The 57,671-nt window shown below is 75.7% G+C and carries 53 protein-coding genes (2 of these 53 running past the window's edge); 13 read left to right on the forward strand and 40 right to left on the reverse strand.

The features are described from left to right. The 5 genes from E4A51_RS04315 to rpsB form a co-directional block, all read right to left on the reverse strand. Positions 1 to 261, reverse strand: partial view of a phosphatidate cytidylyltransferase gene (locus E4A51_RS04315; protein WP_070320607.1) — the start only. 582 nt of this gene lie to the left of the window's left edge; the window shows 261 of its 843 coding nt (coding positions 1–261); it begins with the start codon at positions 259 to 261; the stop codon falls past the left edge of the window. Beyond that, entirely contained in the window at positions 261 to 818 is a 558-nt protein-coding gene (frr, locus tag E4A51_RS04320) for a ribosome recycling factor (RefSeq protein WP_046528107.1), read from the reverse strand. Before frr ends, E4A51_RS04315 begins: the two co-directional genes overlap by 1 nt. A gap of 60 nt (positions 819 to 878) precedes the next feature. Continuing rightward, positions 879 to 1,637: a UMP kinase gene (gene pyrH, locus E4A51_RS04325; protein ID WP_046528106.1), complete on the reverse strand. Its 759-nt coding sequence runs from the start codon at positions 1,635 to 1,637 to the stop codon at positions 879 to 881. Between the two features lie 138 nt (positions 1,638 to 1,775). Beyond that, on the reverse strand, positions 1,776 to 2,621 hold the full coding sequence (gene tsf / locus E4A51_RS04330; protein ID WP_070320608.1) for a translation elongation factor Ts: 846 nt from the start codon (positions 2,619 to 2,621) through the stop codon (positions 1,776 to 1,778). A 120-nt stretch (positions 2,622 to 2,741) separates the two neighbouring features. Continuing rightward, positions 2,742 to 3,701, reverse strand: a complete 960-nt coding sequence (rpsB, locus tag E4A51_RS04335) for a 30S ribosomal protein S2 (protein ID WP_046528104.1) — start codon at positions 3,699 to 3,701, stop codon at positions 2,742 to 2,744. Between the two features lie 456 nt (positions 3,702 to 4,157). Between rpsB and E4A51_RS04340 the strand changes: the two genes are divergently transcribed. Next, positions 4,158 to 4,721: a M23 family metallopeptidase gene (locus tag E4A51_RS04340; protein ID WP_046528103.1), complete on the forward strand. Its 564-nt coding sequence runs from the start codon at positions 4,158 to 4,160 to the stop codon at positions 4,719 to 4,721. An 8-nt stretch (positions 4,722 to 4,729) separates the two neighbouring features. Here the strand turns inward: E4A51_RS04340 and E4A51_RS04345 are convergent, their stop codons facing one another. From E4A51_RS04345 to dhaK, 27 genes are all read right to left on the reverse strand, one after another. Beyond that, positions 4,730 to 5,644 (reverse strand): FliA/WhiG family RNA polymerase sigma factor, encoded by a 915-nt coding sequence (locus E4A51_RS04345; protein WP_087509433.1) that lies wholly within the window; start codon positions 5,642 to 5,644, stop codon positions 4,730 to 4,732. 74 nt (positions 5,645 to 5,718) lie between these two features. After that, entirely contained in the window at positions 5,719 to 6,645 is a 927-nt protein-coding gene (locus E4A51_RS04350; protein ID WP_046528102.1) for a tyrosine recombinase XerC, read from the reverse strand. A 131-nt stretch (positions 6,646 to 6,776) separates the two neighbouring features. Continuing rightward, positions 6,777 to 8,039, reverse strand: a complete 1,263-nt coding sequence (gene dprA, locus E4A51_RS04355; protein ID WP_240696377.1) for a DNA-processing protein DprA — start codon at positions 8,037 to 8,039, stop codon at positions 6,777 to 6,779. Continuing rightward, positions 8,036 to 9,553 (reverse strand): YifB family Mg chelatase-like AAA ATPase, encoded by a 1,518-nt coding sequence (locus E4A51_RS04360; protein WP_134850974.1) that lies wholly within the window; start codon positions 9,551 to 9,553, stop codon positions 8,036 to 8,038. The genes dprA and E4A51_RS04360 overlap by 4 nt, the downstream gene beginning before the upstream one ends. Further along, positions 9,554 to 9,910 (reverse strand): YraN family protein, encoded by a 357-nt coding sequence (locus E4A51_RS04365; protein WP_134850975.1) that lies wholly within the window; start codon positions 9,908 to 9,910, stop codon positions 9,554 to 9,556. It lies immediately after the preceding gene. 123 nt (positions 9,911 to 10,033) lie between these two features. Continuing rightward, positions 10,034 to 10,357 (reverse strand): DUF2469 domain-containing protein, encoded by a 324-nt coding sequence (locus tag E4A51_RS04370; protein WP_046528099.1) that lies wholly within the window; start codon positions 10,355 to 10,357, stop codon positions 10,034 to 10,036. Between the two features lie 25 nt (positions 10,358 to 10,382). Continuing rightward, positions 10,383 to 11,198: a ribonuclease HII gene (locus E4A51_RS04375; RefSeq protein ID WP_046528098.1), complete on the reverse strand. Its 816-nt coding sequence runs from the start codon at positions 11,196 to 11,198 to the stop codon at positions 10,383 to 10,385. Next, on the reverse strand, positions 11,195 to 12,064 hold the full coding sequence (lepB, locus tag E4A51_RS04380) for a signal peptidase I (protein ID WP_052748511.1): 870 nt from the start codon (positions 12,062 to 12,064) through the stop codon (positions 11,195 to 11,197). Before lepB ends, E4A51_RS04375 begins: the two co-directional genes overlap by 4 nt. Before the next feature lie 167 nt (positions 12,065 to 12,231). After that, positions 12,232 to 12,597 (reverse strand): 50S ribosomal protein L19, encoded by a 366-nt coding sequence (gene rplS, locus E4A51_RS04385; RefSeq protein ID WP_070320701.1) that lies wholly within the window; start codon positions 12,595 to 12,597, stop codon positions 12,232 to 12,234. 252 nt (positions 12,598 to 12,849) lie between these two features. Next, the gene (gene trmD, locus E4A51_RS04390) at positions 12,850 to 13,629 is read right to left on the reverse strand and encodes a tRNA (guanosine(37)-N1)-methyltransferase TrmD (protein WP_046528094.1); all 780 of its coding nucleotides are present in this window, start codon (positions 13,627 to 13,629) and stop codon (positions 12,850 to 12,852) included. 3 nt (positions 13,630 to 13,632) lie between these two features. Beyond that, positions 13,633 to 14,193 carry a ribosome maturation factor RimM gene (gene rimM, locus E4A51_RS04395; protein ID WP_046530450.1) on the reverse strand — a complete coding sequence of 187 codons (561 nt, stop codon included), beginning with the start codon at positions 14,191 to 14,193 and terminating at the stop codon, positions 13,633 to 13,635. Positions 14,194 to 14,275: 82 nt separating this feature from the next. Further along, complete coding sequence (locus E4A51_RS04400) at positions 14,276 to 14,515, reverse strand: RNA-binding protein (RefSeq protein WP_046528093.1); 240 nt, start codon at positions 14,513 to 14,515, stop codon at positions 14,276 to 14,278. Next, on the reverse strand, positions 14,515 to 14,946 hold the full coding sequence (rpsP, locus tag E4A51_RS04405; protein ID WP_046528092.1) for a 30S ribosomal protein S16: 432 nt from the start codon (positions 14,944 to 14,946) through the stop codon (positions 14,515 to 14,517). Before rpsP ends, E4A51_RS04400 begins: the two co-directional genes overlap by 1 nt. A gap of 189 nt (positions 14,947 to 15,135) precedes the next feature. Next, complete coding sequence (locus tag E4A51_RS04410; protein ID WP_134850976.1) at positions 15,136 to 15,756, reverse strand: hypothetical protein; 621 nt, start codon at positions 15,754 to 15,756, stop codon at positions 15,136 to 15,138. Positions 15,757 to 15,761: 5 nt separating this feature from the next. After that, a complete protein-coding gene (locus tag E4A51_RS04415) occupies positions 15,762 to 16,850 on the reverse strand; it encodes an amidohydrolase family protein (RefSeq protein WP_134850977.1) in 1,089 nt (362 codons plus the stop codon). Positions 16,851 to 16,857: 7 nt separating this feature from the next. After that, entirely contained in the window at positions 16,858 to 18,474 is a 1,617-nt protein-coding gene (gene ffh, locus E4A51_RS04420; protein WP_070320810.1) for a signal recognition particle protein, read from the reverse strand. A gap of 28 nt (positions 18,475 to 18,502) precedes the next feature. Beyond that, entirely contained in the window at positions 18,503 to 20,299 is a 1,797-nt protein-coding gene (locus tag E4A51_RS04425; protein WP_134850978.1) for a [protein-PII] uridylyltransferase, read from the reverse strand. Between the two features lie 34 nt (positions 20,300 to 20,333). Next, complete coding sequence (locus E4A51_RS04430; protein WP_046528087.1) at positions 20,334 to 20,675, reverse strand: P-II family nitrogen regulator; 342 nt, start codon at positions 20,673 to 20,675, stop codon at positions 20,334 to 20,336. Continuing rightward, a complete protein-coding gene (locus E4A51_RS04435) occupies positions 20,675 to 21,982 on the reverse strand; it encodes an ammonium transporter (RefSeq protein WP_134850979.1) in 1,308 nt (435 codons plus the stop codon). Before E4A51_RS04435 ends, E4A51_RS04430 begins: the two co-directional genes overlap by 1 nt. Before the next feature lie 182 nt (positions 21,983 to 22,164). Further along, positions 22,165 to 23,382 (reverse strand): signal recognition particle-docking protein FtsY, encoded by a 1,218-nt coding sequence (gene ftsY / locus E4A51_RS04440; protein ID WP_070320808.1) that lies wholly within the window; start codon positions 23,380 to 23,382, stop codon positions 22,165 to 22,167. Positions 23,383 to 23,448: 66 nt separating this feature from the next. Beyond that, positions 23,449 to 23,799 (reverse strand): hypothetical protein, encoded by a 351-nt coding sequence (locus E4A51_RS04445; protein ID WP_226235952.1) that lies wholly within the window; start codon positions 23,797 to 23,799, stop codon positions 23,449 to 23,451. 150 nt (positions 23,800 to 23,949) lie between these two features. Beyond that, the gene (gene smc, locus E4A51_RS04450; protein ID WP_206119944.1) at positions 23,950 to 27,510 is read right to left on the reverse strand and encodes a chromosome segregation protein SMC; all 3,561 of its coding nucleotides are present in this window, start codon (positions 27,508 to 27,510) and stop codon (positions 23,950 to 23,952) included. An 82-nt stretch (positions 27,511 to 27,592) separates the two neighbouring features. Further along, entirely contained in the window at positions 27,593 to 28,027 is a 435-nt protein-coding gene (gene ndk, locus E4A51_RS04455; RefSeq protein WP_087509840.1) for a nucleoside-diphosphate kinase, read from the reverse strand. Positions 28,028 to 28,074: 47 nt separating this feature from the next. After that, the gene (locus E4A51_RS04460; protein ID WP_046528082.1) at positions 28,075 to 28,473 is read right to left on the reverse strand and encodes a DUF4233 domain-containing protein; all 399 of its coding nucleotides are present in this window, start codon (positions 28,471 to 28,473) and stop codon (positions 28,075 to 28,077) included. A 40-nt stretch (positions 28,474 to 28,513) separates the two neighbouring features. Next, positions 28,514 to 29,233: a dihydroxyacetone kinase phosphoryl donor subunit DhaM gene (gene dhaM / locus E4A51_RS04465; RefSeq protein ID WP_134850980.1), complete on the reverse strand. Its 720-nt coding sequence runs from the start codon at positions 29,231 to 29,233 to the stop codon at positions 28,514 to 28,516. 76 nt (positions 29,234 to 29,309) lie between these two features. Continuing rightward, on the reverse strand, positions 29,310 to 29,951 hold the full coding sequence (gene dhaL / locus E4A51_RS04470) for a dihydroxyacetone kinase subunit DhaL (protein ID WP_046528080.1): 642 nt from the start codon (positions 29,949 to 29,951) through the stop codon (positions 29,310 to 29,312). Positions 29,952 to 29,982: 31 nt separating this feature from the next. Beyond that, the gene (dhaK, locus tag E4A51_RS04475; RefSeq protein ID WP_070319730.1) at positions 29,983 to 30,978 is read right to left on the reverse strand and encodes a dihydroxyacetone kinase subunit DhaK; all 996 of its coding nucleotides are present in this window, start codon (positions 30,976 to 30,978) and stop codon (positions 29,983 to 29,985) included. Between the two features lie 381 nt (positions 30,979 to 31,359). On the opposite strand from dhaK, the gene E4A51_RS04480 reads away from it, so the two are divergent. Genes E4A51_RS04480 through E4A51_RS04495 form a run of 4 tightly spaced genes read left to right on the forward strand, consistent with a single transcriptional unit; the run spans position 31,360 to position 37,658 of the window. Beyond that, positions 31,360 to 32,721 (forward strand): polyketide synthase, encoded by a 1,362-nt coding sequence (locus E4A51_RS04480; protein WP_070319731.1) that lies wholly within the window; start codon positions 31,360 to 31,362, stop codon positions 32,719 to 32,721. After that, on the forward strand, positions 32,714 to 36,052 hold the full coding sequence (locus E4A51_RS04485; protein WP_134850981.1) for an aminotransferase class I/II-fold pyridoxal phosphate-dependent enzyme: 3,339 nt from the start codon (positions 32,714 to 32,716) through the stop codon (positions 36,050 to 36,052). Before E4A51_RS04480 ends, E4A51_RS04485 begins: the two co-directional genes overlap by 8 nt. Then, on the forward strand, positions 36,049 to 36,693 hold the full coding sequence (locus tag E4A51_RS04490; RefSeq protein ID WP_134850982.1) for a hypothetical protein: 645 nt from the start codon (positions 36,049 to 36,051) through the stop codon (positions 36,691 to 36,693). The genes E4A51_RS04485 and E4A51_RS04490 overlap by 4 nt, the downstream gene beginning before the upstream one ends. Then, positions 36,690 to 37,658, forward strand: a complete 969-nt coding sequence (locus tag E4A51_RS04495; RefSeq protein ID WP_134850983.1) for an NAD-dependent epimerase/dehydratase family protein — start codon at positions 36,690 to 36,692, stop codon at positions 37,656 to 37,658. The genes E4A51_RS04490 and E4A51_RS04495 overlap by 4 nt, the downstream gene beginning before the upstream one ends. A 42-nt stretch (positions 37,659 to 37,700) precedes the next feature. Here the strand turns inward: E4A51_RS04495 and E4A51_RS04500 are convergent, their stop codons facing one another. From E4A51_RS04500 to ileS, 3 genes are read right to left on the reverse strand one after another with little or no spacing between them, the layout of a single operon-like run. Further along, positions 37,701 to 38,360, reverse strand: coding sequence for a TetR/AcrR family transcriptional regulator (locus tag E4A51_RS04500; RefSeq protein WP_206119945.1), 660 nt, complete (start codon positions 38,358 to 38,360; stop codon positions 37,701 to 37,703). Then, complete coding sequence (locus tag E4A51_RS04505) at positions 38,353 to 39,729, reverse strand: folylpolyglutamate synthase/dihydrofolate synthase family protein (RefSeq protein ID WP_134850984.1); 1,377 nt, start codon at positions 39,727 to 39,729, stop codon at positions 38,353 to 38,355. Before E4A51_RS04505 ends, E4A51_RS04500 begins: the two co-directional genes overlap by 8 nt. Next, positions 39,726 to 42,977 carry an isoleucine--tRNA ligase gene (gene ileS / locus E4A51_RS04510; protein WP_134850985.1) on the reverse strand — a complete coding sequence of 1,084 codons (3,252 nt, stop codon included), beginning with the start codon at positions 42,975 to 42,977 and terminating at the stop codon, positions 39,726 to 39,728. The genes E4A51_RS04505 and ileS overlap by 4 nt, the downstream gene beginning before the upstream one ends. Positions 42,978 to 43,288: 311 nt before the next feature. On the opposite strand from ileS, the gene E4A51_RS04515 reads away from it, so the two are divergent. Continuing rightward, positions 43,289 to 43,969, forward strand: coding sequence for an HAD family hydrolase (locus E4A51_RS04515; protein ID WP_134850986.1), 681 nt, complete (start codon positions 43,289 to 43,291; stop codon positions 43,967 to 43,969). Then, positions 43,966 to 44,700 carry an HAD hydrolase-like protein gene (locus E4A51_RS04520; RefSeq protein WP_134850987.1) on the forward strand — a complete coding sequence of 245 codons (735 nt, stop codon included), beginning with the start codon at positions 43,966 to 43,968 and terminating at the stop codon, positions 44,698 to 44,700. The genes E4A51_RS04515 and E4A51_RS04520 overlap by 4 nt, the downstream gene beginning before the upstream one ends. Here the strand turns inward: E4A51_RS04520 and E4A51_RS04525 are convergent. Continuing rightward, positions 44,654 to 45,166: a phosphoribosyltransferase gene (locus E4A51_RS04525; RefSeq protein ID WP_134850988.1), complete on the reverse strand. Its 513-nt coding sequence runs from the start codon at positions 45,164 to 45,166 to the stop codon at positions 44,654 to 44,656. The genes E4A51_RS04520 and E4A51_RS04525 overlap by 47 nt on opposite strands. 198 nt (positions 45,167 to 45,364) lie before the next feature. Between E4A51_RS04525 and E4A51_RS04530 the strand changes: the two genes are divergently transcribed. The 4 genes from E4A51_RS04530 (at position 45,365) to E4A51_RS04545 (ending at position 50,162) form a co-directional block, all read left to right on the forward strand. Beyond that, entirely contained in the window at positions 45,365 to 46,009 is a 645-nt protein-coding gene (locus tag E4A51_RS04530) for a hypothetical protein (RefSeq protein WP_134850989.1), read from the forward strand. 75 nt (positions 46,010 to 46,084) lie between these two features. After that, on the forward strand, positions 46,085 to 48,439 hold the full coding sequence (locus E4A51_RS04535; RefSeq protein WP_134850990.1) for an HAD-IC family P-type ATPase: 2,355 nt from the start codon (positions 46,085 to 46,087) through the stop codon (positions 48,437 to 48,439). Between the two features lie 18 nt (positions 48,440 to 48,457). Further along, positions 48,458 to 49,324 (forward strand): formate/nitrite transporter family protein, encoded by an 867-nt coding sequence (locus E4A51_RS04540; protein WP_134850991.1) that lies wholly within the window; start codon positions 48,458 to 48,460, stop codon positions 49,322 to 49,324. A 79-nt stretch (positions 49,325 to 49,403) separates the two neighbouring features. After that, positions 49,404 to 50,162: a MerR family transcriptional regulator gene (locus E4A51_RS04545; protein ID WP_070319748.1), complete on the forward strand. Its 759-nt coding sequence runs from the start codon at positions 49,404 to 49,406 to the stop codon at positions 50,160 to 50,162. Positions 50,163 to 50,207: 45 nt separating this feature from the next. Here the strand turns inward: E4A51_RS04545 and E4A51_RS04550 are convergent, their stop codons facing one another. The 4 genes from E4A51_RS04550 to E4A51_RS04565 all read right to left on the reverse strand — a co-directional run bounded on the left by E4A51_RS04550 (position 50,208) and on the right by E4A51_RS04565 (position 55,766). After that, a complete protein-coding gene (locus E4A51_RS04550) occupies positions 50,208 to 52,022 on the reverse strand; it encodes an ABC transporter ATP-binding protein (RefSeq protein WP_070319749.1) in 1,815 nt (604 codons plus the stop codon). Then, complete coding sequence (locus E4A51_RS04555) at positions 52,019 to 53,902, reverse strand: ABC transporter ATP-binding protein (RefSeq protein ID WP_167748821.1); 1,884 nt, start codon at positions 53,900 to 53,902, stop codon at positions 52,019 to 52,021. The genes E4A51_RS04550 and E4A51_RS04555 overlap by 4 nt, the downstream gene beginning before the upstream one ends. A gap of 87 nt (positions 53,903 to 53,989) precedes the next feature. Next, positions 53,990 to 54,754: an SDR family oxidoreductase gene (locus E4A51_RS04560; RefSeq protein WP_134850992.1), complete on the reverse strand. Its 765-nt coding sequence runs from the start codon at positions 54,752 to 54,754 to the stop codon at positions 53,990 to 53,992. A 55-nt stretch (positions 54,755 to 54,809) separates the two neighbouring features. Further along, a complete protein-coding gene (locus E4A51_RS04565) occupies positions 54,810 to 55,766 on the reverse strand; it encodes a cyclase family protein (protein WP_134850993.1) in 957 nt (318 codons plus the stop codon). Between the two features lie 139 nt (positions 55,767 to 55,905). Between E4A51_RS04565 and E4A51_RS18670 the strand changes: the two genes are divergently transcribed. Further along, positions 55,906 to 57,312, forward strand: coding sequence for a cellulose binding domain-containing protein (locus E4A51_RS18670; protein WP_134850994.1), 1,407 nt, complete (start codon positions 55,906 to 55,908; stop codon positions 57,310 to 57,312). A 135-nt stretch (positions 57,313 to 57,447) separates the two neighbouring features. Continuing rightward, on the forward strand, positions 57,448 to 57,671 hold the beginning of the coding sequence (locus E4A51_RS04575; RefSeq protein WP_134850995.1) for an aminotransferase class I/II-fold pyridoxal phosphate-dependent enzyme. 1,117 nt of this gene lie beyond the right edge of the window; only the first 224 of its 1,341 coding nucleotides appear in the window; it begins with the start codon at positions 57,448 to 57,450; its stop codon lies beyond the right edge, outside the window.

Consider the following 57,671-nt stretch of genomic DNA (forward strand, 5'->3'; position numbering starts at 1 on the left):
GCCGGCGACGTACGCCGAGACCAGGATCCCCGCCGACCCGACGACGAGCGGCACCAGCGGCAGGTGGATCGAGCGACGCGTGAGCGCCTGCGCGAGCTCCCACATGGCCGCACCCACGGCGACCACCGCGAAGACGGCGAACGCCTCCTTGCGGATGAACAGCGAGGCCGCGACGGCGACGAGCAGCAGGACGCCGACCGTGACGGCGGCCGGGAGGTTCCGGCCCGCCGCGGCCTTGCGCGGGGCAGCGAGCTGAGTCATCAGACCTCGAGCAGCTCGCTCTCCTTGGAGGCGAGCAGCTGGTCCACGAGCTCGACGTGCTTCTTCGTCAGCGCCTCGAGCTCCTTCTCGGCGCGGGCGACCTCGTCCTCGCCGGCCTCGCCGTCCTTCGCGATGCGGTCGAGCTCCTCCTTGGCGCGCCGGCGCACCGACCGCACCGAGATGCGGGCGTCCTCGGCCTTGGACTTGGCGAGCTTGACGAAGTCCTTGCGCCGCTCCGCGGTGAGCGCGGGCAGGACGACGCGCACGACGCTGCCGTCGTTCGTGGGGTTCACGCCGAGGTCGGAGTCGCGCAGGGCCTTCTCGATGGCCGACATCGACGACTTGTCGAACGGCGACACCAGGATCGTGCGCGCCTCGACGACGTTGAACGACGCGAGCTGCTGCAGCGGCGTCGGCGAGCCGTAGTAGTCGACGAAGACCTTGGCGAACATCGCGGCGTTCGCGCGGCCCGTGCGGATGGCGGCGAAGTCCTCCTTCGCGACCTCCACGGCCTTGTCCATCTTCTCCTCGGCCTCGAGGAGTGTGTCGTCGATCACCGGTGCTCCTTCATGTGGTTCGGACGGCGCCGGGCCGTCGTTCGCGTGGGGCGCTGTCGGTCAGCTCGCGGTGACGAGCGTCCCGATCCTCTCACCCGTGAGGGCGCGCGTGACGTTGCCGACCTCCTCGAGCCCGAAGACCCGCATCGGCACGTCGTTGTCGCGGCACAGGCTCAGCGCCGAGGTGTCCATGACGCCGAGCTCGTTGACGATCGCCTCGGTGTACGTCAGGTGGTCGAGCTTGCGGGCGTCGGGGTCGCGCCGCGGGTCGGCGGTGTACACGCCGTCGACGCCGTTCTTGCCCATGAGGACCTCCTGGCAGTGGGTCTCCAGGGCGCGCTGCACGGCGACGGTGTCGGTCGAGAAGTACGGCAGGCCCGCACCGGCGCCGAAGATGACGACGCGGCCCTTCTCGAGGTGGCGGATCGCCCGCAGCGGGATGTAGGGCTCGGCGACCTGGCCCATCGTGATGGCCGTCTGCACGCGCGTGCTGACGCCGGCCTGCTCGAGGAAGTCCTGGAGCGCGAGGCAGTTCATGACCGTGCCGAGCATGCCCATGTAGTCGGCCCGGGCGCGGTCCATGCCGCTGACCTGGAGCTCGACGCCGCGGAAGAAGTTCCCGCCGCCGACGACGATCGCGACCTGGACGCCGTCGCGGACGGCCGCGCCGATCTCCTCGGCGATCCGCCGGACCACGGGCACGGCGAGCCCGACGGCACCCCCGCCGAAGCTCTCGCCCGAGAGCTTGAGCAGCACGCGCCGAGCGGTGGGGGGCTCCCCCGCCGCGGTGTCCTGCGTCGTCGACGGCTGCTGGCTCACGTGTCCTCCACCTGGTTCGAGCGCCGGTCGCGACGCGCTGGCCGCTGGGTCGACGCGGGTCGCCCGGCGGTCCACGGGCGCCCGGTGCGGCGGTGGCCCCGACCCTCGCGGGCCGGGGCCACCGTCGACGTCACGCGGTCAGGCTCCCACGCGGTAGCGGACGAAGCCCGTCACCGTGCCGCCGGCCTCGGCGACGACCTGGCCGACGGTCTTCTTGTTGTCCTTCGCGAAGGCCTGGTCCAGCAGGACGGCCTCCTTGAAGAAGCCGTTGAGGCGGCCCTCGACGATCTTCGCGAGCGCGGCCTCGGGCTTGCCCTCGTTGCGGGCCGTCTCCTCGGCGATGCGACGCTCGTTCTCGACGACGTCCGCGGGGACCTCGTCGCGCGTCAGGTACGACGGCGAGAACGCCGCGATGTGCGTCGCGACGTCGCGCGCCACGGCGGCACCCGCCGCGTCGGTCGCGACGAGGACGCCGACCTGCGGGGGCAGGTCCTTGTTGACCTTGTGCAGGTAGACCTCGACGTGCTCGCCCGCGAGACGCGCGACGCGGCGCACGACGATCTTCTCGCCGAGCGTCGCGGCGGTCTCGTCGACGACGGTCTGGACGGGCGTGCCGTCCGACTCGGCGGCGAGCAGCGCGTCCGCGTCGGCCGCACCCGACTCGACGGCGGCCGCGAGCACGCGGTCGGCGAGCGAGATGAAGGTCTGGTTCTTGGCGACGAAGTCCGTCTCGGAGTTGACCTCGACGAGCACGCCGGTCTGGCCCTCGCCGTCGGCGGTCGGGCCGACGTGCGCCGCGACGAGACCGTCGGAGGCCGCACGTCCCTCGCGCTTGCCCACGCCCTTGAGGCCCTTGACGCGGATGATCTCGAGCGCCTTGTCGGCGTCGCCGCCGGCCTCCTCGAGCGCCTTCTTGACGTCCATCATGCCGGCACCGGTGCGCTCGCGCAGCGCCTTGATGTCGGCCAGCGAGTAGTTCGCCATCAGTTCGATCCGTCCTCGAGTTCTCGTCATGCCGATCGTCCTCGGCATGCCGGGTGCGGCGCGGGGTGTCCCGCGCCGCACCCGTGGGTCGGTGCCCGGCGCCCGTGAGGGCGCCGTGCGTCAGGCCTGCTCGGTGCCCTCGGCGGCCTCGGCGGCGGCCTCGACGGCCGGCGCGGCCTCGGCACCGGGGGTGGCGGCCGACTCGGTCGGCGCGGCCTCGCCCGCGGGGGCCTCGGCGTCGCCGGCCTGCGCGGCAGCGGCCTCGACGGCGGCCGGCGCGAGCGCCGGGTCCTGCGCGCCCGCCTCGGCGCCGGCGAGCAGCTCGCGCTCCCACTCGGCGAGCGGCTCGGCCGCGGCCTCGGCGCCCTGCGTCGCGGCCGCGCCGCCCGAGTGGCGCTTGAGCGTGCCGTCGGCGACCGCGTCGGCGATCACGCGGGTCAGCAGCTGCACGGCACGGATGGCGTCGTCGTTGCCCGGGATCGGGTAGTCGACGACGTCGGGGTCGCAGTTGGTGTCGAGGATCGCGACGACCGGGATCCCGAGCTTGCGCGCCTCGTCGACCGCGAGGTGCTCCTTGTTGGTGTCGACGATCCACACGGCCGAGGGGACCTTGGCCATGTCACGGATGCCGCCGAGCGTCTTCGTGAGCTTGTCCTTCTCGCGACGCAGGACGAGCAGCTCCTTCTTCGTCAGGCCGGAGGCCGCGACGTCGTCGAAGTCGATCTGCTCGAGCTCCTTGAGGCGCTGCAGGCGCTTGTGGACCGTCGAGAAGTTGGTGAGCATGCCGCCGAGCCAGCGCTGGTTGACGTAGGGCATGCCGACGCGCGCGGCCTGCTCGGCGACGGGCTCCTGCGCCTGCTTCTTGGTGCCGACGAACAGGATCGAGCCGCCGTGGGCGACCGTCTGCGAGACGAACTCGTAGGCCCGGTCGATGTAGGACAGCGACTGCTGGAGGTCGACGATGTAGATGCCGTTGCGCTCGGTGAAGATGAAGCGCTTCATCTTGGGGTTCCAGCGGCGGGTCTGGTGCCCGAAGTGGACACCGCTCTCGAGCAGCTGGCGCATGGTCACGACGGCCATGACACGTCCTTCCGGCGCACGCCCTGCGGCGCACGCGCTCGTGCGGACCCCCCGGGCCCGCGGTCTCGGTTGTCGGCGCGGCCGTCGGCCGTGCCCCTGGTGCCGCACGCCGCCCGCGCCGGGCGCGAGGGCCCGGACCGCTGCGGACGACGTCCCGTCCGCCGCGCCGGCACCCCTGCCGACGGCGGGCCGGGGCGGGGGGCGACGTGGACGACCGGGGTCGTGGCACGCGAAGTCGACCGGCAGGTGCCGGTCGCCCGAGAAGTCTAGCCCACGCGCCGGTCGGACCCGACCAGCGCGTCGGCTCCGCACCGGCACGCCGGGGGCGGACGCGATCGCCCCCACGCGAGTCAGCGCGCTGCGGCGAACCATCCCCAGCCCTCGCGACGCTGCGGCTGCCCACAGAACCGCGCGCGACGCCAGCGCCCGGCGCCGCGCCCCCGCGAACCTCACCGCATGCCAGCAGCCGCCCTGCCCGCCGCCCCCGCCCGCCGCCGCACCGCACGGGCGGTGACGGGTGCCGTCGTCGCCACGGTCGGCGCCTACGTCGCCCTGGCGCTCGCCACCGGTGCCGGCGGTGCGCCGCCGCCCCCCGCGCCACCTGCCGCGTACCGACCCCCGGTCGAGGCACCCGTGGTCGTGCGCGCGTTCGCGCCCCCGCCCCGTCCGTGGCTCCCCGGGCATCGCGGGGTCGACGTCGCGGCGGCGGCGGGCGCTCCGGTGCTCGCCCCGGCCGACGGGGTGGTGACCTTCGCGGGGCGGGTCGTCGACCGCGGCGTCGTCACGGTCCTGCACCCCGACGGGCGTCGTTCCAGCCTGGAACCCGTGTCGGCGACGGTCGCGGTGGGGCAGGCCGTGCTCGCCGGGGACGCCCTGGGCGTGGTCGCGGGCAGCCCGCACGGCACCGAGGGCGGGCCCGGCGTCCACTGGGGCGTGCGGGAGGGCGACGTGTACGTCGACCCGTGGGACCTGCTCCCGGGCCGCGGTCCGGTCGTGCTGCTCGAGGCGCCGGCCGGCTGACGGACGGCTCAGGCGCGCTCGGCGTCCAGCAGGCGCGTGCGCAGTCGCGTCATCGCGGCCGTGTGGATCTGCGAGATGCGCGACTCGGTGACACCGAGGACGCGGCCGATCTCGGCGAGCGTCATGCTCTCGTAGTAGTAGAGCACCACGACCAGGCGCTCGCGCTCGCCGAGGCACTCGATCGCGCGCGACAGCAGGTACTTCGTCTCCTGCGCCTCGACCGAGCCGGCCGGGTCCTCGGCCCGGCGGTCGCCGAGCGTGTCGGCCAGCGTGGCGGCACCGGGCCGGTCGTCGCTCCCGGCGAGCAGCTCGTCGAGCGCCGCGATGTTCACGGACGCGAGCTGGGAGTACACCGCGCGCAGCTCGGGCAGCGGGATCTCGAGCCGCTCCGCGACCTCGACCTCGGTCGGCGCGCGGTGCAGGGTGGCCTCGAGCTCGCCGTAGGCGCGGTCGACGGCGCGCGCCTTGGTCCGCACGGAGCGCGGCACCCAGTCCATCGCCCGGAGCTCGTCGATGATCGCGCCGCGGATGCGCGAGGAGGCGTACGACTCGAACTTCACGGCACGGTCGGTGCGGTACTTCTCGATGGCGTCGATGAGCCCGAACATGCCGTACGACACGAGGTCGGCGTGCTCGACGGTGGACGGCAGCCGCATGCCGATGCGGCCGGCCACGGCGGTCACCAGCGGGACGAAGTGCAGGATGAGCCGCTCGCGCGCCTGCGGGCAGTGGGTGGTGGTGTACCGCTCCCACAGCACCTCGAGGTCCGCCGCGTCGGCCCGCTGCGGCACCGCCGCGAGCCCACGCGCGGGGGCCGAGGACCGCTGCTGGGGGACGATCCCCGCGGGGGCCGTCCCGGGGACGTAGGCGCGTGCGACCGTGGCGGTACCGGCGCCGGCGAGGGCGTCCTGCAGTGCCGTCATCGTCGGCTCCGTTCGTGAGGGGTGCGGTGCGAGCAGGGTGAGGGGTCCCTGCACGGGGTCGGGGGGCATCGTGGTCAGGCCCGCGGGTGGGCCAGCTGGAAGGCGGAGCGCAGCCGCTCGGCCGAGACGTGGGTGTACCGCTGCGTGGTCGACAGGCTGGCGTGGCCGAGGATCTCCTGGACGGTGCGCAGGTCGGAGCCCCCCTCGAGCAGGTGCGTCGCGGCCGTGTGCCGCAGCGCGTGCGGTGCGACGTCGTCGACGCCCACCGCGGCGGCGAGCTCGTGCACGACCGCGCGCAGCTGGCGCTGGTCGGCGCGGCCACCCCGTCGCCCCAGGAGGAGCGCCGGTCCGGAGCCCTCGCGGACCAGGCGGGGCCGCCCGGTCGTGAGCCAGGCGTCGACGGCCCGCGCGGCGGGACGACCGAACGGCACGACGCGCTCCTTGTCGCCCTTGCCGACCACGCGCAGCGTGAGCTGGCCGAGGTCGAGGTCGTCGACGTCGGCCCCGCAGAGCTCGCCGACGCGCGCGCCGGTCGCGTAGAGCAGCTCGAGAGCAGCCCAGTCCCGCAGGTGGACCGGGTCCGCGTCCGCGGCCCGTTCGCGCGCCGCATCGAGCAGTCGCGTGACGGGCTCGACGGCCAGGACGGCGGGCAGCACGGACGCCGCACGAGCCGTGCCGAGACGGAGCGTCGGGTCGACCGGCACGCGGCCGGTGCGCGTGGCCCACGTGAAGAACGTGCGGGCCGCCGCCGAGCGTCGCGCCAGCGTGGCCCTGCTGAGCCCGTCCTGCACCATGGCCGCGAGCCACCCGCGCAGCAGCGCGAGGTCGACGTCGGCGAGCTGCGTCACGCCGTGCCGCGCCGCGTGGTCGAGGAGGTGGTCGAGGTCACCCAGGTACGCGCGCACCGTGTTCGCGGAGACGCCGCGCTGCGCGTGCAGGTGCAGGGCGAAGTCACTGCGCAGCAGAGCCCGCTGAGGGTCTCCCGCCGTGATCTTCGCCATGTGCATGACCCTAAGGTGGCGTGACCCGCGCCGTTCGACAAGGGGCGATTTCGACGCCAGGTCGAATGCGCGCACGAATTCGGGGCCAATGTCCGATCCGGCGTCGGGATTACTCCGTTCGCCGTTCTATTTCACCCCTTCCCCGACTCATGACCTGGGACGACGACCCACCCCGCGGCGAGACGGCGCGCCCGGCCGTCGAGCTCCAGGAGACCGAGAGCGGCACGCGCCTCGGCGACGGACACGCCGGACCGCGCGGCGATCACGTCCACGTCGCGCGGCGCACGGCGGGACAGGCCGTCGTGCACGCGCCGCGCGACGGGGTCGAGACCGTCCACCTCCCCCGCCGGCCCCTCGTCCTCGACCGCGGGGGCGAGGTGCCGCGTCGGGCTGGCGAGCTCGACCACCTCGTCCGCGTCGGTGACGCACACCGCCACGCCGTCGCGCAGGAGCCGGTGGCACCCCGCGGACGCGGCGGAGGTCACGGCCCCGGGCACGGCCCCGACCGGCCGCAGCAGCCGGGCGGCGTGGTGCGCGGTGCTCGCGGCGCCCGAGCGCCAGGCCGCCTCCACCACGACCGTCGCGCACGACAGCGCGGCGATGAGCCGGTTGCGCTGCAGGAACCTGCTGCGCGTCGGCGCGGCACCCGGCGGCACCTCGCTGACCACCGCACCGCCGGACACCACGATCTCCTCGAGCAGCCGGGCGTTGCCCACGGGGTAGGCGCGGTCGACGCCGCCGGCGAGGACCGCGACCGTCCCTCCACCCGCGAGGAGCGCGCCCCGGTGGGCAGCCGCGTCGATGCCGTAGGCGCCGCCGGACGCCACCCACCAGCCGCGGCGGACCAGGTCGGCGGCCAGGTCGACGGCCACGCGCTCGCCGTACGACGTGCTGGCCCGCGCACCCACCAGCGCGACGACCCGCGACGCGTCGTCCGCCGCGGCCGTCGCCCCGGCGCGCGCACCGCGTGCAGGAAGGGCGCCCCGGACCCACAAGGCGTGGGGCGAGGCCGCGCCGAGGTCGTCCAGGCCCGCCGGCCAGTCGCCGTCGTCGGGTGTGACGAGTCGCGCGCCGCACCGTCGCGCGGCGGCGAGGTCCCGCTCGGGGTCCACCGAGGCACGACGGGCGGACCACCGCTCGACCGCGCGCGCGACGCGGCGTCGCACGGGCGCCGCGAGCTCGCCGCCCGCCGCCTCGAGCGCGTCCCAGTCGGGGTGCCCGCGGCGGATCGACGTGTCGACCCAGTGCAGCGCGGGTGCCGCACCGCACGCCGCGACGAGCGCTCCGGCGACCTCGTCGCCGGGCTCCACGAGCGCGCTCCACACGGCGCGTGCCCGCCGCCCCGCGCCGCCGTCCGCCCGGGACGCCGCCGGCGTCGTCCCGCCCTCGCTCACGCCCCGTGCCCCCTGGTCCGCAGCAGCAGCGCCTGGGCGACGTCGGGCCGCCCGGGCGCGTCACGCCCCGCGAGGTCGGCGACGGTCCACGCGACGCGGAGCACCCGGTCGGCCCCGCGCAGGCTCAGCGTGCCCCGGTCGACGGCGCGGTCGAGGTCGGCGACGAGCCGACGGTCGGCGCCGAGCCGCGCCTGGAGCTCGCGCCCGGGCACGTCGCCGTTGCAGCGCCACGACGTGCCTGCCCAGCGCGCGCGCTGCGCGGCCCGCGCCGCGCGCACGCGCCGAGCGACGACGGCGGTCGCCTCACCGGGGGCGTCGAGCGACCGGGCGGCCGGCACCTCGAGCTGCAGGTCGACCCGGTCGAGGAGCGGGCCCGACAGCTTGCCGAAGTAGCGGCGCCGCTGCTCCGGGCGGCACGTGCAGGCCAGCCCCTTGCCGACGGCGTGCCCGCAGGGGCACGGGTTGGCCGCGAGGACCAGCTGGAACCTCGCCGGGTACCGCGCCGTGCCGGCGGAGCGGTGCAGCACGAGCTCGCCGTGCTCGAGCGGCTGCCGCAGCGTCTGCAGCACGGCGGACGTGAACTCGGGCGCCTCGTCGAGGAACAGCACGCCGCGGTGCGCGCGAGACGCGGCGCCCGGGCGCGGCATGCCCGACCCGCCCCCCACGATGCTCGCGGGCGTCGCGGTGTGGTGCGGGTCCTCGTAGGGCGGGCGACGCACGAGCCCCCGGCCGGGATCGAACGTCCCCGCGACCGAGTGCACCGCCGTGACCTCGACGGCGTCGTCCTCGTCCAGGTCGGGCAGGAGGCCCGGCAGCCGCGCCGCCAGCATGGTCTTGCCGGCACCGGGCGGGCCGACCATGAGCAGGTGGTGGTGCCCGGCCGCGGCGACCTCCAGGCCGAACCGGGCCTCCTGCTGGCCCAGCACGTCGACGAGGTCGGGCTCGTCCCGGTCCGCGAGCGCCGCCAGGACGTCGGGCACCGCCTCGACCTCCGGGACCTCGACGTCGGCCCCGTGGTGCGCGGCGACCTGCGCGAGGCTGTCCGCCGCGCGGACCCGGGCGCCCGGGACGAGCTCCGCCTCGGCCGCGTTGCCGCGCGGCACGACGACCCGCGGCCGGCCGGCGGCGACGGCCGCGGCGACGGCCGGGAGCACGCCCCGCACGGGCCGCAGCCGACCGTCGAGGCCGAGCTCGCCGAGGTGCACCCACCCCGCCACCGACGCGGCGTCGACGAGACCGGCGCCGGCGAGCGTGGCGATCGCGACGGCCAGGTCGAACGAGGACCCCGTCTTGGGCAGCGTCGCGGGTGACAGGTTGACGGTGATCCTGCGGTTCGGCCACGCGAGGCCGCTCGAGGTGACGGCCGCGCGGACGCGGTCGCGCGCCTCGGCGAGCGACGCGTCGGGCAGCCCGACGAGCGTGAACGCCGGCAGCGACGGCGCGAGGTGGGACTCGACGTCCACCACGTGCCCCGTGAGCCCGACGAGGGCGACGGCGCTGGTGCGACCGAGCACTCAGACCACCCCCACGAGGTGCTCGACCTGCGCCGCACCGCTGCGCGGCACGACGACGGCGATCACGTCGACGCGCACCGAGCGGGCGCGCACGTCGTGCTCGCGCAGCCAGCGCGCGGTGAGGCGTCGCACGCTCGCCAGCTTGCGGAACGTCACCGCCTCGGCGGGGTGCCCGTAGGCGGTGGAGCGTCGCGTCTTCACCTCGACCGCGACGACCTCGTCGCCGTCGAGCGCGACGAGGTCGAGCTCACCCTCCGTGCAGCGCCAGTTGCGCGCGAGCACCGTCCACCCGGCCTGCGTGACGAACCTCGCCGCCACGTCCTCGCCGTACCGCCCGACCGCGTCCTTCGCCCGCACGTCGACCACCTCCGGCGACGACACTGCGCCACGCGGCGGCGTGCCGAGGCTACGTCGACGACCGTCGGTGCGACGCCGTGCGGTGCCCGGGGCTGGGGATGGCTCGGCGTCCTCGCGGGCGCGTCAGCGGGGGAAGCCGCTCCCGGACCCGAGATCGAGCTCGGCCTTCGCCAGCTCCTCGACGTTGACGTCCTTGAACGTCACCACGCGCACGGACTTCACGAACCGCGCCGAGCGGTACACGTCCCAGACCCACGCGTCGACCAGCGTGAGCTCGAAGTACACCTCGCCCGCCGCGGACCGCACCTGCAGGTCCACGTGGTTCGCGAGGTAGAACCGCCGCTCCGTCTCGACGACGTACGCGAACAGACCGACCACGTCGCGGTACTCGCGGTACAGCGCGAGCTCCATGTCGGTCTCGTAGTTCTCCAGGTCCTCCGCGCTCACCGGACCATCATCCCCCATCGGACGGTCACGACGACGCGGCGGGGTCCCCGTCGGGCAGCAGGGGCTCGGCGTGCCACCCGGGCCCGCTCGCCTCCACCGGCCGCTCCTGCACGGCCGGCAGCCGCCACGAGCGTCGGTGCAGCGGCGTCGGACCGTGCTCGCGCAGCGCCGCGAGGTGCTCGGGCGCGGCGTACCCCTTGTTCTCGTCCCAGCGGTACGCGGGGTGGGCGGCGGCGTGCCGCACCATCAACGCGTCGCGCTCGCACTTGGCCAGGACGCTCGCCGCGGCCACGCTCGCGCACGAGCGGTCCGCCTTCACCCTCAGGTGCACCGCCGGCGGCTCGAACGCGCGCGGCTCGGCGAACAGGTCGTCCTGCGTGCCGAACAGGTCGGGCTCGGGCGGCGTCAGCCAGTCGTGCGAGCCGTCGAGCACCACGGCGTCGACCCGTTCGACGACGTCGAGCACCCGCAGCAGGGCCCGCGTGCCGGCGAGGCGCAGCGCCGCGACGATCCCGCGCTCGTCGATCTCGTCGGGCGACGCGTGGCCGACCGCGCGCGCGACGCCCCACCTGCCCAGCGCGGGCAGCAGCGCCTCGCGCGCGGCGGGCGTCAGCAGCTTCGAGTCCGCGACGCCGCGCGGCGCGGACCGCGTCGCCGCGTCGACCACGACCACGCCCACCGAGACGGGCCCGGCGAGCGACCCGCGCCCGACCTCGTCCATCCCCGCGACGTAGCGCAGCCCCGTGCGCAGCAGCGCCCGCTCGTGCCGCAGGTGCGGCGGCGTGCGCGGCGCCGCACGCCGCGGCGCCCGCACCGCACGCCCGACGTCGACCTGGGTCATCCGGCGTCGGGCACGTTCGCGAACACGTCGGACGGGTTGCTCAGGACCGTGAACCGGTCGAGCGGCCACACGGTGACGAACGCGACGCCGACGACGTTCTCCATCGGCACCGAGCCGCCCCCGGGCCGTCCCATGTTGCGACGCGAGTCCGCGGACTGCTGCCGGTTGTCGCCCATGAGCCACAGCGAGTCCGCGGGCACGACGACGTCGAACGCCATCTCGCTGGGCTGGGAACCCGGCGCGAGGTACGTCTCGTCGAGCGGTACGCCGTTCACGGTCACCGGCTGGCCGGGCCCGGCGCACGCCACGTGGTCGCCGGGCAGGCCGATCACGCGCTTCACGAGGTGCTCGCCGGCGTCCTGCGGGAGCAGCCCGACGAACGTCAGCGCCTCGTTGGTGGCCTCGGCGAGCGCGCTGCGCGGCTTCTGCACCTCGGGCGTGAGCCAGCCGCCCGGGTCCTTGAAGACCACGATGTCGCCGCGCCGCAGGTCGAACGGCCCGGGCGTGAGCTTGCTGACGAGGATCCGGTCGTTCTCGACGAGGGTGTCGTGCATCGACTGGGACGGGATGAAGAACGCCTGCACGAGGAACGTCTTCACCACGAGCGACAGCACGAGCGCACTGACCAGGATGATCGCAGTCTCGCGCAGCCAGGACCAGGCCGTGCTGCGCCGTCGGGGCTCGCGGTCGCGCCGGCGCCGCTGGGGCACGGTCTCCTCCTCTGCTCGCGGACCGTCCGCCGCCGCGGGCGACGCGGGTGCGCCCGCGCTCGTCGGCGCCCACGACGGACGGACGTCGTGCTGCTCGGGGGACGTGCGGGACGAGGACGGCGTCGGTCCCGTCCCCTCGGCGTGGGGCTGGCTCACCGACACACTCTGACACGGACCGGACATCCCGTGGGCGCGGACCCGGACCGCGAGACCGAACCTGGGCGGGACCTGGACGCGCCGTTCCGCGTCACGCCGCTCCGGGACGACGACGGGCGGCCACCCGTGGGGTGACCGCCCGTCGCGACGTGCCGGGAGCGCGGGGCTCAGGCCTTCTTGACCGGAGCCTGCTCGCGCTTCTCCTTGATCTTCGCCTTCTTGCCGCGAAGGGCGCGCAGGTAGTACAGCTTCGCGCGGCGGACGTCACCGCGCGTCACGACCTCGATCGAGTCGAGCGAGGGCGAGTGCACGGGGAACGTGCGCTCGACGCCGACGCCGAAGCTGATCTTGCGGATCGTGAACGTCTCGCGGACGCCGGCGCCCTGACGGGCGATGACGACACCCTGGAACGCCTGGACGCGGGAGCGGTTGCCCTCGACGACCTTCACGTTGACCTTGAGCGTGTCGCCGGGGCGGAACTCCGGGACGTCCTGGCGCAGCGATGCTGCGTCGATCGCGTCGAGCGTCTGCATGTCGTGTCGCTTCCCCGCCCTGCCGCAGGTCAGGAGCGTGATCGACGGGCGCACGCGCTGCCGGGGCAGGGCACGCGCCCGTGGTTCGGGTCTGGGTCGGTGGGACCGGGGGCCGTGGCCGTCCCGGGCCGCGCGTCGCTGTCACCCTCCCCTGCGGCAGAGAGGCGGCGGACGCACACCGAGGAGACAGTCTGCCACAACGCGACCGCGCGACCGAATCCGCAGCGGAGGGGCCCGCCGGGAACGGCGGCGTCAGTCGGGCGGGTGCTGCTCCCAGCGCCCGTCCGTCACGACCCACCCGCACGCGGCGAGCACCTCGAGGTCGTGGCGGTCGAGCGTCGCGGGGTCGAGCGCGGTCAGCAGGTCCGGTCGGCGCCGCGCCGTGCGCTCGAGCGCCTGGTCGCGACGCCAGCGCTCGATGCGCGCGTGGTGGCCCGACAGCAGCACGTCGGGCACGTCGTGCTCGAGCCAGGACGCGGGCTTGGTGTAGACGGGGTACTCCAGCAGCCCGGCCGCACCGTGGGACTCCTCGACGAGCGACGCCGGGTTGCCGACCACGCCCGGCAGCAGCCGCGCCACGGCCTCGACCACGACGAGCGCCGCGACCTCGCCGCCGTTGAGCACGTAGTCGCCGAGCGACAGCTCGGTGACGCGCCCCCGGGCCGCGTAGTGCTCCACGACGCGCGCGTCGATGCCCTCGTAGCGGCCGCACGCGACCACGAGCTGCTGCTCGCCGGCGAGCTCCTCGGCCATCCGCTGCGTGAACGGCCGCCCGGCCGGCGACGGCACGAGGAGGTGCGCGTCGGGCGTCATGACGTCGTCGAGCGCCCGACCCCACACGTCGGGCCGCATGACCATGCCCGCGCCCCCGCCGAACGGCGTGTCGTCGACCGTGCGGTGCCGGTCGTCGGTCCAGTCGCGCAGGTCGTGCACGTGCAGGTCGAGCAGCCCGGACGTGCGCGCCTTGCCGACGAGCGACAGGTCGAGCGCGGCCAGGTACTCGGGGAAGATCGAGACGACGTCGACGCGCACCGCTCAGCCCTCGACCGCGTCGCCGCGGGTCTCGTCGCTCACGACGAGGTGCTCGGCGTCGGCGGCCAGGAGCCCGCCGGGCGGGTCGAGCACGACACGACCGCCGGGCACGTCCACGACCGGGACGATGGCCTCGACGAACGGCACGAGCGTGCGCGCGCCGTCGGGCTCGCGGACGACGAGCAGGTCGTGCGCCGGCAGGTGCTCGAGGCCGACGACCTCGCCCAGCACGCGTCCGTCGGCGACGTGCTCGACGCGCAGCCCGACGAGCTCGTGCTGGTACCAGCCGTCCTCGTCGTCCTCGTCCTCGTCGGTGTCGACCAGGAGGTCGACGCCGCGCAGCGCCTCGACCGCGGTCCGGTCGGCGGCCTGCGCGAACGTCACGTACCACCGGCCCTGCGCGGTCCGCACGCGCACGACCTCGAGCGGCCCCGCCGACGCGGGCTCGGTGACGAACCGCGCGCCGACGACGAACCGCTCGTCGGGCGCGTCGGTGCGCACGTCGAGCGCGACCTCGCCGCGCAGCCCGTGCGCGCGGCCGATCCGTGCCACGGTCAGCAGCATCGTCACTCCCTCCCCCGACGCGTCGTCGGGGACGACGACGGCCCGGCCCCTCGTCGAGGGACCGGGCCGTCGGGTGTCCTGGTCAGCGCCGGTCGACGTCGACCACGTCGACGCGCACGGCACCGTCGGTCGACAGCGCGCCGACCACCGTGCGCAGCGCGCGGGCCGTGCGGCCCGAGCGGCCGATGACGCGCCCGAGGTCCTCGGGGTGCACGCGCACCTCGAGCATCTCGCCGCGTCGCAGCGACGACGAGCGCACGCGCACGTCGTCGGGGTGGTCGACGATGCCCCGCACCAGGTGCTCGAGCGCGTCGGCCAGCATCAGGCCTGCTCGTCCTCGGCGGGAGCCGCCTCGTCGGCGGTCTCGGTCGCGGCGGCGGCCTTCTTCTCGGACGCCGTGGCCTTGACCTTCTCGGCGTCGGCGGCGGCGGCCTCGACGGCGGCCTTCGGGTCGGCCTTGGCGGCCTTGGTGCGCAGCGTGCCCTCGGCACCCGGCAGGCCCTTGAACTTCTGCCAGTCGCCGGTGACCTTGAGCAGCGCGAGGACCTGCTCGGTGGGCTGGGCGCCGACGCCGAGCCAGTACTGCGCGCGCTCCGAGGTGATCTCGATGAGCGAGGGCTCCTCGGTGGGGTGGTACTTGCCGATCTCCTCGATCACGCGACCGTCGCGCTTGGTGCGCGAGTCGGCGACGACGATGCGGTAGTACGGCTGGCGGATCTTGCCGAGGCGCTTGAGGCGGATCTTCGTAGCCACGAGGTGGTGTTCTCCTGAATGTCTGCGGGGTGGCGTCACGGTGCCGCCCGTGGGGTGGGGCGCGCCGGTCAGGCCGGAGGACGCGGCACCGGGCAGGTAGAGGGGCTGCACGGGCCGAGTACAGCGGGCCATTCTGCCAGATGGCGCGCGCACGACCAATCCCGCGCGCGAGCGCCGCGTCGGACCCGGTCAGGTGGCGGTGCCCGACGGCGTCCCGGGGCCCGGGACGAGCGGCCGTGTGCGCGACAGCACGGTCGCCGCGTCCTGCCAGACCTGCACCTCGACGTACCGCTCGGGACCGTGCCGGCCGTCGGCGTTCCACCGCTGCGGCGTCCCGATCCGCCCGAGCAGCTCGCGGATCCCGTCGAGCGTGTACACGCGCCCCCGGTACTCGCGGCCGTCACGGACGTGCGGGCTGAAGGTCGGGAACAGGTCGCCGTACGTGAACGACAGCACGCCCGGCTCGAACGCGTCGCTGCCGCACTCCACCGCGGCTGGTCGCGCGTACCAGCCCGCCAGCCACGCGCACGGCTCGACGACCATGTACTGCGGGAACGGTGCGCGCGGCGTCCCGCCCTGCGCGACGAAGGCCGCGCGCGCGAGACGCTCGAGCTCGCGCCGCCGGTCGACGTACGCCTCGGAGCGCTCGCCGAGCATCCCCGGCTCGCGCGCCGCGAGCTCGCGCGTCACGCGACGCGCCTCGTCGGGCGGCAGCGCGCTGAGCGACCGGAACGGCCCCCGACGCGCGTCGAAGTAGTGCACGAGCCGCAACGGACCGACCGGCTCGGCGGGGTCCGGGCGCTCGACCACGACGGCTACCGCACCCGCGTCCCGCGCAGCACGACGGCCGCGGGGCGCGCCAGCTCGGCGACGTCGCGGCGCGGGTCGGCCGCGTAGACGACGACGTCCGCGCTCGCGCCCTCCGCGATCCCGGGCACGCCGAGCCACGCGCGCGTGCGCCACGACGCTGCCGCGACGACGTCGTGCGCGGGGAGGCCGGCGCGCACCATCTCGGCCGCCTCGTCCGCGATGCGCCCGTGGCCGATGGTGCCGCCGGCGTCGGTGCCGACCAGCAGCGGGACCCCGGCGTCGTGCAGGTCCCGCACGTGCGCGTACCGCCGCTCGTGCATCGCGCGCATGCGCGCCGCGAACCGCGGGTAGCGCGCCTCGCCCTGCGCCGCGATCGCGCCGAACTGCCCCACCTGCAGCAGCGTCGCCGTCACCGGGACACCCGCCGCCGCGATGCGCTCGACCTGCGCCGGAGCGGCGCCCGTCGCGTGCTCGAGGCAGTCGACGCCCGCGTCCAGCAACGGGTCGAGCGCCTCGTGGCTGAACGTGTGCGCCGTGACGCGCGCGCCCGCGGCGTGCGCCGCGGCGACCGCGGCGGCGAGGACGTCGTCCGGCCACAGCGGCCGGAGGTCGCCGTCGGCACCGAGGTCGCGGTCGATCCAGTCGGCCACGAGCTTGACCCAGCCGTCGCCGCGCGCGGCCTCCTCGCGGACGGCGTCCGGCAGGTCGGCCGGGTCGGCGAGCTCCCGGCCGTAGTGCCGCAGGTACCGCTTGGGTCGCGCGAGGTGCCGGCCCGCCCGCAGCAGACGGGGCAGGTCGTCGCGCGCGTGCACCCACGCGGTGTCCGCGGGCGAACCGGCGTCCCGGACGAGCAGCACGCCCGCGTCGCGGTCGGCGACCGCCTGCCGCTCGGCCGTCGCCGCGTCGACCGCACCGTCGGCCGCGAGGCCGACGTGGCAGTGCACGTCCACCAGCCCGGGCAGCACCCAGCCCTCGAGCACCGCCTCGGGCGCCCCCGCCGGCTGCTCGAGCGTGAGCCGGTCCCCCACGACCCACGCCTCGCGGACCTCGTGCTCGTCGTCGAGCACCACGGTGCCGCGCAGGTGCGTGATCACGCGCCGGTCAGCGCCCCTTGAACAGGTCGCCCAGCCCCGCGGGCAGGCTGCCCGGGTCGAACGCCGCGTCGTCCTGCGTCGGGGCGGCGCCGCCGAGCCCGAACGCCGACCCGGACGGCGCGCGAGGCGCCTCGCCCGCCGCGCGCGCCGCGGCGGCCCGCTCCTGCTCGGCCCGCTTCGCGGGGTTGCCCGACCGTGCGCCCTTGCCGCGCTTGGGCGGCGCCTGCCGGCCGCGCGACTTCTTGCCGCCCATGCCCGGCAGGTTGCCCATGCCCGGCATGCCGCCGGGCATGCCGCCGCCGCGGGCCATCTGGCGCATCATCTTCTTCGCGCCCTCGAACCGCTCGAGCAGCTGGTTGATCTCGCTCGTCGTGGTGCCCGAGCCGCGCGCGATGCGCGCGCGCCGCGAGCCGTTGATGATCTTGGGGTTCTGCCGCTCGCCGGGCGTCATCGAGCGGATGATCGCCTCGATGCGGTCGACCTCGCGCTCGTCGAAGTTCTCCAGGGCCTCGCGCATCTGGCCCATGCCCGGCAGCATCCCGAACATCTTCTTCAGCGAGCCCATGTTCTTGAGCTGCTGCATCTGCACGAGGAAGTCCTCGAGCGTGAAGTCCTCGCCGCCGACGAGCTTGCCGGCCATCTTCTCGGCCTGCTCGGCGTCGAACGCCTTCTCGGCCTGCTCGATGAGCGTGAGGACGTCGCCCATGTCGAGGATGCGCGACGCCATGCGGTCGGGGTGGAACACCTCGAAGTCGGTGAGCTTCTCACCGGTCGAGGCGAACATGATCGGGCGGCCCGTGACGCTCGCGATCGACAGCGCGGCACCGCCGCGCGCGTCGCCGTCGAGCTTCGACAGCACGACACCGGTGAAGCCGACGCCGTCGGCGAACGCCTGCGCGGTCGTCACGGCGTCCTGGCCGATCATCGCGTCGACGACGAACAGGATCTCGTCGGGGTCGACCGCGTCGCGGATGTCAGCGGCCTGCGACATGAGCTCGGCGTCGACGCCGAGACGACCCGCGGTGTCGACGATCAGCACGTCGTGCTGGCGCTGGTGCGCGGTCTCGAGGCCCGAGCGCGCGACCGCCACCGGGTCCGCACCGGCCGGCAGCACGTCGTCCGAGCCCTGGTTGCCGGGGTGCGGCGCGTAGACCGGCACACCCGCGCGCTCACCGACGACCTGGAGCTGCGTCACCGCGTTGGGGCGCTGCAGGTCGGCCGCGACGAGCAGCGGCGTGTGGCCCTGCTCGCGCAGCCACAGCGCGAGCTTGCCCGCGAGCGTCGTCTTGCCCGCGCCCTGCAGACCCGCGAGCAGGATGACGGTCGGCGGCTGCTTCGCGAACGCGACCGTGCGCGTCTGGCCGCCGAGGATCCCGACCAGCTCGTCGTTGACGATCTTGACGACCTGCTGCGCGGGGTTGAGCGCGCCGGAGACCTCGGCCGACAGCGCGCGCTCGCGCACCGCGCCCGTGAACTGGCGCACCACCGGGACCGCGACGTCGGCGTCGAGCAGCGCACGCCGGATCTCGCGGATCGTGGCGTCGATGTCCGCCTCGGAGAGGCGCCCCTTCGCGCGCAGGTTCTTGAACGTCGACGTGAGACGGTCGGAGAGGGTGGCGAACAACCTGGCCTCGCGGGGTCGGACGGAACGGCTACGGACGTCCCAGGGTACCCGCCAGCGCCTGCGAGGCCCGGCGCGTGAGGTCGTCGACGAGCGTGGCCCGCCACGTCGTCCAGGCCGCGGGGCCCGCCGCCGACGCGTCGGCCTCGGTGAGCGCGCGCAGCAGCGCGAGCAGGTCGGCGCGGTCGTCGACCGCGTCGAGCAGCCGCGCGAGCGTCGCCGGGTCGTCGGGGTCCGCGGTGGTCGCGAGCTCCGCGAGCGTGAGGTGCTCGCGCACGAGCCGCGTGACGTCGGCCGCGACGTCCCCCCCGAACCCCATGCGCGTGACGATCGGCCCCGCGAGCCGCGCCCCCTCGACCGCGTGGTCCCCCGCGCCGGCGCGCTTGCCGACGTCGTGCAGGAGCGCCGCGAGCAGCAGCGTGTCGGGCGCGTCGACCGCGCGCCGGTCACGGCCGGCGCGCGCGACGGTCTCGACGAGGTGCCGGTCGACCGTGTGCCGGTGGATCGCCGACCGCTGCGGCCGGTTGCGCACGCCCGCCCACTCCGGGATCCACGTCGTCACGACGCCCGCGAGGTCGAGCGCCTCCCAGACCGGCACCTGCGCGGCGCCGGCGCCCAGCAGGTGCAGCAGCTGCTGGCGCGCGGGACGCGGCCAGGGCACGGGCAGGGGCGGCGTCGCCTCGAGGCTCGCGACGGTCACGGGCGAGAGCACCAGACCCGTGCGTGCCGCGGTCGCGGCGGCCCGCAGCGACAGCACCGGGTCGTCCGCGGGCCGCGCGTCGACCGCGAGCACGAGCTCGCCGTCGTGCTCGACGAGCCCCTCGGCGATGGTCCGCAGCCGCGGCGGAGTCCGGCGGCCGCGCACGAGCATCGGCCCGCGCGCGGGCCGCTGCAGCGCCTGCCGCGCGTTGCGGGCCGTCGTGTCCAGCGCGTACGAGATCACGCGGCCCGCCTCGGCGATCGACGCGAGCAGGTCGTCGCGGTCGTCGAAGCCGACGAGCGCCGCGACCTCGTCCTGGTCCGCCTGCAGCAGCCGGTTGGTGTGCCGGCGCGTCACGACCTGCACCGCGTCGCGCACGTCGAGCAGGTGCGCGTACGCGTGGTCGACCGCACCGTGCGGCCGGTCGGTCAGCCACGTCGCCGCCAGCGCCGACAGCACGACCGCGTCGCGGATGCCGCCACGCGCCTCCTTGAGGTCGGGCTCGATGAGGTACGCCAGCTCGCCGTGCCGGTCGGCGCGCTGCCGCGTCGAGGCCAGCAGCTCGGGCAGCCGGCGGCGCGCCGCCGAGCGCCAGTCCGCCAGCAGGGCTGACGTCGCGCGCGCGACGACGAGGCCGTCGCCCGCGACCGGCTGCAGCTCGAGCAGGCCGACCGCCGCGGGCAGGTCCTTCGACGCGACCTGGCGGCACTGCGCGAGCGAGCGCACCGAGTGGTCGAGGTCGAGACCCGCGTCCCAGATCGGGTACCACAGGCGCTCGGCGAGCCGCGCGAGCTCGTCGGCCGAGTGCCCGCGCCCCTCGTGCACGAGCAGCAGGTCGAGGTCCGACACCGGGCTCGCGTCGCCGCGCCCCACGCTGCCGACCACGCCCAGCGCGACGCCCTGGAGCTCCCTTCCCTCCGTGGCCTCGTCCCACAGGCGCGCGAGGGCGCCGACCACGAGGTCGGCGATCGCGCGGCGGCGGGCGACGCCGTCGCTGCCCGGACCCGTCATCCGTGCGGCCAGGTCGAGCCGCGCAGCACGCAGGTCCCGCACCCCGGCGGGGTGCGGGACCTGCTGCTGGGACCCGTGCCCGGCCGCGCCCCCCGCGGGCGGCCGTCCGTTCGTCATCGGTGAGCCGTGACCCCTCCTGCTCGGAGCGCGCTCAGAGCGCGTCGTCGCCGTGCTCGCCGGTGCGGACGCGTGCCACGTCCTCGACCGGGACGACCCACACCTTGCCGTCGCCGATCTTGCCGGTCTGCGCCGCCTGGACGATCACCTCGGTGACCCCGGCCACGTCCTCGTCGGCGACGAGCACGTCGATCTTCACCTTCGGGACGAGGTCGACGGTGTACTCCGCGCCCCGGTAGACCTCGGTGTGGCCGCGCTGCCGGCCGTAGCCGCTGGCCTCGCTGACCGTGAGGCCGCGGACCCCGGCGGCCTCGAGGGCCGACTTCACGTCGTCCAGCCGATGCGGCTGGATGACCGCCGTCACGAGCTTCGTCATCACTTCACCTCCGACACGATGCGGGCGCCACCCAGGTTCTCGTACGCGGTCTCGCCGTGCACCGCGAGGTCGATGCCGCCGACCTCGACGTCCTGCGAGACGCGCCAGCCGAGCGTGGCCTTGAGGATCAGGCCGATGACCGCGGTGGTCAGACCCGAGAACAGGACCGCGACGAGCGCGATCACGACCTGGATGACGAGGAGGTTCGCACCGCCGCCGAAGAACAGGCCGCCCTCGTCCGCCAGGAAGCCGATCATCACCGTGCCGACGAGGCCGCCGACCAGGTGGACGCCCACGACGTCGAGCGAGTCGTCGTACCCGAACTTGTACTTCAGGCCGACGGCCAGCGCGCAGAGCACGCCGGCGACGACGCCCAGCACGATCGAGGTCACGGGGCGCAGCGCACCCGCGGCCGGCGTGATCGCGACCAGGCCGGCCACGATGCCCGACGCGGCGCCGAGCGACGTCGCGTGGCCGTCGCGGAACTTCTCGGTGACGAGCCAGGCGAGCATGGCCGCGGCCGTGCAGACCGTCGTGTTGACCCACGCGAGGCCCGCGGTCTCGTTGGCGCCGAACGCCGAGCCGGCGTTGAAGCCGAACCAGCCGAACCACAGCAGCGCGGCGCCAAGCATGACGAACGGCAGGTTGTGCGGGCGCATCGCCTCGGTGCCGAAGCCCTTGCGCTTGCCGATGATGAGCGCGAGCACGAGGGCCGCGACACCGGCGTTGATGTGGACGACCGTGCCGCCCGCGAAGTCGATCGGCGCCGTGTTCGCCGCGCCGTCGGTGGTGCCGAAGATCGCCGCCGCGATCGAGCCCTCGGCGCCCGAGAGCTGGCCGCCGCCCCACACCATGTGGGCCATCGGGAAGTACGCGACCGTCACCCAGACCGCGACGAACGCGATCCACGTGCCGAACTTGACGCGGTCCGCGAGCGCGCCGCTGATGAGCGCGCCCGTGATGATCGCGAACGTCACCTGGAACGCGACGTCGATCACCTGCGGGTAGTTGCCGAGCGGGCTCGCGATCGCCGCGCCGTCCGCGTCGAACAGCGTGCCGCTCAGGCCGAACTGGTCGAACGGGTTGCCGAAGATCCCGGCGACGTCCGAGCCGTACGACATCGACCAGCCCCACAGCACGTAGACCACGCCGACGACGCCCATCGCGCCGAACGACATCATCATCATGTTGAGGACGGACTTGCCGCGGACCATGCCCCCGTAGAAGAACGCCAGTGCCGGCGTCATGAGGAGCACGAGCGATGCTGACGTCAGCATCCAGGCCGCCGCTCCGGTGTCCCACTCCATGTCTGCTCTCCCCTCGCCAGCCTGGCGGCCGGACGGGGACAACTGTGGAGCGGTGCCGTTTCGCTCGACGGGCGGTGCGGTTACGCACGTGTGACAGCAGGCCTCTGCGCGTAAACGTTGCGTTTCGTGCCGGGCGGGCGTCCAGGGGCCGGGACGGCGCGTCCCGGCCCCTGGTCGTCGTGTCAGCCCTCGAGCAGGCCGTCGACGAACGCCTCGGGGTCGAACGGTGCGAGGTCGTCGGGGCCCTCGCCGAGCCCCACGAGCTTGACGGGCACGCCGAGCTCGCGCTGCACGGCCACGACGATGCCGCCCTTGGCCGTGCCGTCGAGCTTGGTCAGCACGATGCCCGTGACGCCGGCCACCTCGCCGAAGACCCGCGCCTGGTTGAGGCCGTTCTGGCCGGTCGTCGCGTCGAGCACGAGCAGCACCTCGGACAGGGGCGCGGTGCGCGTGATGACGCGCGTGATCTTGCCGAGCTCGTCCATGAGGCCCGCCTTGTTCTGCAGGCGGCCCGCGGTGTCGACGAGCACGACGTCGGCGCCGTCCGCGACGCCCGTGCGCACCGCGTCGAACGCGACGGCGGCCGGGTCGGCGCCGTCGCGGTCCGAGCGCACGGTCGGCACGCCCACGCGCGAGCCCCACGTCTCGAGCTGGTCGGCCGCGGCCGCGCGGAACGTGTCCGCCGCACCGAGCACGACGCTGCTGCCGTCGGCGACGAGGACGCGCGCGAGCTTGCCGACGGTGGTCGTCTTGCCGGTGCCGTTGACGCCGACGACGAGCACGACGGCCGGCACGCGCGTGCCGTCCTCGCCGGTGGTGGGCGACGTGCGCAGCGAGCGGTCGAGCGTCGGGTCGACGAGCGCGAGCAGCTGCTCGCGCAGCACCTCGCGCGCCTGCGCGCCGTCGCGCAGGCCGTCGACGCGCACGCGCGTGCGCAGGGCCGCGATGAGCTCGTCGGTGGGGCCGGCGCCGACGTCGGCGAGCAGCAGCGTCTCCTCGAGCTCGTCCCAGTCGTCCTCGGTGAGGTGGTCGCGCGACAGGACGCCGAGCAGCCGCGTGCCCAGCGGCGAGCCCGAGCGCGCGAGCCGCTCGCGCAGGCGACGCAGGCGGCCGGCGGTCGGCGCGGGCGTCTCGAGCGGCGGCGCTGTCGTGAGCTCGGCGGTGTCGGGGACCTCGACGCCGGGCGCCGCCGCGTCGGTCGTGGCGGCAGGCGTCGCGACGTCGGGTGCGGGCGCCTCCGGCGGTGCGGTCGTCGACGACGTCGTCCCGGCGGGCGGCGCGGTGCGCTCGTCGGTGGTCGGGGCGCCCGGGCGGCGTCGGCGCACGACGACGGCGGCCACGGCGCCGGCGACCAGCACGGGCGCGCCGATGAGGTACGGCAGGAGATCGTTGAGGTCCACGTGGACAGTCTGTCGGGCGGGCGGCGGTGAGGGCGAGCCGACGCGGCCCGGCCCCCTCGCGGGGGGTCAGCCGGTCGCGACGTCCCCGCCGTGCTCGCGACGCGCGCGCAGCACCTGCGCGGCGCGTTCGCGCGCCCGCTGGAGGTCCTCGGTGATCTCCTCGGGGTGCAGGTACCCGTCGCCCTCGGACGCGGTCGCGCGCAGGAAGTCCGCGAGCGAGAGGTCGACCGGGTCGGCGGCTGCGGCGCGCGCGGCCTCGCGCTGCACCTCGTCGGGGTGACGACGGGCGCGCAGCCCGCGCCGGAACGCCTGCCAGCCGCTCTCGCCGTCGCGTTCGTGCTCGGTCGTGACGCTCACCACCACCAGCACGGCGGCGGCGACGGCGAGCGAGACGAGGACGACCATCACGACGAGCACGGGACAAGTCTGTGTCGCGGATGCGCGACACGCGCGGCACCGCGCGCGACCCCGGCGGAACCCGCGCCAAACCTTCACACACGCACCGATCTGGGCGTCCGACCAGGTCACGCGCGGGTCATGGGATGAACCGCGCCGATCGCGCGGGGGTCAGGCCGGCGCTTCTTCCCCCATGCGCTGACTCACGACGGTGGTCACGCCGTCACCCCGCATCGTCACGCCGTACAGCGCGTCCGCGATCTCCATCGTCCGTTTCTGGTGCGTCACGACGATGAGCTGCGAGTCGTCCTGGAGCTCCCGGAAGATCTCGAGCAGCCGGCCGAGGTTCGCGTCGTCGAGCGCCGCCTCGACCTCGTCCATGACGTAGAACGGGCTGGGCCGCGCCTTGAAGATCGCGACCAGCAGCGCGACGGCCGTCAGCGAGCGCTCGCCGCCCGACAGCAGCGACAGCCGCTTGACCTTCTTGCCCGCGGGGCGCGCCTCGACCTCGATGCCGGTCGTCAGCATGTCGTCCGGGTCGGTCAGCACGAGCCTCCCCTCACCGCCCGGGAAGAGCCGCGGGAACACCTCGTCGAAGGCCGCGGCCGTGTCCCGGTAGGCGTCCGCGAACACCTGCTCGACGCGCTCGTCGATCTCCTTGACGATCTCCAGCAGGTCCGCGCGCGACTTCTTGAGGTCCGCGAGCTGCTCAACCAGGAACCGGTGCCGCTCCTCGAGCGCCGCGAACTCCTCGAGCGCGAGCGGGTTGACCCGGCCCAGCTGCGCGAGCGCACGCTCCGCGGCGCGCAGCCGCTTCTCCTGCTCGGCCCGCACGTACGGCACCGCCGTCGCCGCGTCGGGGTCGGGCTCGACACCCGGCGGCAGCACGACCGGCACGTCGCGGTGCGGGCCGTACTCGTCGAGCAGCACGTCGGGGTCCAGGCCGAGCTCCTCGACCGCACGGGTCTCGAGCTGCTCGACGCGCAGCCGCTGCTCGGCACGCGCGACCTCGTCGCGGTGGGCGACGTCCGTGAGCTCCGCGAGGTCGCGCGCGAGCGCGTCGACCCGGGTGCGGACCTCGCCCAGCGCACGGTCGCGCTCGGCGCGCGCGGCCTCCGCGGCGTCCCGCTCGTGCGCCGCGCGCTGCAGCGCACGGTCGAGCAGCTCACCGGTCCGGACCGCGCCCGTGTGCACGGCGCGCGCGACGGCCACCTGGCGCGCGCGCTCGCGCTCGCGCCGGGCCGCCCGCTCGCGCGCCGCGCGCTCGGCCGCCGCCGCGCGCTCGAGCGACTGCGCCCGACCGGCGAGCGCCCGCGCGCGTTCCTCGCTCGTGCGCAGCGTCAGCCGCGCCTCGGTCTCGCGCGACCGCGCCGCCGTCGCCGCGGCCGCGTCGGCGTCGCGCCGCGCCGTCGCCTCGGCGATGGCCGCCTCGGCGTCCTCGGGCGCCTCCTGCACGGCCGCGAGCCGCGCCGTGAGCTCCGCGAGCGTCGCGTGGTCCTCGGCGAGGGTCGTGCCGGCCGCCTCGAGGGAGCGCTCGACGCGCTCGGCCTCGGCCCGTGCGGCCCGGGCTGCCGAGCCCAGGTGCCCCAGCTGCTCGGCGACGGCCGCGAGCGCCGCGTCGGACTCGTTGAGGCGGTCGAGCGTGTCGTCGACGGCCCGCTGCGCGGCGGCGCGCGCGTCGCGCGCCGCCGCGAGCTCGAAGCGCAGTCGCTCGGCGTCGGCCGTCGCGCGGGCCCCGACCTCGCGCGCGGTCTCGAGCGCGGCCTGCAGGTGCAGCGCGCTGGGCGCCGACGCCGACCCGCCCGAGGCGCGGTGGCGCGACAGCACGTCACCGGTCCGCGTCGCGACGACGACGTCCGGGTGCGCCACGAGGACCGCGCGCGCCGCGGCCAGGTCGTCGACCACCACGACGTCGGCGAGCAGCGCGTGCACGGCGTCCCGCACGACCGCGGGCGCCTGCACGAGGTCGACGGCGCGGTCCGCTCCGGCCGGCAGCTCACGCGTCGCGGCCGCGGCCGGACCGGCGACCAGGAGCGCGGCACGGCCCGCGTCCTCCGTGCGCAGGTGCCGGATCGCGTCGACGGCCGCGTCGACCGACTCGACGGCGACGGCGTCGGCGAGCGCGCCGAGGGCGGCGACGACCGCCTCCTCGTCGCGCACGTCGACGCTCAGCAGGGCCGCGACCGAGCCGACGACGCCGGGCAGGCCCTCGGCGGCGAGCAGGGCGCCCGCACCGTCCTTGCGGGACAACGAGAGCTCGAGGGTCTCGACGCGCGAGGCCTGCTGGTCACGCTCGCGCTCGGCCGCCCGCAGCGCCTCCTCGAGCGCGGTGACCCGCTCGACGGCGGCGTCGAGCGCCTCGACCGCGGCCTCGTGCTCGGCGTCGAGGCCCTCCTCGCCCTCCTCGACGCCCGCCACCTGCGTCTCGAGGGCCGCGAACTGCGTCGTGGCGTCCTGCGCGCGCTGCTCGGCCGCCGCGAGCGAGGACCGCAGGCGCCCGATCTCCGCCTCGGTGGCCTCGACGCGGCTGCGCCGTGCCGCGACCTGCCCCGCGAGCCGCGCGACGCCCTCGCGGCGGTCCGCCGCGGCGCGCTGCAGGTCGGCCAGCGCCTTCTCGCCCGCGGCCGCGGCACGCTCCGCGTCCTGGCGCGCGGCGGCCGCGGCCTCGACCGCGGCACGGGCCGCGTCGACCTCGCGCGCGAGCTCGGCCTCGGCCGTGCGCACGCGCTCGGCCTGCGCCTCGAGGTCGGCGGGGTCCTGGCCGCCGCCGCGCTCGGCGGTCGGTGTCCCCAGCAGGCGGGCCCGGTCGGCGGCGAGCGAGGCCGTGCCGCGCACGCGCTCGCGCAGCGCCGACAGCCGGTACCAGAGCTCGCTCGCCTCGCTGACCGCGGGAGCGGCCTCGGCGGCCTCACGCTCGAGCGCGGCGAGCCGCGTGCGCGCGTCGGCGAGCTGCACCTCGACCTGCTCGCGGCGCTCGCGCACGGCCGACTCGTCGGCGATCTCCTGCTCGAGGCGTGCGCGCAGCTGCGCGAGGTCGTCCGCGAGCAGCCGCGCCCGCGCGTCGCGCAGGTCGGTCTGCACCACGGCGGCCTTGCGCGCGACCTCCGCCTGCCGGCCGAGCGGCCCGAGCTGGCGTCGGATCTCGGCCGTGAGGTCGCCCAGGCGCGTGAGGTTGCCCTGCATCGCGTCGAGCTTGCGGAGCGCCTTCTCCTTGCGCTTGCGGTGCTTGAGGACGCCCGCGGCCTCCTCGACGAAGCCGCGGCGCTCCTCGGGCGTCGCGCGCAGCACGGCGTCGAGCTGGCCCTGCCCGACGATCACGTGCATCTCGCGGCCGAGGCCCGAGTCCGACAGCAGGTCCTGGATGTCGAGGAGCCGGCAGCCGCGCCCGTTGATCGCGTACTCCGAGCCGCCGTTGCGGAACAGCGTGCGCGAGATCGTGACCTCGGAGTACTCGATCGGGAGCGCGCCGTCGGCGTTGTCGATCGTGAGGGCGACCTCGGCGCGGCCGAGCGGCGGGCGGCCCGCCGTGCCGGCGAAGATGACGTCCTCCATCTTGCCGCCGCGCAGCGACTTGGCGCCCTGCTCCCCCATGACCCACGCGAGCGCGTCGACCACGTTCGACTTGCCGGAGCCGTTGGGCCCGACGACGCACGTGATGCCCGGCTCGAAGCTCAAGGTCGTCGCCGAGGCGAACGACTTGAACCCGCGCAGGGTCAGGGTCTTGAGGTGCACGCACGCAGCCTAGGCAACGCGCGGCACCGCGCGGCGCACGCGCGCCCCCGGGCGTGGCCCGGGGCGCGCGTGCGGACCGCCGTCAGAGCGCGGGGAACCAGAGCGCGATCTCGCGCGCCGCGGACTCCTCGCCGTCCGAGCCGTGCACGACGTTCTCGATGAGCTTGGTGCCCCAGTCGCGCGCGAGGTCGCCGCGGATCGTGCCGGGCGTCGCGACCGTCGGGTCGGTGGCGCCGGCGAGCGAGCGGAAGCCCTCGATCACGCGGTGCCCCTCGACCACGGCCGCGAGCACGGGGCCCGAGCGCATGAAGTCCACGAGGGCTCCGACGAACGGCTTGCCGGCGTGCTCGGCGTAGTGCTCGAGCAGCAGGGCCTCGTCGGCGTGCCGCAGCTCGACGGCGACGAGCGTGTAGCCCTTCGCCTCGATGCGACGCAGCACCTCGCCGACGTGCCCGCGTCGCACGCCGTCGGGCTTGACCAGGACGAGCGTGCGCTGCGGTGCGGGTGCGTCAGTCATGGGCGTCACCCTAACGGCGACCGGGCGCCGCCCGGGGGCCGCGTCCGTCAGGCGGGGGTGCCGCCGGGCGGGTGGGCGGCGTCCCACTCGGCGCGCTCGCGGTCGATGCGGCCGCCGAGGCGCAGCGCGACGAGCCACATGACCGCGAACACGCCGCCGACGACGAACATCATCGGCACCAGCACGCCGAAGCCGAGGACGGCGACCTGCGCGAGCGTGCCCGCGAGGTAGCCGCCGGGGCGTCCCACGTAGCCGGAGACGACGACCAGCGCGGCGCAGGTCACGCCGCCCAGGGTCCAGACCGTCGCCGGCGGGGCCACGCGCAGGCCGTACGCCACGAGGGTCGCGAAGAACACGAGGAACGCCTCGAGCAGGAGGGTCGCCTGCGTGAACTGCTGCTTCGCCGGTCGCTTGGGGCGCGGCGGAGCGGGCGGCTGCGTGCTCATCGCACCAGGCTAACGGCCGCGCGGGCGGGCCCCGCCCGGGTCAGACCTCGCCGAAGCCCGCCTCCACGTCCGCCACGAGCCGCGCGACGGCGTCGGACGCCTGCGGCCCCTGCGCGGTGATCGTCAGGACGTCGCCCTGCACCGCGCCGAGCTTCATGAGGTCGAGCACGCTCGCGGCGTTCACGCCGTCGACCTGCACGGCCGCGTCGTAGGGCGCGAGCATCCGCACGACGAGCGCGGCGGGCCGCGCGTGCAGGCCGAGCGGGTTGCGCAGCACGGCGGTCGCACGGACCTCGCCGTCCGGCGCCGTGCCGGACGCGACCGGGGCCGCAGGCTCGGACGCGCCGGCGGCCGCCCCGAAGGACGCCGCGGCGTCCTGGGCCGACGCGAGCACGGCCGCGAGGTCGGCGCGGCCGTGCGCCGTCACCGCGGCGGCGACCGCACCCTCGACGAACGGCGCGTCGGCGATCCGCACGCGCGCCGCGAGGTCGTCGTCGGCCAGCTCGAGCACCGACTCCGAGGTGAGCACCGCGGAGCCGAGGTCGGTGAGCACGACGGCCGCGCGTCCGTCGGCGGTCGCCTCGCGCAGCGCCGCGTCGACGCGGTCGAAGCTCGTGCCGAGCCCGCCGTCGTCGGTGCCGCCGGCGGGGACCACGAGCACGCGGGGCGCCATCTGCCCCGCGACCTGCGCAGCGCCCCGCGCGAGCTCGCGCGAGTGCGACACGAGCACCAGCGCCACGGGCGCCCACTCGTCGGTCACGCGTCCTGCCTCTCCGCACGACGCCCTCGTCGTGCCGTGGTGCGCCGCACCGGTCGGTGCGGACGGGGGGTGACGCTCAGTCGGCGTCGGCCGCGGCGGACGCCGCGGCCTCGAGGATGAGCTGGGTCGAGCGGGCGCCGGGGTCGAGGTGACCGACGGACCGGGGCCCGAGGTAGCTCGCGCGCCCCTTGGTGGCGACGAGCGGCACGGTGGCCTGCGCGCCGTCGCGCGCGCCGAGCGCGGCGGCCGCGAGCACGGCGGACGGAGGTGCGCCGTGGTCGGCGGCCTCGACGGCCGCGGCGACCGCGGGGGTCAGCGCGTCGACCATGGTCTTCTCGCCGGGTGCCGCCTTGCCGCGCGCGACGACGCCCTCGAGCGCCGCCTCGAGCATCGCGACGACGCCGTCGGCGCCGAGCGCGTCGGTCGCGCCCGCCTTCGAGGCCCGCAGGAACGCCGTGCCGTACAGCGGTCCCGCCGCACCCCCGACGGTCGACATCAGGGTCGTCGCGACGAGTCGCAGGACGTCGCCCACGGTCGCGGGCGGCGCGTCGAGCGCGTCGAGCTTGGCCACGACGGCGCGGAACCCGCGCTGCATGTTCTCGCCGTGGTCGCCGTCGCCGATCTGACGGTCGAGCTCGACGAGCTCGTCGCGGTGCTCGGCGACCGCCGCCGCGCTGCGGCGCACCCAGTCGACGGCCCACGCCGCGTCCAACGTCATCCCCCGGCCTCCCGCTCTCCCCGGCCCCGTCTCACCAGCGCAGCGCGGTGGTGTGCACGGGCGCGTCCCACAGGGCGGTCAGCTCGTCGTCCAGACGGAGCACCGTGACCGACGCGCCCTGCATCTCCAGCGATGTCACGTAGTTGCCGACGAGCGAGCGGGTCACCTCGACCCCACGCCCGGAGAGCAACGCGCGAGCCCGACGATAGACGACGTAGAGCTCGGACGCCGGTGTGCCGCCCATACCGTTGACGAGCAGCAGCACGCGGTCGCCGGACGTGAGCGCGAGGTCGTCGGCGACGGGGGTCAGCAGCTTCTCGGTGAGCGCGTCGGCGCTCTCGAGGCCGACGCGCGCGCGGCCCGGCTCGCCGTGGATCCCGATGCCGATCTCGATCTCGTCGTCGGCGAGGTCGAACGAGGGCTTGCCGACGTGGGGCACGGTGCACGCCGTGAGCGCGAGGCCCATGGTGCGGACGTTGTCGACGACGCGCTGCGCGAGCGCCGCGACCGCGTCGAGGTCGTCGCCGCGCTCGGCCGCGGCGCCCGCGATCTTCTCGACCGCGACGGTGCCCGCGACGCCGCGACGGCCGGCCGTGTACAGCGAGTCCTCGACCGCGACGTCGTCGTTGACGACGACCTGGCGGACGGTGACGCCGTCGGCGTCGGCGAGCTCGGCGGCAGTCTCGAAGTTGAGGACGTCGCCCGTGTAGTTCTTGACGATCGTCAGGACGCCGGCGCCGCCGTCGGCGGCCGCGATCGCGGGGGCGATCTGGTCGGGCGTGGGCGACGTGAACACCGCGCCGGGCACGGCGGCGTCGAGCATGCCGACGCCGACGAAGCCGGCGTGCAGCGGCTCGTGGCCGCTGCCGCCGCCGCTGACGAGCCCGACCTTGCCGGGCACGGCGCCGCCCGCGCGCGCGACGAACAGCGGGTCGGTGTGCACGGCCACGACGTCGGCGTGCGCGAGGCCGAACCCCTCGACGGACTCGGCGACGACGTCCTGCGGGTCGTTGATGAGCTTCTTCACTGCCCTGCCTCCCTCGCTCGGCGGCACGTGACGTGCCCGGACGCCGTCGTCCGCGGCTCCCACCTCACCCCGCGGCCCGGGCGGCGTCAACCGTGGGTCGACGGCGGGGGCGTGCACGTCCGTGCAGGCGTGCCGCGCTCGACGGGGCCACCGCGGCCCGCAGACCGGCGCAGGGACCTTCGTCACTGCCGCGCGGCGCGTCCGACAATCTATTGTTCACCCCTCGCAATTTGTCGGCGTCGACATTTCGTGGCGTCACCCACAATACCGGCGGACGCACCGGGTGACGTCACGATGAATTGTCGCCGAAGTAATGACAATTCCGGCATCCCGCTGCTACTGTGCGATACACGGTGTATCGATGCAGGTCAGGGGGGCCTCATGACGATGGACACGCTCATCGCCGTCACGGCGGCGGCGGCACGGAGCGCCGGGGCCGACGATCTCGACGAGTTCGACAACCTCGTGCAGTGCGCGGTGCCGCAGTTCTGCGAGATCCCGGCGGACCGCTGGCCGGAACGCACCGACGCCGCCGAGCGCTCCCGCCGCGCCGGTGCGCACGTCATGGCGCCGCTCGCCGACCCGTACGCGTTCGATGCGCGCCGCCACGGCGTGCCGGCCGCGCGGGCGCGGCGCATGGACCCGCAGCAGCGCCTGGTCCTCGGCCTCGCCGCCGAGCTGTTCGCGCGCGCCCGCACCGACGTGCGTCGGCCCGGCGCACGGGTCGCGACGGTCGTCGGCGTCAGCTCGACCGACTACCGCGCGGTCAGCACGGCCCCGCTGCTCGCGACCATGACGGTCGACGGCGCGCTCGGCACGGGCGACGCCGCGCAGCGCGCGGCCGTGCACGCCGCCGGGGCGCGCGCCGTGCAGCCCATGACCGGGCACACCATGCCCGGCGTCCTCGCCAACATGGTGCCCGCCGCGGTGCAGCACTCGTTCGACCTGCGCGGCCCGGCGTTCGCGGTGGACTCGGCGTGCGCGTCGGGGCTCACCGCGCTCGACGTCGGCCGCGCGCTGCTCCTCACGGGCGCGGTCGACGCGTGCGTCGTCGGCGGCGTGTACACCGCGCTCACGCCCGAGGCCCACGCGGGGTTCTCCGCGATCGGTGCGCTGTCCCCGTCCGGGGCCTGCCGGCCCTACACGCGCGCCGCCGACGGGTTCGTGCTCGGCGAGGGCGGCGCGCTGCTGCTGCTGCGGCGCCTCGCGGACGCCGAGCGCGACGGCGACGACGTGCTCGCGGTCGTCGAGGCCTGCGGCAGCAGCAACGACGGCCGCGCCCCCGGGGTCATGACCCCCACGGTCGAGGGGCAGGTCGCGGCCGTGCGGGCCGCGCGCGGCGACCTGCCGGCCGGTCGCGTGGACGCGGTGGAGGGGCACGGCACGGCGACGGTCGTCGGCGACCGCACCGAGCTCGAGACGCTGCGCGAGGTCCTGCCCGACGCGCCCGCGGGCAGCGTGCCGCTCGGCTCGGTCAAGGCCGTCGTCGGCCACACCATGGCCGCGTCGGCGGCGCTCGCGCTCGTCAAGGTCGTGCTCGCGCTCCGGCGGGGGCGGTGGGCGCCGCAGCCCGAGGACGACGCCGGGTGGCACCCGCTGCTCGACGGCTCCCCGTTCGTCGTGCCGACGCCGGCCGACGAGGCCGCCCCCGTCCGCCGGGCCGCGGTCAACGCGTTCGGCTTCGGCGGCACCGACGCGCACGCCGTGCTCGCGCACCCCGAGGTGGTGGTCCGCCGTGGCTGACGTCGTCCCGGTCCTGCTGTCCGCGCCCGACGCCGCCGCGCTGCGGCAGCGCGCCGCACGCCTGCACGACGCCCTGGCCCGGCCCGACGCACCGACGTCGTTCGGCGTCGGCGACGTCGCGGCGCGCTGCGCGCTCGTCCCGCCCGGGCCGCACCGCGCGGTCGTGCTCGCCGCCGACCTGCCGACGCTGCTCGCGGGGCTGCGCGCGGTGCGCGACGACACCGTGTCGCCGGACGCGTCCCCCACGACGCACGCGGTCGCGGTCCGCCGCGTCACCGGCCCCGGCCGCGCGCTGCTGCTCTACCCCGGGCAGGGCAGCCAGCGCACGGGCGAGCACGCGGCCCTCGCACGGCTGCTGCCGTCCTACGGGGCGCACGTGCGCCGCCTCGAGGACCGGCTCGCGGAGCGGCTCGACGGCCCGCCGCTGCGTCCGCACCTGTCCGACGCGTGGGCGTCCGGCGTCACCGACCCGGGCGTGGACGACACCGCCGTCGCGCAGCCGCTGCTCACCGTGACCGCGCTCGCGACGACCGCCGCGCTCGCCGAGATCGGCGTGCTCCCCGCGGTGACGCTCGGGCACTCCGTCGGTGAGCTCGGCGCGCTGCACGCCGCGGGGCTGCTCGACGAGGACACCGTGCTCGACGTGGTCGCCGCGCGCGTCGCGTGCATGCGCACCGGTGCACCGGACACCGGGATGCTCGCGGTGCGCGCCGGGCTCGACGCGCTCGCACCGCTCGTCGCGCAGTCCCCCGGCGTGCACGTCGCGTGCGACAACGGCCCGCGGCAGGTCGTGCTCGGCGGGCCGCTGACGGCGCTGTGCGCGCTCGCCGCGCGGCTCGAGGCGGCCGGCACGGCGTCGACGCCGCTCGCGACCGCGGGCGCGTTCCACACGCCGCACTACGCGCACGCCGACCGCGCGGTGCGCGCCCGGCTCGCGGCCCTGCGCCGCCCCGCGGCGCGCGTCACCGGGGCGACGTGCGTGTCGTCCGTGACGGGCGCGGCGGTCGAGGACGTCGAGCAGGCCTTCGCGGGCCTCGGCCGCCAGATCGCCGGGACCGTGCGCTTCCGCGAGGCCGTGCGCACCGCGGTCGCGCTCCCGCACGACGTGGTCGTGCAGGTCAGCGGCGGCGGCTCGCTGCTGCGGACGTTCCACGAGATCGACCCCGACCGGGCGGCGCGCGCCGTCGGGCTCGGGGGCCCCGACGGCTCGACGTCGACGGCGCTCGCCGCGCTCGCCGAGCTCGTCCTCACCGTGCCGGAGCTCCGGGCGCACGTCGTGCTCGGACGCCTCGGGACGGCCAGCAGGTGCCCACGGACCGACGAAGGACGGGAGACCGTCGTGCTGCACGGAACACCCACCACCCCCACCACGGACGAACCGGCGCCTCTCGCGCCGGCCGCCGACCATCCGCTGGCCGCGGACCGGCTGCCCGGCCCGGCCCCGGTACCGGGCTCGCCGCTCGGCGTGCCGGGCGGCACGGAGCTGCTCGCGCTGTTCGGCGCCCAGGTCGCCGTGCTCGCCCAGGCGCTCGCGCGACCGCAGGGCGGCGCACCCGCCGACGTCGTGCTGCCCGTAGCACCCGTCGCCGCGGCGCTCGCACCCCCGACGCCGGCCCCGGCGGCGCTGGTCCCCGGGCCGCGCCCCGCACCCGAGCCCGTCACGCCGGCGCTCTCGCCGGCCAGGGTGGCCGACGAGGTCCGCGCGTGCGTCGCCGAGATCGGCGGCTACGCGCCGGACGACGTGCGCGGCGACGCCCGGCTCGGCACCGACCTCGGGCTCGACTCGCTCATGATGACGACGGTCGCCGCACGGCTCACGCGCGACCACCCCGCCTGGCGACCGACCGCGGAGGACATGCGGACGCTCCTGACCGTCGACGACGTCGCGCGCGCCGTGGTCGACGCCGAGCGCGGCAGGGCGCCCGCGGACCCGGTGGCACCAGCTGCCACGGCACCGGCGGCGTCGCCGCGCACCGCCGCGTCCGGGGACGACGCCGCGCCGACCCCCCGGGGCGGCACGGTCACCGCGGCGGCCGCACCTCCCGTGGCCGCCGCACCTCCCGTGGCGGCCGCACCTCCCGTGGCGGCCGCACCTCCCGTTCCGGACCGCGGCCGTCTCACCGAGCTGCCCGAGGTGCGCGCGACCACGGCCCGGCTCACCGACGCGGCGGCCGGCGGCGGCCTGCCGTACTACCTGCCGCACGACGGCCGGATCTCCGCGACGACGAGCGTCGGCGGCCGCGAGCTGGTCTCGTTCAGCTCGTACAACTACCTCGGGCTCACCGGCCACCCCCGCGTCGTCGCGGCGGCGCAGGAGGCCGTCGAGCGGTACGGCACGTCCGTCTCCGCGGCGCGCATCCTGTCCGGCCACCGCCCGCTGCACGACGACCTGGAGCACGCGATCGCCGGGCTGCTCGGCACGCAGGACGCGGTCGTGCTGGTCGGCGGGCACGCGACCAACGCCGGTGTCGTGCCGCACCTGTACGGCCCCGACGACCTGGTCGTGCACGACGCGCTCGTGCACGACTCGGTGCAGCAGGGCATCGCGGCGTCGGGTGCTGCGCGGCACGCCGTGCCGCACGGGCGTGCCGACCTCGTCGAGGAGGCCCTGCGCGCGCGGCGGCACCGGTTCCGCCGCGTGCTCGTGGTCACCGAGGGCGTCTTCAGCATGGACGGCGACCTGCCCGACCTGCCGGCGCTCGTCGCGTCGGCGCGGCGCCACGGCGCGCACCTCATGGTCGACGAGGCGCACAGCGTCGGCGTGCTCGGTGCGCACGGCGGCGGGGTGTGCGAGGAGCTGGGCGTCGACCCGGCGGACGTCGACATCCTCATGGGCACGCTGTCCAAGAGCCTGTCGTCGTGCGGCGGGTACCTCGCGGGGCACCGCGACCTCGTGCAGCACCTGCGGTACACGCTGTCGGCGCTCGTGTTCAGCGCGGGCCTCACGCCCGCGAACACGGCCGCGTCGCTCGCGGCGATCCAGGTGATGCGCGACGAGCCCGAGCGGCTCGCGCGGCTGCGTGCCAACGCGCAGCACTTCCTCGCGGGCGCCCGGGCCCGCGGGCTCGACGTGGGCCCCGCCGTCGGCGTGCCGGTCGTCCCGGTCGTCGTCGGCGACTCGGCCGCCGCCGTCGAGGTCGCGCGCCGGCTCGCCGAGGAGGGCGTGAGCGCCAACCCGATCGTGTTCCCCGCGGTGCCCGACGCGCAGGCACGCCTGCGCTTCTTCCTCACGAGCGAGCACACGGTCGAGCATCTCGACCACGCGCTCGACGCCACCGCCCGGAGCCTGGCCGCCGCCGGGGTCCGCACGTCCGAGCGGGTGCCGGCGTGAGCGCCGCGGTGGTGCACGCGCCCGGCGCCGACGTGCAGCTGCTGTCCCTCACGGCGACGGCCGACTGGCGGGCCCACCCCGACGTGCGCGCAGCCGTCGCCGCGGCCGCGCTGGCCGCCGGCGCCGAGCCCGGACCGGCGCTCGACGAGGTCGTGGCAGCCGTCCTCTCCCCCGCGCGCTACGTGCACGCCGTCGCCGGCGCGTGCGTCGGGGTGTCGGCGTCGCACGAGGCCGGCCGGACCTACGTCGCCGTCGCGCCCGCCGCGGTCGTGGTCGACGCGTGCGCGATGGACCGGTGGGCGCAGGTCACGACGGCCGGGTCGCGCGCGTTCACCGCCGCCGAGCGGGCCGCGGTGCGGACGCCGTGGGACGCGGTGCGCGCGTGGACCGCGCTCGAGTGCGCCGTCAAGGCGGGCGGTGCGGACCTGCTGCGACCGGACGACCGCGCGCCGCTGCTGGTGCCGGGCGCGCACGGCGTGCCCGTCGTGCCGGGCGAGGGCGTGGGGCTGCACCTCGTGCACCACGCGGGGCGCCTGCGCGCGGTGTGCGTGCGCGTCGCGGTGGCCGTCGGCGTGCGCGTGCCCGCACCCCGACCCGCACCCGACCAGGCGGCGCTCGCGCTCGCGGCGGTGCCGGCATGAGCGCCGCGCCGACGGCCGTCCTGGGCGCGTCGGGTCAGGTCGGGCGGCTCGTGCTCGACGCGCTCGTCGCGGCCGGGCACGAGGCCGTCGCGGTCGGTCGCACCGCCCCACGCGACGCGCCCGCCGGCGTCACGGTGCGCGTCGTCCCGTCCTACGACGGCGGTGCGCTGACCGACGCGCTCACGGGGTGCGGCGCGGTCGTCGCGACCCTCGGCCTGCCGTACCGGTCGGCGGTCTGGGCCGCGCAGTGGGCGCCGCTCGTGGCGGCCGTGACCGCCGCGTGCCGCGGCACCGGGCTGCCGCTGACGTTCCTCGACAACGTGTACGTCTACGGCGACGCACGCGAGCCGCTGCGCGAGACGACGCCGCTGCGCCCGTGCAGCCGCAAGGGCGAGGCGCGGCTCGCGGGGTGGCACGTGCTCGAGGCGCACGCCGACGCGGGCCACGACGTGGTCGTCTGCCGCGCCGCGGACTTCCTCGGCCCGGGCGCGTCGCTCGGGATCGTGCCGTGGCCGGCGGTCGTCGCGGCGGCCGGCGCCGGTCGCCCGGCGCTGCCGTGGCTCGGGGACCCCGACGCGCCCCACTCGTTCGCGCTCACGATCGAGGTCGCGGCCGCGCTCGTGCAGGTCGCGCACGACCCGAGCGTGCGGGCCGACACCGTGCTGCACCTGCCGGCCGTCGAGCCGACGACGGGCCGCACCCTCGCCGACGCGCTCGGCCGCGTGCGCACCGACGGCCGCACCGTGCGCCTGCGCGCGCTGCGCTCCCCGGTCGTGCGCGCCGCGGCCCTCGTCAACGGTGCGGCGCGCGAGCAGGCCGAGATGATGTACCAGGTCGAGCACGAGCAGCTCGTGGACGACTCGGTGGTGCGCGCGCTCGGCTGGTCGGCCCCGCGCACGACAGTCGCCGACGTCGCGGCGCTCGCGCACGCACGCGCCGAGCGGGACGCCCGCGTCGGCGGGTGACGCCGCGTCGGCGGGCTCGCAGCGACCGCGGACGGTCACGTGTCAGCGGGTGACGGCCCGCAGCACCCCCGCGAACGTCTCGGTCGCGGCCCGCACGGCCGCCGCGGTCTCCGCGGCGTCGGGCTCGTCGACCGTGAACGCGCGCTCGTACAGCCCGACGCCCACCGCGACCACGTCCCGCGTCGGCAGGTCCAGGCGCGAGCCGGTCCGCACGAGCACGTCGTCGAGGAGCGTCACGAGACCCGCGAGCAGGTCCTCCTGCGCGTCGAGCAGCACGCGACGGGCCGCCGCGTCGTGCACGGCGGCGCCGCGCAGCTCGGTCACGACGCCGAACCACCGCGCCTCGGCGCCGACGCTCCCCGCGAGCCCCCGCAGCGCGGCCGGCACGACGTCCGCCGCCGGCACCGCGCCGCGCGTGCGCTCGACCTCGCCGAGCACCGCGTGGCGCAGGCGCGCGACCTGGTGCGCGTTCGCGCTGCGGTACAGCGCGCCGACCAGCTCCTCCTTCGAGCGGAAGCTCGAGTAGAACGCGCCGCGCGTGTACCCGGCCCGCGCGGTCACGGCGCCGATCGTCGTGCGCAGGTAGCCGGTCTCGAGGAACTGCCCGTACGCGGCGTCGAGCAGCGCGCGCCGCGTCGCCGCGCGCCCGCGCGCGTCACCGGGCACGGTCGGTGCCGCGGCGGGCGGCGCGGCGTCAGGCACGGCCGAGCAGCACCCGCGCCTCGGCCACCAGCAGGATCGAGCCGGTCACGAGCACACCCGCGCCGCGCTCCTCCTCGCCCTCGGCGCGCTGCACGGCGACGTCGATCGCGTCGGGCAGCCGCGCGGCGACGTGCACGCGGTCCTCGCCGAACACGTCGATCGCGACCTCCGCGAGGTCGTCGGCGTCCAGCGCGCGGGCGCCCGACGCCTGCGTGACGACGACCTCGGCGAGCAGCGGCTCGAGCGCCGCGAGGATGCCCTCGGGGTCCTTGTCCGCCATGACGCCCACGACGCCGACGAGCCGCGTGAACGCGAACGCCTCCTCGACCGCGTCCGCGAGCGCCTCGGCCCCGGCGGGGTTGTGCGCACCGTCGACCAGGACGGTCGGGCTCGAGCGCACGACCTCGAGCCGCCCGGGCGACGACACGTCCGCGAACGCGGCCTCGACGACGGAGCCGTCGAGCGCCGCACCGCCCGTGAGCAGCGCCTCGGTCGCGACGAGCGCGAGCAGCGCGTTGTGCGCCTGGTGCTCGCCGGACAGCGGCAGGAACACCTCGGTGTACACGCCGCCGAGCCCGCGCAGCGCGACGACCTGCCCGCCGACCGCCACCTGCCGCTCGACGACCGCGACGTCGACGTCCTCGCGCACGACCCGCGCACCGCGCTCCGCCGCGACGGCGAGGACCACGCCCTCGACGTCGTCGGTCTGGTGCGCGAGCACGAGCGTCGCACCGTCCTTGACGATGCCGGACTTCTCGGCGGCGATCTCGACGAGCGTCTCGCCGAGGTACCGCTCGTGGTCCATCGCGACCGGCGTGATGACGGCGACCTCGGCGTCGACGAGGTTCGTGGCGTCCCACCGGCCGCCCATGCCGACCTCGACGACCGCGACGTCCACGGGCGCGTCGGCGAACGCCGCGTACGCCATGACCGTGAACACCTCGAAGAACGACAGCCGGTGGCCGCCGTTCTCGGCCGCGCGCGCGTCGACCATGTGCACGTACGGCGCGACGTCCTGCCAGACCTCGACGAAGCGCTCGTCGCTGATCGGCTCGCCGTCGATGCTGATGCGCTCGTTGACGCGCGTCAGGTGCGGGCTCGTGAAGCGTCCGGTGCGCAGGCCGTGCTCGCGCAGCAGCCGCTCGACCATGCGCGCGGTCGACGTCTTGCCGTTCGTGCCCGTGAGGTGCACGGTGCGGAACGCGCGCTGCGGGTCGCCCAGCAGCTCGAGCACGTCCCGCACGCGGTCGAGCGACGGGTCGATGTCGTGCTCGGGCGCGCGCGCGAGGATCGCGCGGTACACCTCGTCCGCCGCGGCGCGCGCCGCCCGGGCGGCCTCGTCCTTCAGGTGGTCGGCCCCGCCGCTCATGCGTCCGCCTTCGTCAGGTGCACGGCCACGTCGGCCGCGTCGGTCGGCTCGAGCGTCAGCGACGCCGCGAGGGTCTCGGCGGCGACGAACGCGCGGTGCGCCTCGACGTCCGCCACGTGGTCGGCGGGCACGCCGAGCACGAGGTCGATGCGGTCGGCGACGTGCAGGCCGGCGGCCTTGCGCGCGTCCTGCACCGCCCGGACGACGTCGCGCGCGTAGCCCTCGGCCAGCAGCGCGGCGTCGAGCGCGAGGTCGAGCACCACGACGACGCCGCCGGGCAGCACGGCCGCCGCGACGTCACCCCCGCCGCCCTCGCCGACGACCGTCGTCAGCTCGTACTCGGCGGGCTCGAGCGCGACGTCGCCGTCGTCGGTCGTCACCACGACCGTCTCGCCGTCGACGCGCCAGGCGCCGGTGCGGGCCGCCTTGATGACGTGCTGCACGGACCGGCCCAGGCGCGGGCCGGCGGCGCGCGCGTTGACCGCGAGCCGCTGCACGATGCCGAAGCGCTCGGTCGTCTCGGCGTCGGCCGCGACGACGTCGACGTGCTTGACGTTGAGCTCGGCCGCGAGCAGGTCGGTGTACGGCGCGAGCGCGGCCGGGTCGGCGACGGCCACGGTGAGGCGACGCAGCGGCTGCCGCACGCGCACCTGGTGCGCCTTGCGCAGCCCGAGCGCGGCGGACACCACGGCCCGCACCTCGTCCATCGCCGCCACGAGCGCGTCGTCGTGCACGAGCGCCTCGTCGGCCGTCGGCCAGTCGGTGAGGTGCACGCTGCGCCCACCGGTCAGGCCGCGCCACACCTCCTCCGTGACGAGCGGCGCGAGCGGCGCCATGACGCGCGTGAGCTCCTCGAGCGCGGTCCACAGCGTGTCGAACGCGTCGGTGTCCTCCGACCAGAACCGGTCGCGCTGCGTGCGCACGTACCAGTTGGTCAGCACGTCGAGGTGCTCGCGCACCGACTCGCACGCGGCCGGGATGTCGTACGCGTCGAGCTGGGCCGTGAGCGTCGCGCCCAGGTCGGCCGTGCGCGCGAGCAGGTAGCGGTCCATGGGCGGCAGGCTCGCGGCCCGCTCGGCCGTGACGCGCCGTGCGGCGTACCCCCGCCCGCCGTCCGCGGCACCCGCGTACAGCGTGAAGAAGTAGTAGGTGCTCCACAGCGGCAGCAGCACCTGGCGCACGCCGTCGCGGATGCCCTCCTCGGTGACCACGAGGTTGCCGCCGCGCAGGATCGTCGACGACATGAGCGACCAGCGCACCGCGTCGGACCCGTACTTGTCCCACATCAGCACCGGGTCGGGGAAGTTGCGCAGCGACTTGCTGGCCTTGCGGCCGTCGTCGCCCAGCACGATCCCGTGGCACATGACGTTGCGGAACGCGGCACGGTCGAAGATCGCCGTGGCCAGCACGTGCAGCGTGTAGAACCAGCCACGCGTCTGGCCGATGTACTCGACGATGAAGTCGCCCGGGTAGTGGTGCTCGAACCAGTCACGGTTCTCGAACGGGTAGTGCACCTGCGCGAACGGCATGGACCCCGAGTCGAACCACACGTCGAGCACGTCGGGGATGCGACGCATGGTCGAGCGCCCGGTCGGGTCGTCCGGGTTGGGGCGCGTCAGGTCGTCGATGAACGGGCGGTGCAGGTCGGGCTCGCCGCGGTCGTTGCGCGGCAGGCGGCCGAAGTCGGCCTCGAGCTCGGCGAACGAGCCGTACACGTCGACCCGCGGGTACGCGGGGTCGTCGCTCACCCACACGGGGATGGGCGTGCCCCAGTAGCGGTTGCGGCTGATCGACCAGTCGCGTGCGTTGGCGAGCCACTTGCCGAACTGGCCGTCCTTGATGTGCCCGGGGATCCACTCGATGCCCTGGTTGAGCTCGACCATGCGGTCCTTGAACGCGGTGACGCGCACGAACCACGACGACACGGCCTTGTAGATCAGCGGGTTCCGGCACCGCCAGCAGTGCGGGTAGGAGTGCTCGTACGTCTCGTGCCGCAGCACCGCGGCCCGGTGCGCCGCGTCGACGCGCGCGAGCGGGCCCGTGCCGGCCTTGAGGTCGGCGATGACCTGCTTGTTCGCCTCGAACACCTGCACGCCGGCGTAGTCGGCGACCTGCGCGGTGAAGCGGCCCTTGGAGTCGACGGGCACGACGGGCGTGATGCCCGCGGCGTCGCACGTGGCCATGTCGTCCTCGCCGAACGCGGGCGCGAGGTGCACGACGCCCGTGCCGTCCTCGGTCGTGACGAAGTCCGCCGCGAGCACCTGGTGCGCGTTCTCGTGGCCAGCGAAGTAGTCGAACGGCGGCGTGTAGCGGCGGCCGACGAGGTCGGCACCCGTGAGGGTCGCGACGACCGTCGGCTCGTCACCGAGCTCGCGGGAGTACGCGCCGAGGCGTGCGGCGGCGAGCACGACCCGCTCCCCCGGGTGCGCGTCGGCGAACGGCGACCCGGGCTGCGGCTCGACGACGACGTACTCGACGTCGGGGCCGACGGCGACCGCGAGGTTGGACGGCAGCGTCCACGGCGTCGTCGTCCAGACCAGCACGAGCTCGCCGGTCCCGAGCCGGAACCCGACCGTGAGCGCGGGGTCCTGGCGCGAGGCGTACACGTCCTCGTCCATGCGCAGCTCGTGGTTGCTCAGCGGCGTCTCGTCGCGCCAGCAGTACGGCAGCACCCGGTAGCCCTCGTAGGCCAGGCCCTTGTCGTACAGCTGCTTGAACGCCCAGATGACCGACTCCATGAAGCTCGGGTCGAGCGTCTTGTAGTCGTGCTCGAAGTCCACCCAGCGCGCCTGGCGGGTGACGTAGTCCTGCCACTCCTGCGTGTACGTGAGCACCGACGTGCGGCACGCGTCGTTGAACGCGGCGATGCCCATCTCGTCGATCTGGGACTTGTCGGTGATGCCGAGCACGCGCTCGGCCTCGAGCTCGGCCGGCAGGCCGTGCGTGTCCCAGCCGAACCGGCGCTCGACGCGGCGCCCGCGCATGGTCTGGTAGCGCGGCACGACGTCCTTGGCGTACCCCGTGAGCAGGTGCCCGTAGTGCGGCAGGCCGTTGGCGAACGGCGGGCCGTCGTAGAAGACGTACTCGTTGTCGCCCTGCTCGCCGGCCGGGCGCTGGTCGATCGACGCGCGGAACGTGCCGTCGGCCTGCCAGTACGCCAGCACGTCGCCCTCGAGCGCGGGCAGGTCGGGGCTGGGCGGGACGCTGGCGGCGGTGCCGTCGGACGTGCGGTGCAGCGGGTACGCCACGGTCGGTGCTCCTGGTCTCGCGCACCTGGGCAGGTGCGGCACGGCCACGAGGACGACGACGCCCGGACCGGCCGGGCACCACCGCGGTACCACCTCGCTTGCCGAGGACGCGCCCCGACCACTCTCCGACGGCTGTGACGGGCCTGCCCCGTCCGGTTCTACTGAGGACCCGCCCGCCGGGCGGGTCCCGTTCTTCCGGAGGCTCACCGGTGATGGCCGGGTCGACGCCTGTGCGCCCCAGTGTATCGACGCCCGTCGCGGACGTCGTCACCGATTCGGTCCCCCCGCGCACGTGGGGCACGATCGGTCCCATGACCTCCCCCCGGCCCGTGGCCCTCCTCGACCTCGACGGCACCCTCATGGACTCGGCGTCCGGGATCGTGGCGTCGGTGCGCGCGGCGTACGAGCGCGTCGGGCTGCCCGTGCCCAGCGAGGCCGTCATGCGGTCGTTCGCCGGGCCGCCGCTCGGCTGGTCGCTCGCGACGCACGGCGTGCCGGCCGACCTGGTCGACGACGCGGCCGCCGCGTACGCCGACCACTTCGGGCGCGTGGGCGTGTGGGACACGCGCGTGTTCGACGGCATCCCGCAGGCGCTCACCGCGCTGCGTGAGGCCGGGGCCCTGCTGGTCGTCGCGACCGCGAAGCCGCAGCGGTGGGCCGCGCCGATCTGCGACGAGACGGGCCTGACGCCGCTGCTCGACCACCTCGTGGGCGCACCGGACGACGAGTCGGAGTCCAAGGGCCAGATCATCGGCCGCGCGCTGGCGTGGGTGCGCGAGGCGACCGGTGACGCGGGGTTCCGCGCGGTCATGCTGGGCGACCGCGAGCACGACGTGCACGGCGCGGCCGAGCACGGGCTGCCGTGCCTCGGCGCGGGCTGGGGCTACGCCGACGGCGACGAGCTGCGCGAGGCCGGTGCCGTCGAGGTGCTGACGTCGACGTCGCAGGTGCCGGCAGCGGTCCTCGCACGCGTGACGGACGGCGCCGCGTGACCGGACCCGCCGCCGCGCCCGCCGGCGCGCCGCTCGCGCTGCTCGACCTGGACGGCACGCTCACCGACTCGTACCCCGGCATCGCGGCGAGCGCGCGCGTCGCCTTCACGGCGCTGGGCCTGCCGGTTCCCGACGACCAGGCGCTGCGCCGGTTCGTCGGGCCGCCGCTGCCGTCGTCGTTCGCGCTGTTCGGCGTGCCGCCCGAGCGCGTGCCCGAGGCCGTCGAGGCGTACCGCGGGTACTTCCGTGAGCAGGGCATGTGGCAGAACAGCGTGTACGACGGCGTGCCCGAGCAGCTCGCAGCCCTGCGCGCCGCGGGCGTGCGGCTGGCCGTCGCGACCAGCAAGCCCGAGGTGTTCGCGCGCCCGATCTGCGAGCGCTACGGCCTGACCGAGCACCTCGAGGGAGGCGTCGACGGCGTGTTCGGCGCACCGCTGGACGACGTGCCGTCGACCAAGGCCGACGTCATCACCGCGGCGCTCGCGGCGCTGACGCCGACCGGCCCGGTCGTCATGGTCGGCGACCGCTCGCACGACGCGGTCGGCGCCGCCGCGCACGGGCTGCCGTGCCTGGGCGTCGCGTGGGGCTACGCCGAGCCGGGCGAGCTCGAGGACGCGGGCGCGATCGGCGTCGTGCCGCACGTCGACGGGCTCGCGGCGACCGTGCTCGACGCGCTCGCCGAGGTCAGCGGGCCGGCGTCACCGGCGGCAGGGCCGACCACGGGAACGTGATCCAGCGGTCCGTCTGGCGCCACACGTAGTCGGGCACGACCACCGAGCGGGGCTTGTGGTAGAGCACCGCGGTGCGGACCTCGGAGCAGTCCTCGCTCAGCAGCCGCTTGACCAGCGCGAGCGTCTCCCCCGAGTCCGCGACGTCGTCGACGACCAGCGCGCGCAGGCCCTGCACGGCCTCGGTGTCGAGCAGCGGCGGCAGCACCGCCGGCTCGGGCAGCGTCGTGTCGACGCCCGTGTAGAACTCAACGTTCATGGTGCCGACGGCCTTGGTGCCCAGCGCGTAGGCCAGCGCACCGCCCGGCGGCAGGCCCCCACGCGCGATCGACACGACGACGTCGGGCACGAACCCCGAGTCCGCCACGGCCTGCGCGAGCTCGCGCACGGCGTCCCCGAACCGCTCCCAGCCCAGCACCTCGCGGTCGGCGGGCATCTCCTGGCCGGGTGCGGCCTCGGTCGTCGTCATGGCTCCATGGTGGCGCATCGCACGCCGTGCACCGACCACGGCGTCGCACGAGGTCGGTGCCCCCCACCGGTGCGGCCGCTCGCGAGTTGCGCCCGTGACGTGCACCGATACGTTCGAAGCGCACGAGAACGACAGGGACGGCTCGTCCGTCCCCGCGATCGAGCCGCGATCGTGTCCGCCCACGGAAGGACGACACCCATGATCACGACGACCCCGCGCACCCGCCTGCCCCGCCTCGTCGGGGCGAGCCTCGCCGCCGGGGGTCTGGCCCTCGCGCTGGCCGCCTGCGGCACCGACGACGCCTCCGGCGACGGTGCGACGACCCCCGTCGCGACGCCCGACGGCATGACGTCGCCCACGCCCGACGCGCCGACCCCGACGCCCACGTCGGACGACGCGGGCGGCACCGACCCGGCCGCCCTGACCGACGGCAGCACGGTGGTCGACATCGCGACCTACGCGTCCACCTGGGTGGTCACGACCGTCGAGGGCGCCGTGACGACGCTCGAGAACCCGTCGACGTCCGAGGTGCCGTACACGTGGGTGATCGAGCCCGCAGGGGCCGAGGGCACGTCGCTCGTGCGGTCGAGCGCGACGACCGACGACCGGGACATGTGCCTCAACCTGCCGGGTGACGACGTCGTGGGCCTCGCGGAGTGCGATCCCGCGGACCCGAACCAGCAGCTGCGGGTCACCGCGCTGGACCGGCCCGAGCAGGTGAACCTCTCGAACGAGAGCGGCTACCTCGTGGCCGACCCGGAGGGCGGCCTCGCGGTCGCGGCCGAGCCGGGCAGCCCCGCCAGCGTGTTCACGCTGACCGCGCGCGGGCCCGCCGAGGCTTGACCCGCGACCCGCACCTCGCGCGCGCCGCCCCGGGACCGTACGGCCCCGGGGCGGCGCTGCGCCTAGCCTGTCCGCGTGGAGCCCCTGACCAGCAGCGAGGTAGCCGACCGGATCAGCCGCGGCGAGGTGAACCGCGTCGAGCGCGTCACGAGCCGCAGCGCGCGCGACATCGTCGTCGCGAACGTGTTCACGCGCGTCAACGCGATCTACTTCGTGCTGTTCCTCGTCGTGGCGTTCACCGGGCACTGGCTGGACGGTCTGTTCGGTCTGCTCATCGTCGTGAACAGCGCGGTCGGCATGGTGCAGGAGATCCGCGCCAAGCGGACGCTCGACCGGCTGGCCATCCTCAACGCCTCGACCGTCACGGTGGTCCGCGCCGACGGCGAGCTCGCGCTCGACCCGGCCGAGATCGTGGTCGACGACGTGGTCGAGGTCTCGGCCGGGGACCAGGTGCCGGTCGACGGCGACCTGCTGAGCACGCACGGGCTGGAGGTCGACGAGTCGCTGCTCACCGGCGAGTCCGAGGCGCTCGCCCCCGCGGTCGGGGCGCCGCTGCTGTCCGGCAGCGTGGTCGTGGCCGGGACCGGCCGGCTGCGCGCGACGCGCGTCGGGGAGCACGCCTACGCGGCGCGCCTGGCCCGCGAGGCGTCGACGTACTCGGCGCCGTCGTCGGGCCTGCGCGCCGGGATCGACACGATCCTGCGGTACCTGACGTGGGTGCTGGTGCCCGTCGGCGCGCTCATGGTGTGGAACCAGCTCACGCAGACGTCGCTGCCGCTCGACGACGCGCTGCGCGGCATGGTCGCCGCGCTCGTGCCGATGGTGCCCGAGGGCCTGGTGCTCATGACGAGCGTCGCGATGGCGGTCGGCGTGATCCGGCTCGGGCGGCGCCAGTGCCTCGTGCAGGACCTGCCCGCGATGGAGGCCCTGGCCCGCGTCGACGTGGTGTGCTTCGACAAGACCGGCACGCTCACCGAGGACGGCATGCGCGTCCGCGAGCTCGTGCTGCTGGACGGCACGCAGGACGAGGCGTGGGCGGCGCTCGCGACGATCGGCGCCGGCGAGAGCCGGCCGAACGCGAGCATGCGCGCGATCCTCGAGGCGACCGACGCGGTCCGGGGCGACGACGCGACCGCGCGCGTGCCGTTCTCGTCGGCGCGGCGCTGGGCCGCCGCGCAGACCCCCGCCGCGACGTGGGTGGTCGGTGCGCCCGACGGCCTGCTGCCCGACCACCCGGCCCTCGCGCGCGCCGCCGAGGAGTCCGCGCGCGGCCGCCGCGTGCTGGCCCTCACGCGCAGCACGGCTCCGCTGGAGGGCACGGCGCTGCCCGCCGGGCTGACCGCGGTGGCGCTCGTCGTGCTGGACCAGCGGGTGCGGCCCGAGGCAGCCGGGACGCTGCGGTTCTTCGAGGAGCAAGGCGTCACGCTCAAGGTGATCTCGGGCGACGCGCCCGTCGCGGTCGCGGCCGTCGCCGAGCAGGTGGGGCTCCCCCACGCCCACGACACGGTCGACGGCGGGCGGCTGCCCACGGACCCCGACGAGCTCGGGCGGGTCGCCGACGGCGCCGCCGTGTTCGGCCGCGTCCGCCCCGACCAGAAGCGCGAGCTGGTCCGTGCGCTCGCCGCGCGCGGTCGCACCGTCGCGATGACCGGGGACGGCGTCAACGACGTGCTGGCGATGAAGGAGGCCGACGTCGGCGTCGCGATGGGCAGCGGCAGCCCCGCGGCGCGCGCCGTCGCGCGCCTCGTGCTGCTGGACTCGTCGTTCGCGACGCTGCCGTTCGTGGTCGCCGAGGGGCGCCGCGTGGTCGCGAACATCGAGCGCGTCGCGACGCTGTTCCTCTCCAAGACCGTGTACTCGGTGCTGCTCGCCCTGGTGGTCGCGCTGACCGCGCTGCCGTTCCCGCTGCTGCCGCGCCACGTCACGCTCATCGCGTGGTTCACGATCGGCATCCCGGCCGCGGTGCTCGCGCTCGCGCCCAACCGCGAGCCCGCGCGCGACGGGTTCGTCGGTCGTGTGCTCGCCGCCGCGGTGCCCGGCGGCGTGGCCGTGGCCGTGGCCGCGTACGGCGCGTACGCGGTCGCACGGTCGGTGATCGGCACCGGGTCGGCGCACACCGTGCCGACCTCGACGGCCGCGTTCCTCGCGCTCGTCGTGGTGGCCTTCGACATCCTCGTCGACGTCGCGCGGCCGCTGCGACCGTGGAAGGTCGCGCTCGTGACCGCCATGGTCGGGGCGATGACCGCCGTCGTCGCGCTGCCGCTCGGGCAGCGGCTGTTCCAGCTCGACCCGACCGACCCGCGCGTGCTGCTCGTCGCGGGCGGCGGGGCCGCGGTCGGCCTGGTGCTGCGCCGCGCGCTGCGGGTCTCGGTCCGGGCGTGGGCGGCCCGACGGGCGGCGGGTGCGCCGGGCGCACCCGCACGCCCCTGATGTGGGAGGTTGTCGACCGTGAGCGACCCCCGCCCCGGCCTGCCCGGCCTGTTCCCCGGCAAGCACTTCATCAGCACGGTCCTCGAGGCGCTCGAGACCAAGACGACGATGTCCGGCGCCCTCGGGCGGCGCTACCTCATGCGCGCCGCCATGGCGGGGATCATCATCGGCCTGCTCTACGGCGCGCACTACGCCGTGATCGCGGCGTTCGACGCCATCGTGCTGGGCGGGACGTCGCTGTACCCGCTCGGGCGGATCGCCGGGGCGCTGACGTTCGGCTGGGCGCTCGTCTTCATCTACTACTCGCGGTCCGAGCTGCTGACCTCGAACATGATGATCGTCACGATCGGCGCCTACCACCGGCGCACGTCGTGGGCGCGCGCCGTGCGTCTGCTCGGGCTGTGCTATCTCGGCAACCTGGCCGGCGGCCTGCTCGTCGCGCTGTTCGTGCGGTTCTCGACGCTCGCCGAGGGCGCCGTGCTCGACCAGATGGTCGCCTCGGTCGAGCACAAGCTCGCGTACGTCGCCGACGGGCCGACCGGCTGGGTGGACCTGCTGGTGCGGGCCGTGCTGTGCAACTTCTGCATCAACCTCGCGATGCTGCTCGTCTACAACGGGCTCATCAAGGAGGACCTCACCAAGTCGCTCGTCATGATCGTCGCGGTCTTCATCTTCGCGTTCCTGGGCCTGGAGCACTCGGTCGCCAACACGGTGCTGTTCGCCATCGTCGGGCTGCGCGAGGGCCTCGACCTGGGGCTCGCGGCCGGCAACGTCGGCCTCGCGCTGATCGGCAACTTCCTGGGCGGCGGGCTGCTCATCGGCCTGTACTACGCGTACGTCAACGACGACTCGCGCTGGCTCAAGGAGCACCCGCCGGAGGACTGAGGACCCGCGCTTCACCTTGACGCTGCGTCAGCTCCTACCGTCGAGCAGGTCCACGGACGGAGCACGACGAGGAGGAGCGGTGGAGGCGTCGATCCAGGAGGTCGCCCGGCTGACCGGCACGACCAGCCGCACGTTGCGTCACTACGACGCGATCGGGCTGCTGGCCCCCAGCCGGGTCGGCGACAACGGGTACCGCTGGTACGACGACGACGCGCTCGTGCGCCTGCAGCGGATCCTGCTGCTGCGCGACCTCGGGCTCGGCCTGGGCGAGATCGGCCGTGTGCTCGATCGCGAGACCGACGAGGAGACGGCGCTGCGCCGGCACCTCGCGTGGCTCGCGGCCGAGCAGGACCGCCTCGCCCGGCAGGCCGCGTCGGTGCGCCGGACGCTGTCCGCACGACGAGGAGGGAGCACACCCGTGCTCGAGGAGATGTTCGACGGGTTCGACCACGGCGAGCACCGCGAGGAGGTGACGGAGCGCTGGGGAGCCGAGGCGTACGCGGCCGGCGACACCTGGTGGCGCGGCATGAGCGACGACGAGCGCACCGGGTGGCAGGAGCGGTCCGCCGCGCTGGCCCGCGACTGGGCGGCCGCCGCGGCCCGCGGCACCGACCCCGGGTCCGACGAGGCGCAGGAGCTCGCGCGGCGGCACGTCGCGTGGCTCGCGTCGGTGCCCGGCACGCCCGGGCACGGCGGCACGCCCGTGCGGGAGTACGTCACGGGTCTGGCCGACATGTACGTGGCCGACCCGCGCTTCGCGCGCCACTACGGCGACGACGACGCCGGTGCGGCGTTCGTGCGCGACGCGCTGCACGCGTACGCCGCGCGGCACCTCTGACGGGGACCGGTGCCCCGGCGCACGTGCGCCGGGGCACCGGGGTGCTCACGCGCTGCGCAGCGAGTCCTGCCACTGCCGGTGCAGCTCGGCGAACCGGTCGCCCGCCGCGACGAGCTCCGCGGGGCTGCCGTCCTCGGTGACGCGGCCGCCGTCGACCACGAGCACGCGGTCGGCGTGCATGACCGTCGACAGCCGGTGCGCGATGACGACGGCCGTGCGGCCCGTGAGCAGCGTGCGCAGACCGTCCTGCACGAGCTGCTCGCCCGGGATGTCGAGCGAGCTCGTCGCCTCGTCGAGCACCAGCACCGCCGGGTCGGCGAGGAACGCGCGGGCGAACGACACGAGCTGGCGCTGCCCGGCGGACAGGCGCACGCCGCGCGTGTCCACCTCGGTGTCGTAGCCGTCGGGCAGCGACGCGACGAGGTCGTGCACGCCCACCGCGCGGGCCGCGGCCTCGATCTCGGCGCGCGTGGCCCCGGGCCGCCCGAGCGCGATGTTCGCTGCGACCGACCCCGAGAACAGGTAGGCCTCCTGCGTGACCATGACCATCGCGGTCCGCAGGTCGCGCGGGTCGACGTCACGCAGGTCCACGCCGTCGAGCAGCACGGCGCCCTCGCGCGGGTCGTAGAACCGCGCGAGCAGCTTCGCGACCGTCGACTTGCCGGCGCCCGTCTCCCCCACGAGCGCGACCGTCTGCCCCGCGGGCACGTGCAGGTCGAGCCGCGGCAGCACGCTCGGTCCGTCGCGGTACCCGAACTCGACGCCCGCGAACCGCACGTCGCCCGCAGGCTCGCGCAGCCGCACGGGGCGTGCCGGGTCCGGCACGGTCGGCTCCTGCGCCAGCAGGCCCGACAGCTTCTCGAGCGCCGCCGTCGCCGACTGGAACGAGTTGTAGAACATGCCGATCTGCGCGAGCGGCGCGAAGAACCGGCGCGCGTACAGCACGGCCGCGACGAGCACGCCGACGTCGAGCGCACCGTCGAGCACGCGCAGCCCGCCGACCAGCAGCACCGCCGCGACCGTCACGTTGCCGATGAGCACGAGGCCGGTGTCGAACACGCCGTTGACGCGGATCGCCTCGGCGTTCGCGGCCCGGTACTCCTCGGCCTCCGCCTCGTAGACCTGTGCGACCTGCCGCTCGCGGCGGAACGCCTGCACCGCGCGGATGCCCGTCATGGTCTCGACGAACCGCACGATCACGCGCGCGACGGCCGTGCGGCTGCGCCGGTACTGCACCTGCGAGCGCACCTGGAACCAGCGGGTCAGCACGACGCCGGGCACGACCGCGACGAGCAGCACGAGGCCGCTGCGCCAGTCGAGCAGCACGAGCCCGGTCGCGGTGAAGACCATGGCGAGCCCGCTCGCCGCGAGCGTCGTGACGCCGCCGTCGAGCAGCTCGCGCAGCGCGTCGAGGTCGGACGTCTGCCGCGAGATGATCCGGCCCGACGTGTACCGCTCGTGGAACTCCAGGCTGAGGCGCTGCGTGTGCCTGAACACGCGCCGCCGCAGGTCGAGCAGCACGGCCTGGCTCACGGTGGCGGCCATGCGCACGGTCGCGGCGGTGAACACGCCCGCGACGAGCGCGGTGAGCGCGTACCCGCCCGCGACGAGCAGCAGCGGGCCCGCATCGCCGCCGCGCAGCGCCGGCAGGCCCCGGTCGATGCCGACCGCGACGAGCGCGGGCCCGGCGACCAGCGCGAGCTGCGCGACCACGACGACGAGGGCCGTGAGCCACGCGCGCCGCGCGACCGGGCGCAGCAGCGAGGCCAGCAGGCCGAGCGAGCGCGCACGGACCTGCGCGGGCGTGAGCCCCGCGTCGTGGTCGTCGACCTCGGGCGGTCGCGGTGCGGTCGTGGTCATCGCGGCACCTCGCCCGCGGTCACCCGGTCGGTGCCCGTGGCCCCGCCGAACCCGGGTCCGTCCCCTCCGGCGTCGTCGCCGGACGAGCCGCCGCGCGCCGCCGCGGCGTCGTCCTGCGCCGTCAGCACGTACCGGTAGTGCGGGTGCGTCGCGAGCAGGTCGGCGTGCCGGCCGACGCCGGTCACGCGCCCGTCCTCGAGCACCGCGACCCGGTCGGCCAGCGCGACCGTGGACGTGCGGTGCGCGACGACGAGCGTCGTGGTGCCCGCGAGCACGCGGCGCAGCCCGTCGGTGACGTCGGCCTCGGTGGCCACGTCGAGCGCGGACAGCGGGTCGTCGAGCACGAGCACGCGCGGGCGGCCCACGATGGCGCGCGCGAGCGCGACGCGCTGCCGCTGCCCGCCGGACAGGCTCATGCCCTCCTCGCCGATCACGGTGTCGACGCCCCGCGGCAGGCGGTGCACGAACCCCGCGCGCGCGACGTCGAGCGCGACCCGCACGAGCTCGTCCGCCTCGGCGTCGGGCATCGTCGCGAGCCGCTCGACCGGCACGCCCATGAGGACGTTCTCGCGCACCGACGCCGAGAACAGGATCGGGTCCTCGAACGCGACGGCCACGGCACCGCGCAGGTCGTGGCGCGTGAGGTCGCGCACGTCGACGCCGTCGAGCAGCACCGCACCGCCGGTGACGTCGTACAGCCGCGGCACGAGCTGCAGGAGCGTCGTCTTGCCGCTGCCGGTCAGCCCCACGAGCGCGGTCGTCGTGCCCGGCTCGAGCACGAGGTCGACGCCGTCGAGCACCGCGCGGTCGCCGTGCGCGAACCGCACGTCGCGCAGCTCGACGCGCGAGCCGTGCGCGGGTGCGGGCGGCAGCGCGGCGGGGGCCGCGGGGTCGGCGAGCGCGGGCACGGTGTCCATGACGTCGAGGTAGCGGTCGGTGCCGGCGCGCGCGTCGAGCGTCATCGCGAGCAGCTGACCGAGGCTCTCGACGGGCCTGGTCATGACCGCTGCGGTCGCGAAGAACGCGACGAGCGCGCCGATGCTCACGCGGTCGGACGCCGCGAGCCCCACGCCGAGCCCCAGCGCGACCGCGAGCGTCGTCTCGGGGATCCACGCGAGCGCGAACGACATGCGCGACTGCGCGCGCGCCTTGTCGAGCTCGGTGCCGCGCAGCTCGTCGGCCTGCCGCACGAAGTCGTCGAGCGCGTCGTCGCCGCGGCCGAATGCCTTGAGCACGCGGATGCCGTGCACCGACTCCTCGACGCTCGTCGCGAGGTCGCCCGCCTGGTCGCGCGCGCGCCGCGCGACGACCTTGTAGTCCTGCCGGAACCGGAACCCGAGCCAGATCACCGGCACCGCGCCCGCGAGGTACACCAGCCCGAGCAGCGGGGTCGTGACGAGCAGCAGCGCGGCCCCCACCACGACCGTGGTCGCCGACACCACGAGCTGCACGAGCCCGAAGACCATCCACCGGCGCACGAGGTGCAGGTCCCCCATCGACCGCTGCAGCAGCTGCCCGCCGGCCCACCGGTCGTGGAACGCGACGGGCAGGTCGAGCAGGTGCCGGAACAGGTCGGTGCGCATGGTGCGCTCGACGCTCGTGCCGGGCGTCGCGATGAGCGCGCGCCGGCACCACACGAGGAACGCCTCGAGCACGCCGAGCGCGAGCACGAGCAGCGCGGCGTGCACGACGGCGGTGCGGGACCCGTCGGTCAGCAGCGGACCGTTGACGACCCCGCGCAGCACCTGCGGCACCGCGAGCGCGAGCAGGCTCGCGACGAGGGTCGCGCTGCCGCCCGCGACGACGCGCGGCAGCGCGGGACGCGCCCACCGCACGAGGCGCAGCAGGGCGCGCGTCGTGGAGGTCTCGCGGGGTGGCACCCGGTCAGCCTAGGTCGGTGCGCCGACACCGCACCCGGAGCAGGCCCGGTGTCGCGCGGTGCGGGTCGGACCGCGCGGGACCGCGCGTCAGACCCCGGTGCGGGCGATCGTCGTGTTGTTGGCCTGCGCGCGCGGGCGCACGACCAGCAGGTCGACGTTGACGTGCGGCGGGCGCGACAGGCTCCACGCGATCGTGTCGGCGACGTCGTCGGCGACGAGCGGCTGGTACCCCTCGTACACCTGGGCGGCGCGCTCGGCGTCGCCGCCGAACCGCACGAGCGAGAACTCCTCGGTCGCGACCGCGCCTGGCGCGATCTCGACGACGCGGATCGGCTCGCCGACGAGCTCCCACCGCAGCGTGGTGGCGAGCATGCGCTCGGCGTGCTTGGCGCCGGTGTACCCGGCGCCGCCCGGGTAGGCGCCGTGCGCGGCGGTCGACGTGACCACGACGACGTCGCCCGCGCCGCGCTCGCGCAGCAGCGGCAGCACGCCCTGCACGACGCGCAGCGTGCCGAGCACGTTGATCTCGTACATCGCGCGCCACTGGTCGAGGTCGCCGTCCTCGACGGTGTCCTGCCCGAACGCGCCGCCGGCGTTGTTGACCACGGCGTCGAGCCCGCCGGTGTCCCGCACGTGCGCCACGAGCGCGCCGACGTCGGCGTCGCGCGTGAGGTCGGCGACGACCGTCTCCGCGCCGGTCTCCTGCGCGAGCGCCGCGAGGCGGTCGCCGCGCCGCGCGGTCGCGACGACGTCCCAGCCGTCGGCGCGCAGCCGGCGCACCGTGGCGGCGCCGATGCCGGACGAGGCGCCCGTGACGAGCGCGCGGCGGGGACGGTCGGCGGACGTGGTCATGCGGTGCTCCTGGGGGTGAGACGGGGTGCGGCAGGTGCGACGGGCGGGTGCCCGCCTACTTCAGGACGAGGGCGTTGGCGGTCGAGCCGGTCCCGCCCGGGGCGTGCAGGGGCGCACTGGTCAGCATGCCCTCGTGGCGGCCGTCGGCGCGACAGTCGGCCACGAGGTCCGCGAGGTGCCACAGCTCGCCGAGCAGCATGCCGAACGAGCCGACGAGCGTCCGGTGCAGGAACCGGAACGGCTCGGGCACGCCGCCCGCGGGCGGGGGCCACGCCTCGACCGCGTAGTTGTCGGACGCGACGCCGACGGCGTGCAGGTCCCACAGGTAGCGCGCGACGTCCTCGCTCTGCGCGAGGCCGGGCGTCGTCACCGCGCCCGGCAGCCGCTCGCGCGTCGTCGCGTCCTGCGCCGCGTACCACTCCGCGAACCCGGTGTGGAGCAGCAGCACGTCGCCCGGCCGGTGCGTGACGCCGCCGTGCTCGGCGGCCGCCCGCAGCTCCTCGACCCCGTACCGGAGCGTCGACGACGGGTCGTGGTCGACCCCGGCGGCGGCGAACGTCGCGGGCATGTCGAGCACGACAGCGCGCCCCACGACCCCGTGCCGCGCCCAGCGGTCGACCGTGAGGCGCGTACCCGAGGTGACCTGCGCGAGGGTCGCGCCGTTGTAGAACACCCCGGCGTCGTACCCGACGTGCGCGAGCGAGTCCCACTGGCTGCCGGCCTGCGGGGGGAAGCGGTCGTACGCGTCGTCGAGCAGCAGCCCCGACATCGCGGTCGTGACGTGGTGCTCGGGGACCGCGCGATCGGGGTGGAGCGGCGGCCGGTAGCGGTCCAGCGGGTGGTCGAGCGGGAACGTCGCGCCCCGGCGCACGAGCGCCGCCGCCTCGCGGACGCGCTCGGGCGTCAGCAGGTTGAGCAGGCCGAGCTCGTCGTCCGCACCGAAGACGTGCCAGGCGAGGCGGCCGCCGGCCGGGCCCTCGGGCAGGTCGTCGTAGGACGGGAGGGAGGCCACGCGGCGACCCTAGCGGTCGCACCCACGGCACGTCCCGACAGTTTCGGGGACGCAGCCGAACCGTTTCGGCGGTGGTCGCCGGCCGCGGGCCGGGAGCACGGTGGAGGCTCGACGACCGTGTCGAGGACGAGGAGGTCGCATGACCAGGACCCGCGGCTCGTGGATCGCCGGCACCGTCGCCGGCGTGCTCGCCGCCACCGGGGCGCTCGTCGGGGTGGGGACCCCGGCGCACGCCGCCCAGACCGTCACCAACATCGCCTACGCGCCCGCGGACCCCGCGGGCAGCCGGGGCCACCTGCTCGACCTGTACCTGCCCGACGGCCCGGGCCCGGCGCCGCTCGTCGTGTGGTCCACCGGCTCCGCGTGGTCGTCCGACGACGGCAAGACCGGTGCGGCGGCGGTCGCGCAGCAGCTCAACGCGCGCGGCATCGCCGTCGCCGGCGTCAGCGTGCGGTCGAGCTCGCAGGCGAAGTTCCCCGCCCAGGTGCACGACGTCAAGGCGGCGATCCGCTGGCTGCGCGCGAACGCCGCGCAGTACCGGATCGACCCCGCGCGGTTCGCGACGATGGGCGACTCGTCGGGCGGGTGGGTCGCGAGCATGGCCGCGCTCACCAACGGCGTCGCAGCGCTCGAGGGGCAGGTGGGCACGACCGGGGTGTCGAGCGACGTGCAGGCGGGCGTCGACTTCTTCGGCCCGACCGACTTCCTGCGGCTCAAGGAGCAGGACCCGCACGGCTGGATCGACCACGACAGCCCGTCCGCACCCGAGGCGCAGCTGCTGGGCTGCGCGATCCCGTCGTGCCCCGACAAGGCCCGGCAGGCCAACCCGCTGACGTACGTCGACGCGAACGACCCGCCGATGCTTCTGCTGCACGGGCGCGCCGACACGGTCGTGCCGCACGCGCAGACCGAGATCCTCTACGCGGCGCTCAAGGCGGCGTGCGTCGACACCCGGTTCTTCTCGGTCCCGGGCGCCGGGCACAGCCACCCCGACGTCACGAGCGCGGCGCGGTACGGCCAGCAGACCGTGCGCACCGTGCGCGGCTGCCAGGAGACCGTGACGCAGGGCTCGCCGAACCCGAGCTGGGACACGATCGCCGCGTTCCTGCAGGACGCGTGGGCCGACGCGGGACCGCAGCCGACGCCCTCGCCCACCGTGTCACCCACCCCGACGCCCACGCCCACCGTCACCCCGACCCCGACGGTGACGCCCACGCCGACCCCCACCGCGACCCCGTCGCCGACCGCGCCCGCGGGCGCCTGCACCGCGACGTACCGGCTCGCGAACAGCTGGCCCGGGGGCTTCGTCGCCGACGTCACCGTGACCGCCGGGGCGGCACCGCTGACGGGGTGGCGCGTGACCGTGACCCTGCCGTCGGGCGCCACCGCGACGCAGGTGTGGAACGGGCGGTCGACGGGCGGCGCACCGCTGAGCGTGACGAACGCCGACTGGAACGGCCGCGTCGCGGCCGGCGGGAGCACGACGTTCGGCTTCCAGGGCACGGGCGACGGCGCGGGGGCGACCGTCACGTGCGCCGCCGCGTGACGACGCGCTGACGGACCGTCCCGGGGCGGCGGCGGTGGGCACGCCCGCGCACCGTCGTCGCCCCGGACGCACGTCCGCGAACGCCGCACATCGACCGGACACGCCCCCGCAACACGGGCACGCCACGATGCGCGCATGTCACCGCAGGAGCTGGCGGACCGCGTCACCGACCGGTCCCCCCGGGGCATCGCCGCGACGATCGCGCGCCTCGTGCACGCGGGCGACCTGCTGCCCGGCGACCGGCTGCCGACCGTGCGCGAGCTGGCCGCGGCGCTCGGCGTGAGCCCGGCGACCGTCGGCGCGGCGTGGCAGGCCCTCGCGACCGCGGGGCTGGTGCTGTCGCGCGGGCGCGCCGGGAC

The sequence above is a fragment of the Cellulomonas sp. HD19AZ1 genome (assembly GCF_004535805.1).
Lineage (GTDB): Bacteria > Actinomycetota > Actinomycetes > Actinomycetales > Cellulomonadaceae > Cellulomonas > Cellulomonas iranensis.

Bases quoted from the DNA above. Each gene is read 5' to 3' on its own strand.
- E4A51_RS04460 (WP_046528082.1), bottom strand. From the start codon at position 28,473: ATGAGCACGCAGCCGCCCGCTCCGCCGCGCCCCAAGCGACCGGCGAAG.
- rimM (WP_046530450.1), bottom strand. From the start codon at position 14,193: ATGCTGCTGACCGTGGCACGGATCGGCCGCGCGCACGGGCTGCGCGGC.
- E4A51_RS04340 (WP_046528103.1), top strand. From the start codon at position 4,158: ATGCCAGCAGCCGCCCTGCCCGCCGCCCCCGCCCGCCGCCGCACCGCA.
- E4A51_RS04480 (WP_070319731.1), top strand. From the start codon at position 31,360: ATGACGATGGACACGCTCATCGCCGTCACGGCGGCGGCGGCACGGAGC.
- dhaL (WP_046528080.1), bottom strand. From the start codon at position 29,951: ATGACGTTGGACGCGGCGTGGGCCGTCGACTGGGTGCGCCGCAGCGCG.
- E4A51_RS04495 (WP_134850983.1), top strand. From the start codon at position 36,690: ATGAGCGCCGCGCCGACGGCCGTCCTGGGCGCGTCGGGTCAGGTCGGG.
- E4A51_RS04425 (WP_134850978.1), bottom strand. From the start codon at position 20,299: ATGACGAACGGACGGCCGCCCGCGGGGGGCGCGGCCGGGCACGGGTCC.
- E4A51_RS04530 (WP_134850989.1), top strand. From the start codon at position 45,365: ATGATCACGACGACCCCGCGCACCCGCCTGCCCCGCCTCGTCGGGGCG.
- E4A51_RS04345 (WP_087509433.1), bottom strand. From the start codon at position 5,644: ATGACGGCACTGCAGGACGCCCTCGCCGGCGCCGGTACCGCCACGGTC.
- rplS (WP_070320701.1), bottom strand. From the start codon at position 12,597: ATGCAGACGCTCGACGCGATCGACGCAGCATCGCTGCGCCAGGACGTC.
- E4A51_RS04400 (WP_046528093.1), bottom strand. From the start codon at position 14,515: ATGCTGGCCGACGCGCTCGAGCACCTGGTGCGGGGCATCGTCGACCAC.
- E4A51_RS18670 (WP_134850994.1), top strand. From the start codon at position 55,906: ATGACCAGGACCCGCGGCTCGTGGATCGCCGGCACCGTCGCCGGCGTG.
- E4A51_RS04350 (WP_046528102.1), bottom strand. From the start codon at position 6,645: ATGGCGAAGATCACGGCGGGAGACCCTCAGCGGGCTCTGCTGCGCAGT.
- ndk (WP_087509840.1), bottom strand. From the start codon at position 28,027: ATGACTGACGCACCCGCACCGCAGCGCACGCTCGTCCTGGTCAAGCCC.
- E4A51_RS04515 (WP_134850986.1), top strand. From the start codon at position 43,289: ATGACCTCCCCCCGGCCCGTGGCCCTCCTCGACCTCGACGGCACCCTC.
- E4A51_RS04560 (WP_134850992.1), bottom strand. From the start codon at position 54,754: ATGACCACGTCCGCCGACCGTCCCCGCCGCGCGCTCGTCACGGGCGCC.
- tsf (WP_070320608.1), bottom strand. From the start codon at position 2,621: ATGGCGAACTACTCGCTGGCCGACATCAAGGCGCTGCGCGAGCGCACC.
- E4A51_RS04430 (WP_046528087.1), bottom strand. From the start codon at position 20,675: ATGACGAAGCTCGTGACGGCGGTCATCCAGCCGCATCGGCTGGACGAC.
- rpsB (WP_046528104.1), bottom strand. From the start codon at position 3,701: ATGGCCGTCGTGACCATGCGCCAGCTGCTCGAGAGCGGTGTCCACTTC.
- E4A51_RS04525 (WP_134850988.1), bottom strand. From the start codon at position 45,166: ATGACGACGACCGAGGCCGCACCCGGCCAGGAGATGCCCGCCGACCGC.
- E4A51_RS04435 (WP_134850979.1), bottom strand. From the start codon at position 21,982: ATGGAGTGGGACACCGGAGCGGCGGCCTGGATGCTGACGTCAGCATCG.
- E4A51_RS04375 (WP_046528098.1), bottom strand. From the start codon at position 11,198: ATGACCCAGGTCGACGTCGGGCGTGCGGTGCGGGCGCCGCGGCGTGCG.
- E4A51_RS04550 (WP_070319749.1), bottom strand. From the start codon at position 52,022: ATGACCACGACCGCACCGCGACCGCCCGAGGTCGACGACCACGACGCG.
- E4A51_RS04505 (WP_134850984.1), bottom strand. From the start codon at position 39,729: ATGAGCGGCGGGGCCGACCACCTGAAGGACGAGGCCGCCCGGGCGGCG.